This is a genomic window from Streptomyces sp. NPDC031479 (genome assembly GCF_055581065.1).
This window is the reverse complement of the sequence record NZ_JBVIKC010000007.1, coordinates 110,796-168,466: the sequence shown is the minus strand read 5'-3', so window position 1 is coordinate 168,466 and position 57,671 is coordinate 110,796. Positions and strand designations below refer to the sequence as shown.

Sequence of the window (57,671 nt, the reverse complement as noted above, 5' to 3'; positions counted from 1 at the left end):
CCAGGTAGCCGGTCTGTGCGCCGGGGGTGCCGGAGAGGGAGGTGCCCGAGGGCTCGGGGAAGGTCTTGTACGTGGCGCGCTCGGCGGCCGATATCTGCCCGGTCTCGACCATCCGGTCCAGGATCCAGCTCCACCGTTCGACGGCCCGCGCCCGGTTCTCCTTGCCGAGGGCCGGGTCGAACAGGCCGGCGCCCTTGAGGAGCGAGGCGAGGAAGGCGCCCTCGCTGGCGTTGAGCTGCGAGACGTCCTTGCCGTAGTAGGCCTGGGAGGCGCGCTGGATGCCGTAGGTGCCGCGGCCGAACCAGCTGGTGTTGAGGTAGTCCTGGAGGATCCGCTTCTTGGACTTCTGGTTGTCCAGCTTCACCGCGAGCAGGAGCTCGGTGAACTTCCTTGAGAGGGTGCGCTCCTGGCTGAGGTAGGCGTTCTTCACGTACTGCTGCGTGATGGTCGACCCGCCCTGGGTCTCGCCCCCGGTCACGGCGGCGCGCACGGCGCGCAGGACGCCGGAGGGGGAGACTCCGGGGTCCGAGTAGAAGCTGGCGTTCTCGGCGGCGAGGACGGCTCCCTGGACTTTCGGGGGCACCTTGTCGAGCGGCATCTCCTGCCGGCTGACCCAGCCCGTCCTGGCCATCGTGGAGCCGTCGGCCCAGTAGTAGATGTTGTCCTGCTGCTTGGCGAAGGAGTTGAGGTCGTCGGGTATGTCCGTCGTCGCGTACGCGCAGGCGACGAAGCCCACCATGCCTATGAAGACGTACAGGCACGCGCCGAGCCACTGGCGCCACGAGGGAGCCCAGCGGCGCCAGCCGGTGCGGCCGGGTCTCGGGTAGGCGGGGCGCAGGCGCCGCACCCACGGGCGCACCGCGGCGACGGCCCGGGTGGCGGCCGAGGTGGCGGCCCCGAGGAGGGCCGGGGGGAGGGTGATGCGCCGGCGGGCCGTCGCGCGGGGCTTGCGACGGGAACCGGAACTTCCGCGACGGCCCGAGGGGGTGCCACCGCCGTTGTCCGGAACCACCCTTGTGTCCCGTGATCGCCCTCTTCCGGCCCTTTCCTGCCTGCCCACTGCGCATGCCCTTTCTGCTGCTCTTGCCCCACACCCTAGAGGCACTTGCTGTGGGGTCGCCCAGCGACCGAACGTGTCCGCTTCCTTACGGGTGAGTAGGGAAACGTGCCGTCGGTCCGGCCGCACAAACGGAACGGAGCGAAGGTGTCGTGAAGTTGTGCGAAGATTCCGTGCCTCGGTTCGAGTGGACCGGGTGACAAGGGGAAAATAGTGATACCAAAGAGGTTCAAGGTCGCCGCCGGCGCGGCCCTGACCGTGGGCGCGGTGACCGCAGGTCTGCTCGCTTCCTCTGCGAGTGCGGAATCCGGCCCCAAAGCAGCCGACCGCAAGACGGTCGACACCTTCGGGCGCCTTGCGGGCGACGTACTGTCGCAGCGCTCCGATGCCCTGGTCGAGGACCAGGGAGGGCATCGCAATTCGGGCCGTAACGCCACGAAGGGCCGCATGTCGGCCCAGTTGGCGAAGGACGAGGCCTCCGCGCTCTCGTCCCTGAAGTCCCGCAGGACCCGGCTCGCGGACCTCGGTGAGGCCTACACGAAGGCCGACACCAAGGTGACGGTGGAGAAGGCCACGGTCACCGGCGGGAAGGCCACCGTCGAGGTCACCGAGCAGACCACGCTCACGTACAAGAAGCTGCGCGGGGACGAGCCGGCGACGACCGACTTCCGGACCCGGTACGAGCTCAAGCTCACCAGCAAGAAGGGCGGTGCCTGGGAGCTGAACTCGATCAAGTCCCAGGAGAACGGCCCGGTCGCGGTGAACGAGCCGGTGGCGGCCAAGGCGAACGTGGTCAAGGACGACGGCAACCAGTACCCGGACGGCACGCCCGCGTCCACCAAGTACCCGGCGCCGGCGAAGCCCAAGGCCAAGACCGGCGGTGCCTACGACTACGCGGCCATGGCGAAGTACGCCGAGAAGTACTGGAGCAACTACAACCCGGCGTACCGGAAGTTCTCCGGCGCGGGTGGTGACTGCACCAACTTCATCAGCCAGGCGCTGAAGGCGGGTGGCTGGAAGGCCGTTCCGGGCTCCACCTCGGACTACCGCAACTGGTGGTACGACGGAGCCAGGCAGTCCGACTCCTGGGTCGGTGCGAACGAGTGGGCCTGGTTCACGCTGTCCAACCAGCGGGCGGCCAACCTGGCCAACGTGTACCAGACGGACGTCGGTGACATCGTGCAGGTGGACTTCAACAAGGACGGGTCCAAGGACCACTCCATGATGGTGACCTACCGCAGCAGCGCGGGCATGCCGTACGTCACCTACCACTCCACGAACACCTACCGGAAGTCGCTCGCGAGCCTCATCGCGTCCTACCCGGACGCGGTGTACTACGCGTACCGCACCTGACCGGTGCCCCTCGGCTCCTCCCGTCGCGGAACCCCGTCGCGGAACCCCGTGGCGGGAGGAGCCGGTTCACGGCGTCTCCAGTTCCCGGACGAGCCGCCGCACGATGTCGGTGGACGAGATCACGACCCGGTCCTCCAGCTCCCGCGCGGCGGGGACGACCGACGCCGCCGAGGCGAGCAGCACGGGAGCCTTGCGCAGGGTCCCCCACAGGCGCGTCGCCAGCGCGGCCGCGACGGCGCCGGCCCACCCGGCCGGGCCCGGCCCGTCGTCGACGACGGACACCAGGCTGCCGGGGCCCACGAACCCCGTGACCGGCTCCAGGTCGAACGGGAACAGCCGCGAGGGCACGAAGAGCTGGACGGTCACGCCCGTGGCCGCCAGGGCGCGCGCGGCCCGGACCGAGCGGGCGACGGTCCCGCCCGTGCAGAACACCGTCACCTCCGCGGCGACGCCCGACGGGCCCCCCGCCCCGGCGCCCACCACCAGGCGCATCCACCGGGACCCGCCGAACGGCCCGGTCACCTCGACGCCGGGTTCCGCCCGGGGGGTGAGCGGGTAGCGGCCGTAGAGCGACCTCGGTTCGAAGAACACGCTCGGCCGGCCGAGCCCGATCGCCGCGGCGAGCTGCTCGCCGGGATCGTGCACCGGGCTCAGCTCGAAGAGGTGCAGGTCGGGGACGCCGAGGAAATGGCGCTGCGGCGACCGGCCGTGCGCCGCGCCGTCGCCCTGCCCGGACCCCACCGGGCACCGCACGACCAGGTGGATCGGCAGCGTCCTGCCGTACATCGACACCAGCCTGCTCGACATGGTGAGGATCTGGTCGAACGACTGGGCCACGGAGCCGCCGGACGGGATCTCTACGATCGCCTTCTCACCGGTCAGGGCCAGCCCGTTGGCGACGCCGAGGACCGCCGCCCCGCCGACCGGCGTACCGAACACCCGGGACGGGTAGGCCTTCGCCAGGCCGGCGGTGATCTTGAACGTGCCCCCCTGGGGATCGGCCACGTCGCCGCCCAGGACGAAGACGGAGTCGTCCTCGGCCATCACCCGGTGGAGGGCGTCGTTCAGCAGGCGGCCGAGCCGCGCACGGGGGGTCATCCGCAGTACTCCCACCCCGACGGCTCCAGCGCGAGCACCTCGTCGACGACCCGGTCCATCCGTTCGCGCTGGCGCCGCTCCGCCGCCGCGAACGCCGCGTCGCCCGGTACGTCGTACACCGTGTACCAGTCGGCCGCGGTGCGGAACTCCACGATCAGGGGCCGCCCGGAGCGCACCCGCTCCACGGGTTCCGCGAGCCGTGCGCGGACGGCGCCGACGTCGCAGCCCCCGATCAGCAGGTGGTCGACGCCGAAGGCCGCGGCGCGCGCTGCGACGGACCCGGCCGGTGCGGCGGCGGGGGCCGCCCGGCCGGCACCGTCGTGCTCGACGACCAGCAGCAGCGGCAGGCTCCAGAGGGCCGCGATCTCCAGGGTCTCGTACACCACGCCCTCGCCCCACGCGCCGTCGCCGACGAAGCACACGCTCAGCCCGCCGGTGCCGCGCTGCTTGCGGCCGAGCGCGGCCCCCGCGGCGACCGGCACGCCCGAGCCCCGCACTCCGGCGGACATGAATCCGGGCCGGTAGAGGTGGTGGGATCCGCCGACGCCGCGGCAGACGCCCTCGTCCTTGCCGAGGATCTCGGCCAGCAGGCCGTGCGGGTCGTCGTGGCGGGCGAGGTACCGGCCGTGTCCGTGGTGGTCGCTGAACACGTCGGCGTCGGGCACGAGATCGAGCAGGGCGACCGGAACGTACTCCCGGCCGGGGCGCGGGCGCGTCGTCCCGGGCCGCCGGCCGGCGGCGGACAGCTCCGGCAGGCGCTCCTCGAAGACCCGGATGGCCAGCATCCGTTCCACGTCCCGCAGGTCCGGACCGCTTGCGGCGGGTTCCATCTGCTGAGGTCTCCTTGTCCGGTGCGCGGAGGTTCGTGCCAGTCCCTTCCGGGCGAGGGGGGTTCGAGATCCCGCATCGTGGAAGAACGCTTCGCTGATGCGGTCACGGGACCGAAGGGCGGTGTGCCGGAAGGGGGTGCGGGACGGAGCGGCGGGTCAGGGCGCCGGCGTACCCGAGGTCCTGGGCCATCAGGGCCAGCCGGCAGCTGATGTCCGTGCGGTGGACCCGCGGGGCACGGTCGGCGGCGGGCGGAACGCCCCCGGACCGGCCGGCCTCCGCCAGGACGTCCAGCGCCCGCGCGAGGTCCAGCCCGAGGCGCTCCGCCGTCGCGAACGCCTCGCCCAGGGCGATCAGCAAGGAACCGGCGAGCAGTTCGTCGACCTGCCTGAACCGGCCGCCGGCCCCGGTCGGGCCCAGCCGGAAGACCCGGTCGGTGAACACGGCCAGCAGCGGGCGCGCGGATTCGACGGCGGCGGCCGAGCCGCCGGCGAACACGATCGGGGTGCCGTCGGGGGCCCGTGGGGTGGTCCCGGTCACCGGGGCGTCGACCGGCGCCAGCGCGCGTTCACGGCAGGCCTCGGCCCAGTCGGTCGTCCACCCGCCGGAGAGGGGCGAGCACTCGACGGCCGGTGTTCCGGGCCGCGCGCCGGCCAGGGCGCCGTCCGCGCCGAGCCACACCGAGCGGCTCGCCGCGTCGCCGCTCACCGCGGAGAGCACCGCGCGGGCACCCTGCGCGGCCTCGCGCGGGGTGGAGCAGAGCGTGGTGCCCGCCCCGGACTGCCCTTCGAGCAGGTCGGGCGTCCGGTGGTGGAGCCGTACGAGGAACCCCGAGAGGCGCAGACGCGGGACGATCCGGGAGACCATCGGGCCGGCTCCCAGGACGGCGACGGTGTCTCCCGGGGCGAGGGGTCCCGGGAGCGGGGACGGCGGGACGACGGCTGTCTCGATCTCCAACGGGCTTCCTCTTCGATCGGGTTCGTGTCCGCGGCCCGCGGGCCGCTCGGGGTGTCCGGGGCGTCCGGGCCCGGGCCGGTGGCGTGCCCGGCGGACCTCGCCGGACACGGGGCTAGATGTAGCCCTCGCGCAGTGCGTAGGCCACGGCGTGGGCGCGGTTGCGCAGTTGGAACCGGGTCGTCACGGTGTGCAGGATGTTCTTGACCGTCCGCTCCGAGTACGCGAGCTCGACCGCTATCTCCGCGGTGTCCATGCCGTCGGCCACCAGCCGCAGGACGTCGACCTCCCGCGGCACCATGCCCAGGGCGACGGAGGCGGCGCCCTGCCCGCCGGCCTTGCCTTCCTGGAGCCGCCCCATGTGGCCGATCAGCTGGGCCAGCAGGTCGGGCGGCAGTTCGCAGCCGCCCCGTTCGGCAGCGAGGACGGCCTGGCGCAGCCGTGCCCCCGTGGCCTCGCGGCGCCACAGGATCGTGGTCACACCGCACGCGACGACGTCCAGCAGTTCGGCCTCCCGGATCCGGTCCAGGACCAGCACCACCCCGACCTTCTCGGCCCGCACCAGCCGGGACAGCCTCGACAGGACCGTCTCGTCGAAGGCGTCGGCGATCAGCAGGGCGACGTCGGCACCGTCCTGCCGGGTGTCGTCCACGAGCGCGATCTCCGGGTACTGGCGCAGGTGGCTCATCGCTCCGGCCCGGGTGATCGGGTCCGGGGCGTGAATGGCGACCGCCACCCGGCGGGAGGTACGGACGTCGTCGACGAACTGCAGCACGGTGAAGAACTCCTTTTCCCACGACCGGCTCCCACCCTTTCCCATCGGGCGGGGCGCGGCCATCGTGGTCGACCACGAGATCGGGACCACGACCACGAGGAAGGCGGCGGGGCGAGGGCCGTGCGGGGCCGTACGGGAACGCTCCACGGGGGCACCGGACGTCCACACCGGTCCGGCAGCGGTCGCCACGGCGCGCGGACCCGTCCGGATCGCAGGCTATCCGCGGCCCCCGCCTCTCCGCCCCCGTGCCGGGGGCAGAGCCGGTGCGCCCTTCCGGGCAGCGAAGGGCGGGGCGGCTTCCCCCGGGTCTGCCCTTCCCGTCCTGCCCGCCGCGCCCGCCCGCTCCTACGCTCGTCGGTGTCGTGGGGTTTCCCCCTGATCACCACGACGCCGGTTCGGCCGGTCCGGCCGTCAGCCGGTCCGGCCGGTCCAGCCGGCCGCGTCGGCCCCGTCGGCTCAGCCGGTCTTGCCGAGGGCCACGGCCAGGTCCCCGCGGCGGATGCCGAGCTTGCGGTAGCAGTGCGTCAGATGGGTCTCCACCGTCCGTACGGCGAGGTGCAGCAACTCGGCGATCTCGACGTTGCTGTGGCCGGCCGCAGCCAGTTGCGCGATGCGGCGCTCACTGGAGGTGAGCGCCGTGGTGCCGGTGTGCCGCGCCCGCCGGGGCCGGGCCCCGCAGTCGCGCAGGGCCGCCCGCGCGACGAGGTTCATCCGTACCGCTCCCGTCCGTTCGGCCCGCTCGACGGCCTCGCGGAACACCGCGCGGGCCCGCCGGCTCTGGCCCGAGTCGTGCAGGGACCGGCCGAGCGACACCAGGGCGGGCAGCAGCTCGGGCAGCGGCTCCGCCGGGCCGCGCAGCAACTCCACCGCCTCCTCGACCAGTTCCAGCCCGTGCCGGCCACCGAGCGCCACCCCCAGGGCGCGCAGCGCCCGGCCCACCGCGCGGGGCGTTCCCCACGCGCGGGCCAGCCGGAGCTCCTCCCGGGCCAGCGCGGCAGCCTGCTCCGGCGACCCGAGCGCCACGTGGCAGTCGGCGGCGGCGGAGCGCCACGGGGTGACGATCGGGCTCTCCACCTCCCGGGCGGACTGGCGCCTGCCGCACTCCAGGAGGTCCGTGAGGGCGGCGTCGGGTTCGTCCGACGCCATGTGCAGCAGACCCCGCGCGTACAGGAACTCGTTCCACTCCCACGAGCCGTGCGCGCCCCCGGCCGTGACGGCGTAGGCGAGGCGGCGGGCTTCGGCGAGCCGCCCGGTCTCGGTCAGGGCGATGATCGTCTGGGCGCGCAGATGGGCGTTCTCCGCGCCGGGCGCGGCCATGTTGCCCGGCAGGACGTCCCGCAGTGCCGTGTCGGCCAGCAGCGCGGTGTACCGGCCGCGCATCACCTCGGCCTCCGCCGCGACGCTCAGCAGGCTCTGGTGGCCGGGGTGCAGCAGGTTCGGCGTCCGGCAGGCGACGAGCCCCCGGGCCACCAGCCGGTCGGCCTCGGTCAGTTCGTCCGCCCACTGGGCCAGCGTGGCGGCCGACGCGTAGAGGTACGGTTCGAGCAGCGGGTCCAGCGAGGTCCGCGTCAGCGACCGGACCCGCTCCATGGCCTCGGCCGCCGACAGCCGGCCGGCCGTCGCGCCGTGTTCGGTGAGCAGGGCCCTGGCCGTCGGGGCGATCCCGTCGGGAGCCTGCTCCTCGATGCGGCGCAGTTCTGCCACCACCCGCAGCCAACTGTCCCCGTCGTGCGAGGAGATCAGGGCGGTCGCGGCCTGCACCGCGTGCGCGAGGTCGGTCGAGTCGGCGAAGCCCTCCGCGAGTTCGGCCAGTACGTCCAGGGCGGTGTGGACCTCGCCGCGGGCCACCAGGGCCGTACCGAGCGCGGTGGCGGCGCGGACCCGCCCTCCGGCGGAGCGTTGCAGACGCAGGGCCTCCGCCAGGTGGCGCACTCCGGAGGCGCGTTCGTCCCGTACCTCCAGACAGCCCAGCCGGATGAGGGCCTCGCTGCGGCGCACGACGGACAGCGGTTCCCGCAGCGCCCGGCGGAGGCAGGCGATCGCCTCGTCGGCCCGCCCGTCGCGGACGGCCTTCGCGGCGGCGCCGGTCAGTGCGTCGGCGGCCCAGGGAGCGCCCACGGCGGGTATCGGCAACAGGTGGCGCACCACCGACTCCTCCGGATCGCCCCGGTGGTGCAGCAGTTCGGCCGCGCGCCGGCGCACGTCCGCGCGGCGGTGCCGTTCCCACGTGTCGCGTACGGCCTCGTGCAGCAGCGGGTGGGCGAAGACCGGCCTGCCGCTGCGCGGGTCCTTCCGCAGCAGGCCCTGACGGGTGAGTTCGCCGGTCCAGCCGCGCACCCGGGACGGATCGACGTCGCTCACGGAGACCAGCAGCGCCAGTGCGTCGTCCTCGTCCTGGATTTCGGCGAAGGTCCGGACGGCGTCCGCGGTCTCGGCACCGGCGTCGTGCAGCCAGCGGAGCACCGCGCCGGTGAACGCGCCGGGACGCAGGTCGGCGCAACTCCCGGGCAGACGGACCGGGAGGGGGCTTCCGACGGCCGTCTCCCGCAGGTCCGTGAGGAGCGCGTGCAGCAGCATCGGATTGCCCCCGACGGCGCCGACGCACTCCTCGGTCAGGGTGTGCGGTGCGTCGTCGCCGAGGACGGAGCGCACGAGGGCCCGGGCGGCCGTCGCACCGAGCGGGGCCAGCAGGCAGATCTCGTCGGCCGGAACGGAACAGGCGTCGGTGAACGAGGGCCGTGGCAGCACCAGGTCGTACTGCCACCGTTCGGTCACCGCCAGCACGACCGGCAGCCGGTCCAGGCGCCGCGTCACCTGGGCGAGCCAGCGCCGTGACACCGCGTCCGCCAGGTGGACGTCGTCCACGGCGAGCAGCACCGGCCCGGACGCGGCCCGTGACCGGAGCAGGCTCCACAGCCGGGACGGCAGATCGGCGCCGTGCAACGAACCGCCCCAGTCGTCGACGTCCGGCGGGCCGTCGGCCGGACCGAGGCCGTCGAACAACTGCAGGACCACCCCGAAGTCGACCCCGGCCTCCTGGAGGGAGCACCGGGCCCTGAGGACCGTCGTCCCGTGACGCTCCGTGTCCCGGGCGAGGGCCCGCAGCGCGGAGCTGCGTCCGCTGCCGCTGGCCCCCCGGATCACCACCGTGCCCCCGGCCCCCGCCGCGGCCCGTCTCACCAGCGCCCGAGCCCTCGCCGGCGGCTCCGCACGCTCCCGCAGCACGGTGGAGGAGGTGTCGGCACGGTCCCGGACGGCGGGGCTCGGCATGGGAACTCCTGGACTTGTTCGGGCACGCTGCGTAGCGGGAAGGACAATTCTGTCTGCCGCTGCAAGACGTACGAAATCCCGGCGCCGCTCCGGACCCCTCTGTGACCTGCGTCTCATGACCGCCAAGGCCCCCCGCGGTCGCCCGTCGGCCGGCGGCGGGCCGTTGCTCGCGGTGTCGAGCCCGTCCGGGCGCCGGGATTTCGGGTCAGCGCTTGAGCGGTGCGTCGTCCGGCCAGCCGTAGCCGGTGCGCGGCGGTTCGGGCACCGCGCCCATCGCGGCCAGGTCCCGGTCGGCGGCGCGCATCAGCTGACCGGCCAGGTCGCGCATCGCCCGGCTCGCCGCGAGCTCGTCACCGATCGCCGGGATCTCCACGTCCTGCGGGTTGCAGCGCGCCTTGCCGCGGCCCGTCATGATGGTCGTCCCGTTGTCGAGCACCGCGCGCGCCGTGGTGGTGCCGCTCTCCTCGTCCAGGTAGACGCCCACCTGCCACTGTTCGGCGTGTGTCATGACGCGCCTCCTCACGCCCGGGGCCCTTTCCCCTCCAGCATCCCCCCGCGGGGGTCCGGGCGCGCTCCGGGCCGTCAGGCGGCGGGAAGGGGGCCGGGGCCGCCCTCCAGGGACACGTGCAGGCCGTCCGGCCGGACGTCGGCGGACGTGGCCCTGAGCCCGAAGGGGTAGGCGGCGCGCGCGTCCGGACCCGGCGCGAGGCGGTCCAGGCCGAGCCGGCCGGCGGGGACGGAGCGGCCGAACACGGTGAGCCCGTCCACGGCGAGGGTGACCCTGCCGTCCGCGAGGGCGGGACGCAGCGTCAGCCGCCCCGCGCCGCCGGGGCCGACGGCGGCGAGCACGGTGCCGGCCGCCGGGTCGGCCGTCACCGAGGCCACGGTCACCGAGGGTGCGGAGGCCCGGATCGCGTCGGCGATCGCCCCCGGGGAGACGGTCACCTCGGCCCGTGTGCCCCCGACGGTGGCCCGCTCGCCGAGGCGGACGTCGTCGAGCCGGGCCCGTACGCGCACCCCCGACAGGCGGCCCACGCGGGCGTCATCACTGCCGACGTCGAGCCGGGGGATGCTCCCGTGCGCCAGGTCCCACAGGGCCCAGTCGCCGCCGATGCCGACCGTGACGGCGTCACCGAGTCCCGGAGCCGCCCTCGCGACGCGGTGCCGGATCAGAGCGCCGGCCGCGGACTCGGCCGCACCGGTCGCGGCGACGGCCACCACGGCCACGGCGCCCGTGACCGAGAGGAGGAGGTGGCGGCGCAGGGCCGCCCGGGTCCCGGCGAGGGGAACGCGCTTCATCGTCGGTCTCCGGGAAGGGGTACGGGAGTGGCTTCGGGGGCGCTGCCGGGGGCGGTCCCGGGGGCGGTCTCGGGTGCGGGCGCCGGGGCGGGGCCCTCCGGGTCGAGCCGGGGCAGGAGCCGGTCCAGCCGGTCGGGGAGCCACCAGTTGGCACGCCCGAAGAGGTACATGGACGCCGGCACCAGGAGCAGGCGGACCACGGTGGCGTCGAGGACGACGCTCACCCCCAGGCCCAGGGCCAGCATCTTGACGGCGACGTTCGTGGAGAGCAGGAAGGCCAGGAAGACGCTGGTCATGATCAGCGCCGCACAGGTGATGACCCGGGCCGTGGCGGCGAGACCGGTGGCCACGGCCAGGTGGTTGTCGCGCCGGTGCAGCCAGACCTCGCGGATCCGGGAGAGCAGGAAGACCTCGTAGTCCATCGACAGTCCGAAGACGATCGCGAACATCATCATCGGTACGTACGACTCGACGGGCACCGGCTCGCCCACCCCGAACAGCGCCCCGCCCCAGCCCCACTGGAACACCGCGACCACCACCCCGTACGCGGCCGCGATCGAGAACAGGTTGAGCACGGCGGCCTTGAGCGCGATCAGCGGGCTGCGGAAGACGGTGAGCAGCAGGAGGAAGGCGGCCACGGCCACCACGCCGACGATCCGGGGCAGCGCGCCCGCCAGGGTGTCGGTGAAGGTCTGGGTGGCGGCGGCGGCGCCGGTGACGTACCCGGTGGTACCGGTGCCCGTCAGGGCCCGCGGGACGGTCTCGTCCCGCAGGGTGCGGATCAGCCGGGCGGTCGCCGGGTCCCGCGGTCCGGTGGCGGGGGTGACGGTGGACAGGAGCAGGGCCCCGTCGGGGCCGGGGACCGGCGCCGTCACGGACGCCACGCCCGGTACGGCCGTCAGCCGCCGCCGGAGCGACGCCGCCAGCTCCTCGCGGCGGGCCGGGTCGGCGACCCGGGTGCTGTCGAGCTGGACGACGACCGTGAGCGGGCCGTTGGCGCCGGCGCCGAAGCCCTCGGTGACCAGGTCGTACGCCCGGCGGTCGGTCCTGGCCGTGGACTGTGCCCCGGCGTCGACGTGCCCCAGCCGCATGGACGCCGCAGGGAGGGCGAGGACGCCGAGCAGGAGCAGGCCGGCGGCCAGGAAGACCCAGGGGCGCCGGGCGACCCGGAGGGCCCAGCGGTGCCAGACGTCGGACTCCCCGGCGGGCTCGGCGACCGGCGTGCGCACGTGGAGCCGGTCGACGCGGCGCCCGAGCAGACCCAGCAGCGCGGGCGTCAGCGTCACCGACGCGGCGGCGGCCACGACCACGCTGAGCCCCGCGGCGATGCCGAGGGTGCCGATGAAGCCCACGCCGGAGACGCAGAGCCCGCCCAGCGCCATGGCCACCGTGGCCGCGGCGACCAGGACGGCACGGCCGCTGGTGGCGACCGTACGCCCGACCGCCTCGGCCGGTTCCGCCCCGGCGTGCAGCAGGGCCCGGTAGCGGGTGGCCAGGAAGAGGGCGTAGTCGACGCCCACGCCGAGGCCCATCATCGCGGCCAGCGTCGGGGACGCCCGGGCGAAGTCGAACGGGCCGGCGAGCAGGCCGAGGGCGCTGAGACCCACGGCCAGGCCCAGCACGGCCGTCAGCAGCGGCAGCCCGGCCGCGGCCACGCTGCCGAAGCCGATCAGCAGCACCAGCACGGCGACGGCCAGACCGATGCCCTCCGAGACGCGGTCGGCGGATCCGGTCGAGGCAAGCTGCCCGAGCGGCTCCCCGTACTCGACGGTGACGCCGTCCGCGCGCAGCGGCTCCACGGCCGCGTCGACCCGGGCCAGGCAGGAGGGGGCGAAGCCCGCCGGGTTGCCGTCGAAGCGGACCGTCACCCGGGCGGTGTCGCCGCGGGGGGAGACCGCCCCGGGCGTGGTCAGCGGGTCGGCCACCGACAGGACGTCCGGCAGCCGGTCCAGGTTGGCCACGGCCGCCGCGACCGCCTCCCGGTGGGCGGCGACCGTACCGCTCCCGGTGTGGAGCACGAGGGGGGCGGCCGTGCCCCCGCCCCCGGCGGTGTGCGCCTCGATCAGGTCGGCGCCGGTCTGGGCGCCGGTGCCGGGCAGGGAGAAGCTGTCCGCGAAGGTGCCGCCCCAGGCGTGGTCGGCGGCCGCGAGGCCGGCCAGGAGCAGTACCCACAGGGCGACGATCCCCCAGGCGTGCCGGGCGCACCGGCGCCCGCTGCGGTGGAGGAGTCCGGGCCCCCCGGTCGATGCGGTGTTCATGGGCCCCACTGTGCGGGGCTCCCGTAAGGGGATCGTTGGCGGATCGTTCGGGGAACGTACGGACGCGCGTGCCCGCCACAGGAGGGACCGAGGACGCCGCGGCGGGCGTCGACGCCCCGCCCCGGCGGGCCTCAGGCCGGGCCGGGCGTCCGCGGGAGGGCGACCGTGAAGCAGGCGCCGCCCTCCGGACCGTGCCCCTCGACCCGCAGGGTGCCCCCGAGACGGCCGGTCAGCCGGTGGGCGAGGGCCAGCCCCAAGCCGCTGCCGACCGGGCGGGTGTCCCGGTAGCGCGCGTGGAGGGCCCCGCTGTCGAAGGCGACGCGTACGTCGTCCTCGGTCAGCCCGGGGCCGCCGTCGCGGACCTGCACCTCGGCCCCGCCCCCCGGGGCCGCCCGCACGGCGAGGACCACGGGCGCGCCCTCGGGCGTGAGCCGCAGGGCGTTCTGGACGAGCCCGTCGACCAGCTGCCGGACCCGGAAGGCGTCCGTCTCGACGACGAGGGGCGGCTCCCGCCGTTCCACCCGCAGCTCGACCCCGGCGCGCGCCCCGGGCCCGGCCCAGAAGGCGGCGGCCTCGGCGACGACCGCGCCCAGGTCGGCCGGGGCCACGTCCAGGCGGAACCCGTCCGCCTCCAGCCGGGCCAGGTCCAGCAGGTCCGCCAGGAACCGGTCCAGCCGGCGCGTCTCGTCGGCCAGGACGCCTCCGACCTCGGGCAGTCGCTCCGGCTCGATCAGGCCGTCGGCCAGCGCCTCGGCGTATCCCTGGAGCGCGGTCAGCGGGGTCCGCAGGTCGTGGGAGACCGACAGCAGGAACTCCCGCTGCCGGTTCTCGCTGCGCGCCAGCGCCGCGTCCAGGACGTTGAGGGCTCGCCCGATGTCCTCCGTCTCCCGCGGCCCGTCGACCGGGGCCGGTACGCCCCGCTCGCCGTCGGCGAGCCGGTGCGCGACCCGCGCGGCCTTCACGAGCGGACGGGCGATGCGGCGCGCCATGAGCGCTCCGGCCAGGGCCGCGCCGAGCATGCCGACGACCAGCGGCACGATCACGCTGCGCCGGATCTGGTTCGTGTTCCGCGTGACCACCGCGTACGGCTCGGTGAGGACGACCGCGCCGCCGCCCACGCCCGGCCGCCCCACCAGCAGCACGTCCTGTCCCCCCAGGACGGCGGTGGTGGAGACGGGTTCGCCGGCGAGCAGGGCCGCCTTCACGGCCGGGCCGACGGCCGGGGTGGCGCCGCCGCCGACCCTCCCGTCGGCGGAGATCACCGCGAGCTCCACCCCGTTCGGTCCGCCCAGTGCCCGGGCGCCGTCGAACAACGCCTCCGACAGGACGGGCAGCCGCCCGAGCACCGTGGCCTGACGCGTCAGCTGGTCGCGCTCGCGCCGCTCGGCGGCGTGCGCGGCGCTCTGCCAGGCGACCAGCCCCGTCAGCGCCACAGCGAGCGCGGCCACCGCGGTGGTCAGCACCACGATGCTGCGGGCCAGCGAGCCGCGGCGGGGGCGGGACCGGTTCACGTACGGGGATCCGTCGCGCTGTAGCCGACGCCGCGGACCGTGCGGATCGGGCTCGCGTCCCCCAGCTTGGCGCGCAACTGCGACACGAACACGTCGACCATCCGGGTGTCGCGGTAGCCGGGGTACCCCCACACCCGCGCCAGCAGCTGTTCCCGGGTGAAGACCTGCCCCGTGTGCCGCACCAGGTGCGCCAACAGGTTGAACTCGGTGGTGGTGAGTTCGACGGGTTCGCCGTCGCGGCGGACGGTGCGGCTGACCGGATCCAGGCTGAGCCGGCCCACGGTCTCGGCCGGCCGGCCCGGCGGCCCGGCCGCCCTGCGCAGCACCGTCTTGACCCGGGCGACCAGCTCGCGCGGCGAGAACGGCTTGGTCAGGTAGTCGTCGGCGCCCAGTTCGAGGCCGAGGATCCGGTCGGCCTCCTCGCCGCGCGCGGTGACCAGCAGGACCGGCGTCCAGTCGCCGGCGTCCCTCAGGGCCTTGCAGAAGGCGATGCCGTCCAGCCCCGGCAGGCCGATGTCCAGCACGATCGCCACCGGGTGCATCCGCCGCGCGGCGGCGAGCCCGGCGGTCCCGTCGGCCTCGACGTGCACGCCGAAGCCCTCCCGTGCCAGGTAGAGCCGCTGCACGTCGGCGATGTGGCGCTCGTCCTCGACGACCAGCACGAGGCCCTTGGACTCCGTCATCACTTCCCCTCACGCGCGGTGAACCCCGCCGATGCTAACCGCGGGGCCCCGGCCGCCCGGCGGGCGCGCCGCCACCCGTACGTTCCCCGAACATTGAGGCGGCGAGCCCCCCGCGCGGCCGCCGGGCGGACGGGGACGGGCCGGTCACGAACCGGGAGGGGCCCAGATCCGCCGGTACGCCTCGCGGTAGCCGGAGGGGTCCCAGGACGTGGCGCCGCGGCTGTTGGCGGCGGTGGCGATGTGGACGGGGGCGACGTACCCGCTTGCGGGCCGGGCGGCGAAGGCGCGGTTGAACTCGTCGACGATCTGCCAGCCCTGCTGGGACAGCGGTTCGGGGACGGTGGCCGCCTGGAACTGCCCGCTGTTGATCCGCTGGAACGCGGAGGGGTCGCCGTCGCCCGCGCCGATGTTGAAGGGGGGCCCGGAACCCGGTGCGCCGGCGGCGCGCAGGGCCGGGGCGGCGTCTGCGAAATAGAGGTCGTTGATGGCGACGGAATCCGTCCACCGGTCCCCGAAACGGGCCAGGAGGGAGGAGACCTCCTGGGGGGTGCGGCTGCCGGCATCGGGGATGGGGATGTTCTCGTACGCCAGGAGCCGGACGCCGGGACAGGTGGCGAGCTGCTTCTTGATCAGTTCGGCCTTGTTCCGGGCGAAGGGGACCGAGTCGTCGGTGAAGACGACGACCCCGGCGTTGCCCCGGGAGCGGGCGATGATCCAGTCGGCGCTGATCCGGGCCACGTCCTCCACCTTCGTGGTGACGTTGGTGAAGAGGCCGGCGCTCTCGCTCGGGCCGGGGGAGCCCACCGCGTGCCAGCCGACGAGCGGAATGTGCGCGGCCCGCGCCCGCGCCACCTGCTGGGAGGTCAGTTCCGGGTCGAAGCCGCCGATGACGATGCCCGAGGGCTTGAGGGTGACGGCCTGGCTGAGGGCCGCCTGGATGCCCGCGGGAGTGCCTCCGCCGTCGATCACCCGGACCTTCCAGCCGATGGCGTCGGCGGCTTCCTCCACGCCCTTCGCGACGCCAGCCACCCCGGGGTTGGTCATGGTCTGGGCGACGTAGACGAGGGTCTTGCCCGGTACCGCCGCGGGCCCGTCGGTGGGGCCGGTCCAGGTCGGGTCGGTGTTCTCGGCCCGCCGGACGGCGGCCCCGGCCTGGGCGAGGGCGGCGGGGCAGCCCGGGGCGGAGGGCCCGGGGGAGACCGGCCCGCCGCCCGACGACGGGCCGCCCCCGCAGCCGGCGAGGAGGGTGAGGGCCGCGCTCAGCAGGGCCGCGGCGGTGAAGGTGGCCTGGTGGTTGGCTTGCACGGTGCTCCTGACACGGGTGCGCGTACGACGGGTCGCGGTGCGTCGCGACGGGTTCTGGCTCTACGGGTGACGGGTCGCGCCGGCTCCGGTCCGCAGTCGGCGGCGCGCGGAGTAGCCGGCCAGGCCGACCGCGATGAGCAGGGTGGCGCCGTTGAACAGCGGCGTGGCCCAGAACCGGGCGCCGAGCTGGCCGATGCCGGCCAGGCCGATGGCGAGGACGGCGACGGCGACCACGGTCCCGAGGGCGTTGGCGCGGCCGGGCTTGATCGTGGTGGAACCGAGCAGGGCGCCGACGAAGGCGGGCAGCAGGTAGTCCAGTCCGACGCTCGGGTTGCCGGTCTGCTGCTGCGCGGCGAGCAGCACTCCGGCGAAGCCGAAGAGCAGGCCCGATCCGGCGAAGGCGTAGACGGAGTAGCGGTGGGTGGGGATGCCGATGATGCCGGCGGCGCGCGGGTTGGAGCCGATCACGTACAGGTAGCGGCCCAGCGGCAGCCGTTCCAGCACCAGCCAGAGGGTGCCCGCGACGGCCAGGACGTAGTACGCCGGCAGCGGCAGGCCGAGGAAGCGGGAGTCGTAGAGCCCGGTGAAGGCGGTGGGCAGGCCCTCCGGGCCGGGGACGATCCGGGCACCGTCGGTGATCCAGCCGGTGACGGCGTACATCATGCTGCCGGTGCCGAGCGTGGCGATGAAGGAGTCGATCCGCCCGAATTCGACGATGACCCCGTTGAGGGCGCCGACGGCCGCCGCCCCGGCCACCACCACGAGGCAGGCGAGCGGCCAGGGCCAGGCGTCGCTCACGATCAGGTCCAGCACCATGACGTGAGCCAGGCCGAGACCGTAGCCGATCGACAGGTCGAACTTCCCGGCGGCGATGGGGACGGTCGCGCCGAGCGCGAGGACGGCGGGGATCGACTGGTTGGAGAGGATCGAGGAGACGGTGTCCCGGGTGGGGAAGGTGGAGGGCAGGGCGAGGGAGAAGACGAGGAACAGCACGGCCGCGAGGGCCGGGAGGCCGTACGCGCCGACGTGGTGCCCGCGCAGGTGGTCGAGGAAGGGCCGGGACGAGGGGGAGGAGGTCATCGGTTCGTCCCCGGGCCGGTGACGGGGGGCATGGCCGAGGCGGTGCGGGTGAGTTCGGCGACCGTGAGGTCCGGGCCGGTCAGCTCGGCGCCCACGGTCCCGCGGACGAACACCAGAGCGCGGTGGCACACGCCCGCGACCTCCTCGAAATCGGTGGAGACGAGCAGGACCGCCAGACCGGAGGCGAGCGCGTCGTCGAGCAGCCGGTGGACCGTGGCCTTGGCCCCGACGTCCACGCCGGCGGTGGGCTCTTCGAGGACGAGCAGCCGCAGCCCGCCCCGGAGCCACCGGCCGACCATGACCTTCTGCTGGTTCCCGCCCGACAGGGTGGCGATGGGCACCTCGCTGTCGCGGGGGTGGACCGAGAACCGCTCGATCAGGGCGGCGGCCTCGGCGCGCTCGCGGCGGGGGCTCATCCAGCGCCACGCCGGGACCCCGGCGGACCGGGGGTTGGCCAGGAAGTTCTCCCGCACCGTCAGCGCGGCGGCGCAGCCCTCCCCCTGACGGTCGCCCGGGACGAGGGCGACCCCGCGGGCGAGGGCGGCGCGGACCGTGCGGGGCCGGTACGGGCGGCCGTCGAGCAGGATCCGCCCGCCGAGCAGCGGCCGGGCGCCGACGAGGGCCCGGCCCGGGTCGGTGTGGCCGGCGCCGGTCAGACCCACCATGCCGAGGACCTCGCCGGCCCGCAGCTCCAGGCTGACCTCCCTCGCGGCCGCCGTCCTCACGCGGTCCAGGCGCAGCAGGGGCGGGCCCGCCGCCGGGGTGGCGACGGGCCTGTGGCCGGCCTGCTCGTGGCCGACGATGGCGCGCACGAGCCGGGCGGGGCTGTGGCCGGCGAGCGGGCCCCGGTCGACGACGCGGCCGTCGCGCAGGACGGCGAAGGTGTCGGCGACCCGGTACACCTCGTCCAGCCGGTGGCTGACGTAGAGGATGCCGTGACCCTGGTCGCGCAGGGCGTGCAGGACGTCGAAGAGCCGTGCGCAGTCCGCCGCGGGGAGGGTGGCGGTCGGCTCGTCGAGGACGATCAGCTCCGCGCGGGTGGCCAGGGCGCGGGCGATGGCGACGAGCGAACGCTCGGCGGGGGCGAGTGCGGAGACCGGGGTATCGGCGTCCAGGTGGCCGCCGACCAGGCGCAGGGCCCGTGCGCAGCCCTCCCGGGTCCGCCGCCAGGAGATGAGGCCCCCGCGGCGCGGGTAGCCGGTGCCCAGGGCGATGTTCTCGGCCACGGTCATCCACTCGACGAGGCCGAGGTCCTGGTGGATGAAGGACATGTTCCGGGTCGCGGCGTGGGAGCCGAGCGGGTGCCCGGCCACCGTCACCTCGCCCTCGTCGGCGTGGTGGACCCCCGCGAGCACCTTGATGAGGGTGGACTTGCCGGCGCCGTTGGGCCCGAGCAGGGCGAGGACGCCACCCCGGTGGACGTCGAGGTCGACGGAGTCGAGCGCGCGGGTGCCGCCGAACCGCTTGCCGAGCCCGCGGACGCGGACGAGGGGCGGGGGCGCTCCGCCGGAGTGCGGGGGCGGACCGCCCGTCGATCTGCCGGGAGCGTCATGCACGGACTTCTCCGGGGGTCGGCCTCCGAGGTGTTCCCGACTGCATGGGGGATTCTATGCCGATGTGTCACCGTATCTACGGTATTTACCCCCTCTGAATGCCGGTCCCCGGCGGGGCCGGTCCCCGGCCGGTGGCGGACCGGCGGCGCCGTTCACGCGGCGTCCAGGGCGCACTCGGCCCAGATCACCTTCCCGCCGGTGGTGTAGCGGGTCCCCCAGGCCTGCGCGAGCTGGGCGACGAGGAACAGACCGCGGCCGCCCTCGTCGGTGGAGGCCGCGTGGCGCATGCGGGGAGCGGAGTTGCTCGCGTCGTGCACCTCGCAGATCAGGGTCCGGTCGTGGATCAGGCGGACCCGGATGGGCGCGCTCCCGTAGCGGACGGCGTTCGTGACCAGCTCGCTGAGCAGCAGCTCCGTGGCGAAGGAGGATTCCTCCAGCCCCCACCGGTCCAGCTGCTCCATCGCGGCGGCACGGACCCGGCCGACGAGGGCCGGATCGGGGTCCAGGTCCCAGGAGGCGATCCGGTCGGCGGGCAGGACGTTGGTGCGGGCGACCAGCAGTGCGATGTCGTCACCGGGGTGTTCGGGGGCCACGGCGTCCAGGACCGCCCGGCAGGTGTCCTCCGGGGCGCGGTCGGGGTGGGCCAGCGCGCCGCGCAGCTGGTCGAGGGCCGTGTCGATGTCGCGGTGGCGGTCCTCTATGAGCCCGTCGGTGTACAGGACCAGCTGGCTGTGGACGGGGAGGGTGATCTCCGCCGACTCGAAGGGCAGGCCGCCGAGGCCGAGCGGGGGACCGGCGGGCAGGTCGAGGAGCGAGACGCTGCCGTCGGGGAGTACGAGGGCGGGCGGGGGGTGGCCGGCGCGGGCGACGGTGCACTGCTGCGAGGTGGGGTCGTAGATCGCGTACAGGCAGGTGGCGCCGACGATGCCGGTGCTCCCGGCGCCGGGCGGGTCCCCGCCCTCCTCCCGGTCGAGCCGCACCATGAGGTTGTCCAGGTGCGTGAGGAGTTCGTCGGGGGCGAGTTCCAGTTCGGCGAAGTTGCGGGCGGCGGTGCGCAGCCGGCCCATGGTGGCGGCGGCGTGCAGTCCGTGGCCGACGACGTCGCCGACGAGGAGGGCGACGCGGGTGCCGGACAGGGGGATGACGTCGAACCAGTCGCCGCCCACCCCGGACTCGCCGGGCAGGTAGCGGTGGGCGACCTCGACGGCGCCCTGTTCGGGCAGGCCCCGGGGGAGCAGGCTGTGCTGCAGGGACAGTGCCAGGGTGTGCTCGCGCGTGTAGCGCCGGGCGTTGTCGATGCAGAGCGCGGCGCGGGCGGAGAGTTCCCTGGCCAGCGCCAGGTCGTCGTCGCCGTAGGGCGCGGGGTCCTGCGAGCGGTAGAAGCAGGCGATGCCGAGGAGAACGCCCCGGGCGAGCAGGGGCACGGTGATGAGGGAATGGATGTTGTGGGCGAGCAGCAGCTCCGCGTGCGCCGGGTCCTGGGCGATCCAGCCGAGGGCGGCCTTCAGATCGGGCTCCAGCACCGGCTGCCCGGTGGTCATGCAGCGCATGTGGGGCGTGGTGGGATGCAGGTTCACCTGCGCGCCGGCCGGGTAGAACGGGCAGTCCTCGCGGATGCCGTGGACCACCGTGCGCCGCATCTGCGCGGTCGGGTTGGGGGACTCCTCCCCGCGCAGCACGGCCTCGGGCATGTCGATGGTGACGAAGTCGGCCAGGCGCGGGACCGCCGTCTCGGCCAGTTCCCGGGCCGTGCGGTCCACGTCCAGGGTGGTGCCGATGCGGTTGCCCGCCTCGGCCAGCAGCTCCAGCCGGCGCCGCGCCGCGACGGCGTACCGTCCCACCTCCGGCTCGCCGACCAGGACCAGGCCCCGGACCGTGCCGGGGGCGGGGTCCGCGCCGGACGAGGGGGCGGGCGCGGGGGAGCCGGTGGCGGAGTCCGCGCGGGCGGGGGCGTGGCCGGCGGTGTGGCCGGCGGCGTCCGCGTGGGGCGGGGCGGGGGCGTGGCGCTCCGTGTCCTCGGGGATGAGCGCCTCGATGACGATCCCCTCCACCCCGGAGGAGCTGGTGACGGGACGGCTCACCAGGGTCACCGACCGGCCGCGGGACAGGGGTACCTCGGTGGCGGCCCGCCGGGCCGAGGACATCAGCTCCGTGGCCCGCTCCTTCAGGATCGACCGGTCGGACTGGTCCAGCTCGCTCTGGAGCAGCTCGGCCATGGCGAGCGGGTAGCCGTTGTGGGGCTCCATGCCGTTGCGGGCGGCGCGGAACCCCGCCTCCAGGTAGGCGTGGAGCAGTCCGCGCTCCCGTGCCGAGCTCTGTTCCATCAGGCGCCGCTCGACGGCCTCGGCGGCCCTGCGCACCAGCGGGACCAGTGCCGGGTCCGCGTCCGTGTAGGGGTAGCCGAGGCACAGCACGCCCTCGATGTGCCCGCTGAGCTGGTCGCGTACGGGGATGGCGGTGCAGGCGCTCGACTGGGAGCGTTCGGCGAAGTGCTCGGCGCCGTAGACCTGGACGAGGCCCCGCTCGGCGAGGGTGAGGCCGATGCCGTTGGTCCCCGCGACCTGCTCGGCGAACACGAAGCCGGGGACGGTCTGGATCGGGGCGAGGTGCCGGGGCAGGGACTTGTCCCCGAAGCGGCGCTCCAGTACGACACCGTGCCCGTCGGCGAGGCAGATGTTCATCCGGCTCCCCGTGAAGATCGACTGGAGCCGGTCGAGCACGGGAGCGGCGGCGCGCACGAGGGGGCCGTCCGCGTCGAAGTCCTGGGTGAACGGGAGGTCCGACCGGTCCGGGGACAGGCCCAGCAGCCGACAGCGCTCCCAGGAGCTCAGGATCTCGCCCCGCACGTCCCCCTGGACCGAATCGACCGTCTCGCCGTGCAGAAAACGATCACGTGAAAGCACGGGGCCGATGCGGTCTCCCACCACCCCCATCTGCACCACATCCCCTCGCCGGAACGCTCTCGATCGCCCGATTTGAGTATATTCCTCACATTTTAGGGCTGGGGTGGGTGGGGAGCGATCGGCGGGCCCCGGACCGCCTCACAGGACCGCGACCGGGTTGACGGGCGAGCCCGTGCCGCCGGGAACGTTCAGCGGGGTCACGACGAGCAGGAACGCGTACCGGCCCGCCCCGGCGCACGCGGCGGAGAGCGCTTCGAGGTCGAGGTTGTCCAGCAGGGGCACCCCCATGGCGGTGATCGCCAGGGTGTGCACGGGCGAGTGCACGCCCTCGACCGGCGACGGCCGTACGTCGCTGTCCCCGTCGGCGCCGAGCAGGCAGACGCCCCGCTCGGCCAGCAGCGGCAGGGCGTCCACGTGCCAGCCGGCGCTCGTGGCGTCGCAGTCCCAGGGGCCGAGCTCCCGGCGCCGGCGGAAGCGGCCCGAGCGCAGCAGTACCGCGTCCCCGTCGCCGAGCGTGACACCGAGTGCCCGCTCCGCGGCGGCCACGTCCGGAGCGTGCACCGCCCGGCCGGGCTCCAGCCAGTCGACCCCGAGGACGGCGGGCAGGTCGAGGAGCACGCCGCGGGTCACGAGCGGGCCGAGCGCCTGCACCGAGCCGAAGCGGGCGCCCCCGGCGCCGACGGACGCGCGCGCGTCGCGGCCGTCGTACAGCCGCCCCCGGTAGGCGAGGTGGGACAGGGCGTCGAGGTGGGTCACGCTCTTGCCGTGGTAGTCCGCGGCGAGGAAGTCCTTGTACGCGGACGGTTCCGGAGCCTCCACGTCGCCGAGGTCGGACATGTGGTGCAGGGCGGGCTTCGTGTTGTCCGGTCCGGGGCGGGTGTCCCAGGGGCGCCCCATCGGGACGACCGTGCCGGACCGGACCAGGGCCGCGGCCCCGCGCACGTGGTCCGCGGTCACCCGGTTCCACGCGCCGCGGTCGGGCGCGGACCAGCGGCCCCACGTACGGACCGCCTCGAAGAGCGCGTCGAACTCCCGCCGCGAGACGGCGGGCCCGTTGGCGGGGTCGCTGCTCATGCGTGTTCGGTGCTCCAGGGTTCGTACGGGCCGGCGCCCGCGCGCCCGCCTCCCCGGTCAGGATCCCCGCCCGGCGCGGTACCGGGCCGGGGGCGCGCGGGCGGGGGCCGTGACTTTCCCCCTCCGGAAGCGCCGGACGGGCGGGAGGGGCCGTCGCCCTCCCGCCCGTCCGGCGGAGTCCCGCGGGGTGCGGCCGGTCGTGGCGGCCGCGTCCGGTCAGAGGCCGGCCCGTCCGCTCGCCAGGGGCCACTCGCGGTTGAGGGTGCCGAGCGGGATGCGGCGGTCCATGACCGGCGTGCCGAACAGCGACAGCCCGAGGTGGAGCTGGCCGCTCAGGTCGAAGCCGCCGTGCAGCGCCCAGGAGCCCGTCGCCGAGGTCTTGCCGTCCGTGGACGCGCTCGCCTTGGCCTCGGCCTCGCCGCGCAGGTAGGGGGCGAAGTCGGCGCCGACGCCCACGACCCCGTACAGGCCGACGGAGGCCTCCGCGCCGAGCGCGGCCTTGACCTTTCCGGCGGCGGTGACCTCGGCCTTCACCGGGGAACTCTGCACGGCCGACGTGCTGACCGGGGTCCAGCCCTTGCCCGTGGCGTAGCTCCCGCCGACGCGGAAGTCGCCCTTGACGTCCTGCCGGACGTCGAGGGTGACCCGGCCGTCCGCCTCCACCTGGACGTAGCAGGTGAGGTCGAGGTTGACGACGACGGGCACCGGGCCCACCTGGATGACGGGGGAGCTGTGCAGCTTGGCGAACGGGATGCGCTTGGGCGCTCCCGTACTCGCGGCGGCGCGGCCCTTGAGCTCCCACTGGGAGGACCAGTCGCCGCTCATGCCGAGGAAGGCCGAGCGGGGGAGGGCGCCGGCGCCCTTGGCGCCCTCGTAGGAGAACTCCACCTCGGGGGCCAGCTGGACGAAGCCGGACACCGAGGCTCCGGCCGAGACGGGCGCGCCTTCGGCGCTGTCGACGGCGGCGTTGACGTCGAGGCGCAGGTTGCCCAGGGGCAGCTTGGCGCTGTTGGGACCGGAGCGCAGGCCTCCGCCCTTGGCCCAGGAGACGGTGACGCCCTTCATCAGGGGCTCGACCGCGACCGTGGCGGGGTCGACCGGGACCTTGCCGTCGGCCTTGTCGTCCTTCAGGACGGAGGCCAGGGTCGTGGAGGCGGTCTTCACCTCGGTGCCGCGTTCGGTCTTCTTGACGACCTCGGTGACCTTCGCGAGCAGGCCGTCCGGGGCGCCGGGCGCCGGGGCGCTGGCGATGACGTCGCCGACGGCGACGGGCTGGTCGGGTGTGGGGGAGTGGGTCGGGGAACCGCTGGGCCCCTGCGGGGTCTTGGATATGACGGCCCGTCCGCTGGCCTTGTCGTAGGAGGCGACCTTCAGCGAGGACTTCTCGGGCTGTGTCTGGCCGGTCCGGGTGCGGGCGATGGCGGACGGCGCGGCGGAGCCCTGCGGGGCGGCGTCCACGGTCAGCTGCTGGGTGCCGTCGCCCTGTGACGCGGTGGTGGGGGAGCCTCCCGCCTCGGCGACCGCGCCGGTGTGCGGTGTCGAGGAGCAGCCGGTGGCGGCGAGCGCCAGGGTGGTCAGGCCGGGGAGCAGGAGGCGTCGGGTGAGCGTGCGCACGTAGGTGTGACCTTCAGATCGGATAGCAGGTGTTACTCGTAAGTAATCTGAAGGTTGATCATGCCATGCGGACGCCGCGCCGGTCATCTCGGGATCCGGCCAACTCGGCTGCCGCGCAAGACAATTGAAGGTTCATCTACTGGGTGCGTCGTGGCGCGGGAGGGGGGCCTGGTCTCGGTGTAGCCGGCGGGCGCCCCCACCGCCGGCGGACGCGGTCCCGGGTGGCCGGACGGGTGTGCCGGCTCACCGCAACCCGTTTGAGCCGGACTCCGGTTGGGCGCGAGGGAATCGTGACGGCTGCCTTAGCCACGTCCGGGACAGTTCTCCAGGAAAGCTGTGGGGCGCATCGACGCCCCATGCGTCGAGTGCCCCGGCCGCATCGGCAACCCGATGTGCCGCGGAGACCGGTTTCTCCCGGGAGACCCGCACGTCCCAGGAACGGAAGGAAAACCGATGACCGTTGCCGCCCCGGCCGGAACGGTGGAGTGGGTGCGCCACGTCCTCGCCACCCACTGGGGCGACGCGTGGGGCGCCGCCGGACCGGTCCCGCTCACCGTCGCGGGCGCGGCCCCGCTCACCCACACCGCGGGGCTGTGGCGGGTCGCGGGGCCCGGCGGTGACCACGTGCTCAAGGTGCAGCTGAACACCGAGGCCGCCCGGCCCGGGAACTTCCCCGCCCTCAAGGCCCGGGTCCTCGCCCACTGCTCCCGGCGGGGCGTGCCCGTCCTGCCCGTCGTCCCCGCAGCCGACGGCCGGCCCGCCGTCCGGCACGACGGGATCCTGTGCGAGCTGTCGCCCCACAGCCCCGGGGTGCGGGCGAGCGGGGGCCGCGAGCAGGCCGACGCCATCGTCGCCGCCGGGCTGGCCCTGAGGGCCGCGCTGGACACCCTCCCCCTGGAGGTGACCGGCAAGCTGGCCACCGTACACCTGCCCCTCATGGTGGAGGAGGAGCACTGGCCGGCCGCCCTGCAGGACGCCGAGCGGCGCCTGCTGCCCCGGGCCGAGCGCGGAGCGGACCGCTGGCACCGTGCCGCAGCCCGCGTCCTGCGTGAACTCGCCGTCACCGCGCCGATGCTGAGGTCCCTGTCCCGGTCGCACCCGGTCGGTGCCGGCCGTCCCTCCGTCGTCCACGGGGACCTGCACGTCCACCACTTCCTGCTCTCCGGCCGCGGCACGGCCCGCGTGCTGGCCGTCCTCGACTTCGACAACCTCCAGGTGGCCGACCGGCTCCTCGACCTCGCCTGGACCGCCGACACGGCGGTCCTCGCCTGCGGCGCCGACACCGGCGCCGCCCGTGACGTCCTCGCCCGCTTCCTGCGCACCGGCCGCGGCCGCGGGCTGCTGAAGCCCGGGGACGAGGTGCTCCTCATGCCCCTCCTGATGGCGCACTCGCTGCCGGTCATCGTGGACATCGCCAAGGACATCCTCGACCGCGGCATCCTGACCCCCCAGTGGCTCGCCTACTTCGAGCTGCTGTCCCCGGCGCGAAGACTCGCCGTCCACCGGCTGCTCAGCGCCGCCGCGGCCGGCTGACCGCCTCCGCCGGCACCCCGTACCCGCCCCCGCCCCCGCCGGGCCGCCTCGGCCTGCCCGCGCACCCCCGCCCCCTCACCCGAAGGAGCCGTACATGACGACGACCACCACACCATCGGACCCCGCTTCCTCCTGGCCCGCCGACCTGTCGGCCTTCTGCTTCGAGGTGCCGCACTCGTCGGAGTCCCTGCTCTTCGAGTCCGCCAAGGGCATCCGCCTCTCCGACGCGGCCGGCCGCAGTTACCTCGACGCGCTCTCCGGCGTCTTCGTGACCTGCTTCGGCTACGACTGCGAGCCCATCGTCGGCGCCGTGAGCCGGCAGTTGCGGACCCTGCCCTTCAACCCGCCCCTGCACGGCACCAACCGCGCCGCCCTGGAACTGGCGCGGGCCCTCGTCGACCTGGCGCCCCCCGGCATCACGGCCGCCAAGCTCGTCAACGGCGGCTCGGAGGCCGTGGAGGCCGCGATGCGCCTGGCCAGGCTCCACCACCGCGCCCGCGGCAACCCCGGCAAGGTGAAGGTCCTCAGCTACTACCACGGCTACCACGGGGCCACCTTCGGTTCCCTGTCCCTGACCGGACGGCCCGACGTCACCCGTTTCGGCCCCGGGCTCCCGGGCGTCGTGCACGTGTGGCCGCCGGACTGCCTGGAGTCCTTCTGGGACGTCCCGCCGGAGAAGTCGGGCGCCCTCGCCGCGTCCATGATCGAGCGGACCATCGAGGCCGAGGGGCCCGACTCGGTGGCGGCGATCGTCATGGAACCCGTCATCCACCTGCGCGGCATGGCCATCGCGCCGGCCGACTACCTCGCCCGGGTCCGCGAGGTCTGCGACCGCCACGACGTCCTGCTGGTCTTCGACGAGATCGTCACCGGATTCGGCCGCACCGGAGCGCCCTTCGCCGCCCAGACCTTCGGGGTGACCCCCGACATCCTCTGCGTCGGCAAGGGCATCTCCGGCGGGTACGCCCCCCTGGCAGCCGTCCTGATGGCCGGGCACGTCGCCGAGGCGCTCGGCGAGACCGGCGGGCCGGTGTCCTTCGCCCCCTCGCACACCTACGCCGCCAACCCGCTGGCCGCCGCCGCCGGACTCGCCGCCGTCACGCTGTTCCGCGAGGGCGGCTACCAGGAGCGGATCGCCGAGCTGGCCGCGTACACCGAGCCCCGGCTCCGCGCCCTCGCCGAGGCCCACGGAGCCACCCTGCGCGCCGTCGGCCTCCTCTACGGAGTCAAGCTCACCGCCGCCGCCGAGGACGCCGAGCGCCTCGGCGAACGGGTGGCCTCGGCCTGCCTGCGCCGCGGCCTGATCATCCGGGGCCAGGACGACTGGGTGGTCCTCGCCCCCGCGTTCGTCACCACCCCGGCGGAGGTCGACGAGATCCTGGGGATCCTGGGCGAGGCACTCGACGAGGTCCGCGGAGCCGGCCGGTGAACGACCTCCACGCGACGTTCGCCGCCCCCGCCCGCGAAGCACTGCCCCGCCTCACGCCCGCCGAACGCCGGGTCGTCGAGCACGAGTTACGAGAGATGGAGCGTCAGTCCCGCGACGGCGGCAGGCTCCTGGACGGCCTGCGCGAGGTCGCCGCACGGGTGCCCCAACGCCTCTACGCGGACAGCGCCGAGGTCCTCCTGCGAATGCACGAGATCGCGGGCTCCGGCAACCTCCAGAGCAACCTGTCCTCACTGGCCCTGGTCCGCGCCTGCTTCGCCCACGGCTTCGTCGACAGCGGGGACGGCGGCACGGAAGGCACCGGCGCCGGTCCGGCCGAACTCGTCGTCGGCCGCGGCCACATCGCCCCGGCCTTCTACGCCGAACACTACGTACGCGGAACCCTGCCCTTCGCCCCCCTGACCACCCTCCACCAGGGCGGCCTCACCGGCGTCGTCCACCGCGACCTGGGCTTCCGCGCCACCATGCGCTACAGCCTCGGCGTCGGTGTCGCGCAGGCGGTCAGCCTCGCCTGGGAGCTCGCGCGCGGCGGCTCCGACCGCAAGGTCGTCTGCCTCGCCGGGGACGGCGAACTCCACGAGGGGGCCGCCTTCGAGGCACTGCGCTTCGCGCACGACGCGGGACTGACGAACCTGCTCCTCGTCGTCGACGCCAACGGCAAGGGCATCGAACCACTGGCCAGGCCGCTCAACACCGCCTACCTGTCCGCCTACCTGGGGACCCTCGTCGAGGTGGACGGCTGCGACGACGGGGCCGTGGAAGCGGCACTCGGCGAGCTCCTCGCCCGCCCCGGACCGGCCGCACTCGTGTGCCGCACCCGCAAGGGGGACCACAGCTTCAAACCGGCGGACGCGGTCGCGGCGCGGCCCGCCCCCGGCCGGCCCGTGTCCTTCGCCTCGACCGCAGGGCGGATGCTGGGCGCCCACCGCGAACGCACCGGGCGCGAACTGGCCGTCTTCACGCCCGACATGGCCGCCCGGTTCGGACTGGCCGGACACGTGCCGTACACCAACACCGGTCTCGCCGAGACCCTGACCGTCGGGATGACCCTCTCCCTGCCCGACCACCTCACCAAGGTCGTCGCCACCGACGCCATGTACTACATGGACTCGCTGAGCATGCTCACCGAGGCCACCACCAGCGTCCGCAACCTCCTCGTCCTGGCCGGACGCAGCTGGGGCGCGTGGGGCGGCGCGCACAACGCGACCAACCTCCTGGGACTGCTGCTGCACACCCGCGTCTACGAGCCGGTCACCGCCGCCGAGTTCCAGGCCTGCCTGGACCGGCTCGCCCGGGACCCGGCCACCACCCACGTCGTCAGCATGATCGACGCCGCGTTCGAGCCGCCGGCCCGGGACTGCTCGGCCGACATCGACGGCGGCGTCTGGCTCACCCCGCCCGGCGAGGGCCCCGACGCCGTCGACGCCACCGTCGTCACCTTCGGCTACGCGGGCGTCCTGGTGGAGGCCGCCAACCGGGACGTGGGCCTGCCCCACCTGCACTGCGCCGCGCTCGACCCCCGGCTCGACCCCGCCGGCCTCGACGTCCTCGCACGCTCGCGCCGCATCCTGAGCGTCGAGTACAACGGCGCGGGCAGCGGCTTCGGGGAACGCCTGCGCGCCCGGCACCTGCTGCCCGTCGAAGTGCACGCCGTCCGCCGGGACATCGCCACCCGCGTGCACCGGCACCAGCTGCCGCTGCACGGCATGAGCCCCGGACCGCTGCGCGAACGGCTCGCCGGGCTGCTGGAAAACCGGGAGGGGTCCGGCCATGCGCCTGCATACGCATGACTACCGGGCGCCGCGGACCGACGGCATCGTCGACGGCGCGATCCTCATGCACCGCGAGATGTCCCGCCTCCTCGCCCGGCGCGGCTCCGTCACCCTCCACGACCTGACCAGCGGCCCCGACTGCGTCGCCGGACTGGGCGAGGACGACGTGGTGTACGCCGGGTCGGGCCCGTACGCCTTCCTCTACCACCACTGGCGCGCGCTGCGGGGAGGCCGCTTCCGGATCGTCCGCGAGGCCCACACCGCCCTCTGGTCGGGCTACTGGGCCCAGGAGGAGCTGTGCGCCTCGCTGGTGCGGCCCGGTGACCTGGCCCTGTTCCCGACCGAGTACACGCGCCGGCTGTTCCGCGCGAACTTCCCGTCCGTGACCGACGCCGGCTCCGCCGTGGCCTACCCGATGCTGGACCGGCTGCCCCGACGGGAACCGCGCCCCCTCCCGCCCACCGGGGCACCCCTGCGCATCGGCTATCTGGGAGCGCTCTCGCTCGCCAAGAACTTCGACCAGGTCGTGTCGGTGTTCGCCCGGTGCCACCGCGCCTCGGACGGCGCCGTCACCCTGGTCTGCGCGGGCAAGCCGAACGACCCCCGCTGGGAGACCTCCGCCGTGCACGCCGCGCTGGGCCGGGCCGGGGTGCCCCCGGAGGCCGTGCGCATGGAGGGAGTCCGCCCCCAGGAGGAGCTCCCCGCCTTCTTCGAGGGGATCGACGTCCTGCTCTTCCCCAGCACCGCCTCACGGGAGACCCTCGGCAGGGTGGTCCTGGAGGCCCTGGCCCACGGGGTCCCCGTGCTGGCCGCCGACGTCGGCCCCGCCGTCGAACTGCTCCCCGCCCGCAACCTCGTCCCCACCACCCTCGACGTCCACGGCACCTTCGACATGGGCCGCGTCGGACCGCTCGGCCGGGTCGACGAGGACGTCCTGACCCGGAAACTGCTCACTCGCGACATCGCACCGGCTGCCCTGCTCCATGAGGCCCCGTACACCGACGCGGCCTTCCTGCGGGCCCTCGCCGGAGAACCGGCGCCGGCTCCGGACGGCCACGACCGCATCCTGCCCGGGGCCGTGCGCGTCGCACCCCGTACGGGCACCGCCCCGGACGCGGCGGCGGCCACCGCCCTCTTCCGGGACTTCTTCGAACGCCGGGACGGCGCCGTCCGCGCCGCCCTCGACGCCCTCGCCGAGCGCACCGGCCACGACGACCCGGCCCTGCGCCGCATCATCGCCGCACCCGAGCGCAACCTCGCCGACTACCGGGCCTTCCCGCGCCTGCTGGACGCGCTGGTCCTGCCCCCGCTGGCCTACACCCTCGCGCCCGCCCCGGCGGGCGCCGTCCCGACAGGAGTCACCCCATGACAACGGACCGCGCACCGGCCCCCACCGGACAGGTGGCGCTCGTCATCGGCGGCGGCCGCGGCATCGGCGCCGCCGTGGCCGAGGCCTTCGCCCGCCAGGGCGCCCGGGTGGTCGCCGCCGACACCGACCGGCTGCCGTCCTCGTTCAACCACTACCGCTCGACCGCCGTCACCGGTTACACCGAGGCCCGCGCGCTGGCCGACCGGCTCGCCGCGGAGGGCCTGGCCGTGACCGCCGCCGAGGTCGACGCGACCGACGAGGAGGCCGTGGACCGGCTCTACGCGGGGATCGCCGACGGGGAGGGCCGTCTCGACACGGTCGTCAACGCCTTCGGCGTCACCCACGTCAGCCCGGTCGAGACCATGGAACTCGCCGAGTTCCGGCACGTGGTGTCCGGCAACCTCGACGGGGTCTTCCTCTCCTCCCGGGCCGCCCTGCCCCTGCTGCGCGCCTCCGGCGGCGGCTCCATCATCAACTTCTCCTCGGTCTCGGGACGTTCGGGCTTCTCCAAAGTCGCGCACTACTGCGCGGCCAAGTTCGGGGTGATCGGCTTCACCGCCGCCCTCGCCCAGGAGGTCGCCAAGGAGAACATCCGCGTCAACGCCGTCTGCCCGGGCATCGTCCGGTCCAACATGTGGCGCTACCTCCTCTCGGAGTTCGTCCGCCCCGGCGAGAGCGAGGACGAGTGCTGGGAGCGCATGCGGGCGATGGTGCCGCAGCGGGAGTTCCAGACGCCCGAGGACATCGCGGGGCTGGTCCTGTACCTGGCGTCGGCGCCCCGCGTGACCGGCCAGGCCGTCAGCATCGACGGCGGGATGTCGGCCCCGTGACCGCCCCCGCCGCCGCGGTGACCACCCCCGCCCCCGACGGCGTCACCACGGCCCCGACCGCCGCGGTGACCGCTCCCGGCGCGACACCGCCCCGGGGGCGCGCCCTCGCCTTCGACGACACCGGCTGGACGTTCTCGGGCCCCGGCGCCCTGGCGGCCCGTGACCCGGCCACCCTGGAGATCCGCGCCGACCGGGGCGCCGACCTCTTCGCGATGCCGGGCTTCCACGAGGCCTCCGGCGTCCCCCTGCTGGGCCGGACGCTGACCGGCGACCACACCGTCCGCGCCCGGGTCGCCGTCCGGGGCGGGGCCTTCGGCGACGCGGGAGGCATCCTCGTCCACGGCGCCGACGGCTGGTTCAAGGTCTGTGTGGAGCGGACCAGGGCGGGCGGCTGGGCGGTGGTGACCGTCGTCTCCCGCCCGCTGTCGGACGAGGCGATGGGACCGGCCCTGGCCGGCCCGCGCGCCGAGCTGCTGGTGACCCGCGAGGGCGGGCGCCACGCGGTGTTCTGCCGCGAGGACCCGGACGGGCCCTGGCTCTTCGTACGCACCTTCCTCGGCCCCGCGGATCCCGACGTACGGCTCGCCCTGTTCGCGCAGGCGCCGTTCTCCGACTCCTGCACGGCGGTCTTCACCGGAGCCCGGTGGAGCCCCCGCGCCCTGGCGGACCGGCGGTGAACGCCGGCACCGCGGACGGGAGCGACCTGATCATGTTCTGGAACCTCTACGAGGCGGGCATCGAGCGCCTCGCGGGCCGCCACGAACGCTGGCTGGCCCAGTGCGAGCTGGTCGCCGCGCTGCGGCCGCGCGTCCTGCTCACCACGGAGGGCTGGGGCTGGCACCGGAACGACGGGGCGCTCTTCGAGGACGCCAAGGCCGCCTTCGGCATGGACGGCGAGCTGTTCCTCGCGAAGACCGGCTGCCACCAGGCCGTCTTCTGGCAGCGGGACATCGAGCGGCTGGGCACGGAACGGCCCGCACCCGAACTGACCCACTGGCACGGCCACGGCCTGGCGACCCTGGGCCTGCCGGGCTGGACGACACCCCTGCGGTTCCTGGTGGCCCACCTCGACCCGTTCAGCCCGACCGGGCGGCGGATCGAGTCGGACCACCTGCGCCGCCACGCCGACCCCGCCCTGGCGCCGCTGGTGGCGGGGATGGACGCCAACAGCCTGCCGCCCGGCGACCCCGAGCCGGACTGGAGCCGGGTGCCCCGCCACCGCAGGGCCGACCACCTCCTCGACGCGGCCGACCGGGCCGACCGCACGCCCGTGGCCCGGCTGCTGGGGAACCCGTCCGACCCCCTCCTCGTGGACGCGGGCGCCCATCTGGGCCTGCGTGCACCCACCTTCGGCACGGCGGGCCCCGGGCAGGAGGCGCAGCGCCGCATCGACCTGTTCCTGCTGTCCCCCTCCCTCGTCCCCGGCCTGCTCGCCTACGGGGCGCCCGACCCGTGGCCCGACCGGCGCGCCGGCCGCCCGCCCGCCTCCGACCACCGGCCCGTCACGATCCGGCTGCGCCGCCGGTGACCCGACCTCCCCGAAAGGCAGTGGATTCCCCGTGCGACCCACCGGACCGGCCGCAGACGGCCCCGACCCCACCGCGAGACGTCCGGGCGGCGGCCCCGCCCGCGGCCGCCCCGGCGCCCGCGTAACCGCCCCCGGCACCGCCCCGGGCCGGACCCCCCTCGACGCCGTGATCTTCGACCTCGACGGCACCCTGGTGGACTCCGTCCGCCCCGACTTCCTCGCCTGCGGCGCCCTGTTCGCCGAGTACGGGCAGCGGCTGCCCCGGGAGTTCTGGGCCCGGGAGGTCTGCGGCCGCCCCGAGGGCTATCCGGCCCTGTTCGCGCTGCTGCGCGGCGCGAGCGGGGCGGCGGCGCCGGACGACGCCGCGCTGCGGCGGCGGCTCGGGCAGCTGTGGGAGGTCCACATGACGCCCGAGCTGGTCCGTCTGCTCCCCGGCGTGCCGGGGGCGCTGGAGCGGGCCCGCGCCGCCGGGCTGCGCCTGGCCGTCGCCTCCTCCTCCGACGGAGACTGGGTGCGCCGGTGGCTGCGCCACTACGGCCTCGGCCGCCACTTCGACGCCGTCGTCACCGGCGACGACGTCACCCGGCGCAAACCGGATCCCGAGGCGTACCTGACGGCCGCGGCGGCCCTCGGGGCCGAACCGGGCCGCTGTCTGGCCGTGGAGGACTCCCTCACCGGCGTCGCGGCCGCACGGGCGGCCGGCATGACGGTCGTGGCGGTGCCCACCGCCCTGACCCGCGGCCTGGACCACGGGGCGGCCGACCGGATCCTGCCCGACCTGTCGGCCCTGCACTTCACCGGGCCGGCCACCTTTCCGCGCGACAAGACATTCTGAGGTGCCGTGATGATCGAGAACATTCAGGAAACCGTTTCCCTCCTGTCCCGGCGCGAGCGCGAGGTCCTCGTGCATCTGGCCGAAGGCGACACCTATTGCAAAATAGCCCGCCGCATGGGACTCAGCGTCCATACCGTCGACACCTATCTGCGCCGCATCCGTGGAAAGACGGGTGCCACCACGCGCGTTCAGATGGCATTCCTCGCGATGTGCGCGGCGCAGACGACCGCGCCCATCTCCTCGACGGTCCCGGAATCCCGTGACTTGGCCGCGTGAAGCGACCCCGGCAAAGTAATACCTGTCAGCGGGGAACGGATCAGGAAACACCGCGAACCGCACGACAACAGAACGACCCTCATCCGAATGGAAAAAGGAGCACACCATGAAGAAGATCGAGCTCGCCGCGAAGCCCGTCCAGACCCGCACCATCAAGATCCACCGCCAGGGCTGATCCACCCCGCGAAAACACCGATCGGGGGCCGGCGGCACACCACCGGCCCCCGATGGTCCGTACCGAGTCACGAGCGAGGGAGGTGCCGTTCATGACGTCCGCACAACCGGTGGTCGACCTCATGTGGGCGCACTGGAAGACGAAGACCCTGCTGAGCGCACTCGAAACGGGCGTGTTCGGCGAACTCGCCGCAGGCCCCCTCGAAACCGGTGAACTGGCGGCGCGCACCGGGGTCCACGAACGCGTCGCCCCCGACTTCTTCGACGCGCTCGTGGCCCTCGGACTCCTGGAACGCCACGGCGCGCACTACTCCAACTCCCCGGCCGCCGGCACCTACCTGGACCCGGCCAGGAGCGAGGCCTACCTCGGCGGCGGCTTCGTCGACCGGAGCACAGGCCTGGCCGACGACCTCACCCGGGTCCTGCGCTCGGGCGAGGCCCTGAACGGCGCCCACACCGGCCGGGACTACTACGAGGCGGTCTACCGGACCACCGGCTCCGTCCGCTCCTTCCAGCGCGACATGACGGCACTGAGCATCGACTCGGCACAGGCGATCGCCGAGGAGTTCCCCTGGCACGACTACGGCTCGCTCGCCGACATCGGCTGCGCCGAAGGGGCACTGTCCACCCGGGTCCTGCTCCGCCACCCCCACCTCACCGCCACCGGATTCGACCTGCCGCCCACCCGGGACGGCTTCCTCGCCTACACCGGGGCGCACGGACTGACGGAACGCCAGGTCTTCGCGGAGGGGGACTTCTTCCAGGACGACCTGCCCCGGGCCGACGTGATCGTGTTCGGCCACGTCCTGCACAACTGGGACCTGGAGACCAAGAAACTCCTGCTGCGCAAGGCGTACGAGGCCCTGCCCCCCGGCGGCGCCGTCCTCGTCTACGAGACCCTGATCGACGACGAGCGGCGCGACAACGCCATCGGCCTGATCCTCAGCCTCATCATGCACATGGAAGTACCGGAAGGGTTCGACTACACCGGCGCCGACTGCACCGCCTGGATGCGGGAATGCGGATTCCGCGACACCCGGGTCCGCCACCTCGCCGGCCCCGAATCGATGGTGGTCGGCATCAAGCCCGCACCGGGCGAGTGAGGGAGCGTACCGCCGGACCCGAGGGGGTTGCCGTGGAACTGGACGAGATCAAGGGCCGCATGGCGGGGGGAGAGCCCTACCTGGCCAACGACCCCGCCCTGCGCCCCTACCGCAAACGCTGCGAGAACCTCCTGGACCGGTTCAACGCCACCGCGCTCGCGGACCAGGGCGAGCGCGACCGGATCCTTCGGGAGCTGCTCGGAGCCGTGGCACCGGGGGTGCGGGTGGTGCCCCGGCTCCTGTGTGAATTCGGGTTCTTCATCGAGATCGGGGAACGCTCCCGGATCAACTTCGACGCGGTCCTCCTCGACTGCGCGCCGATCACCATCGGCGCCGACGTCCGCATGGGACCGCGCTGCCAGCTGTACACCGCCAACCATCCGCACTCCGCCGAACTGCGCCACGGCATGTGGGAAACCGCGAAACCGATCGCCATCGGCGACGGTGCCTGGCTCGGCGGGGGCGTCATCGTGCTGCCCGGCGTCACCATCGGCGCCAATACGGTCGTGGGCGCCGGCAGTGTCGTCGCCAAGGACCTGCCGGCCGGCGTCGTCGCCGTGGGGAACCCCGCGCGCGTCGTCCGGGAGGCGCTCTGAGGCACCGGGCGGGCCGCCCGGCGGGCGGCGGCCCCGGTGCGGGAAGGAGATGGGCCGTGCCCACACAAGGACGGACGCCGCCGCGCGAGTGGTGGCGCGACGCCGTCGTCTACCAGGTCTACCCGCGCAGTTTCGCCGACGGGAACGGCGACGGGACCGGAGACCTCGCGGGGCTGCGCGCCCGCCTGCCCCACCTGGCGGGGCTGGGCGTCGACGCCCTGTGGATCACCCCCTGGTACCGCTCGCCCCTCGCCGACGGCGGCTACGACGTCGCCGACCACCGTGACATCGACCCCGCCTTCGGGACCCTGGCCGAGGCGGAGCTGCTCATCGCCGAGGCCCGCGCCCTGGACGTCCGCATCGTCGTCGACCTCGTCCCCAACCACGTCTCCCGCGCACACCCGTGGTTCCGGTCCGCGCTCGCCGCCCCCGCCGGTGCCCCCGAGCGCGAACCGTTCCACTTCCGGCCCGGACGCGGGGAGCACGGCGAGCTGCCCCCCAACAACTGGCTCTCCGAGTTCGGGGGACCGGCCTGGACCAGGACCACCGACGCCGCGGGACGACCGGGGGAGTGGTACCTCCACCTGTTCACCCCGCAGCAGCCGGACCTCAACTGGAACCATCCCGCCGTCCGCGCCGAGTTCGAGTCGCTCCTGCGGTTCTGGTTCGACCGCGGGGTGGCCGGCATCCGGGTGGACTCCGCGAACCTGCTGGCCAAGGACCCGGAACTGCCCGATCTGGTCCGTCCGCCGGACGAGCGGCCGCACCCGTACGTCGACCGGGAGGAACTGCACGGCGTCTACCGGTCGTGGCGCCGCATCGCCCGCTCCTATCCGGACGAGCGCGTCCTCATCGGCGAGATCTGGACCGGCGAGGGCGAACGCCTGGCCCGCTACCTGCGCGACGACGAACTCCACTCGGCCTTCAACTTCGCCTTCCTCAAGTGCGCCTGGGAGGCCGCCGCGCTGCGGGAGACCGTCGACGCCTCGCTGGCCACGAGCGCACGGGCCGGGTCCCCCGCGAACTGGGTGCTGTGCAACCACGACGTCACCCGGACGGTCACCCGCTACGGCCGGGCCGACACCTCCTTCGACTTCGGGAAGGTCACCGCCGGCGTCCCCACGGACCTCGCCCTCGGCACCCGGCGCGCCCGCGCCGCGGCGCTCCTGACCCTGGCGCTCCCGGGCTCCGTCTACCTCTACCAGGGCGAGGAACTCGGGCTGCCGGAGGTGGAGGACCTGCCCCCGGCAGCCCGCCGCGATCCGGTCCACTTCCGCTCCGGCGGCGTCAACCCGGGCCGGGACGGCTGCCGCGTGCCCCTGCCGTGGTCCGGCCGGGAGCGGCCGTACGGATTCGGCGCCGGCGCCGGCGCGGACACCTGGCTCCCGCAGCCGGACCACTGGGCCGCCCTCACCGTGGCGGCCCAGGACGCGGACCCCGCCTCCCTGCTCAGCCTCTACCGCCGGGCCCTGCGCCTGCGCCGCTCCCTGGGCGCCTTCCGGGGCGAGGACTTCGCCTGGGTGCCGGCCGGGGAGGACGTGCTGGCCTTCCGCCGGGACGACGTCCTGTGCCTCGTGAACTTCTCCGACCGCCCGGTGGCCCTGCCGCGGGGCCACACCGTACTGCTGGCGAGTGATCCGGCGTCCGGGCACGAGCTCGCGCCGCACGCCGCCGCCTGGCTCGGCCGGCCCCCGGCCGGCGCCCCCGACTCATGAACGACAAGCAAAGGTGGGAATCTGGTGGTAAAAGGCTACGTCGCGCTCGTGGACGCGAGTCCCGCCTGCCGCTCGGGCGGCCTGGTCGCCGCGTTCAAGGAACACGGATACGACGCCGTCCACGTGCAGAGCGTCCCGGTGCGGCCGGAGTTCTACGCGTCGGTGGTGCCCACCGGCTTCGCGGCCGAAGTGGTGCACCACGGAGACCTCGACGCGACCCTCGCGGAACTCGCCCGCTACCGGCCGGTCGCGGTCATCCCCGACAGCGAGTTCGGCGTCGGCTTCGCCGACCTGCTCAGCGAACGGCTGGGCCTGGCGACCAACGGGACGGCGGGCAGCCACGCCCGGCGCGACAAGTACGCGATGGTCGAGAAGATCAAGGCGGCCGGCCTGCGCGGCGCCCGCCAGCTGCTGGTCACGAACGCCGCCGAACTGGAGGCGTGGCACCGGGAACTGGGCGGCCGGATCGTGGTGAAACCCCTCAGCAGCGCGGGCAGCGACGGCATCAACTACTGCGACACCCCCGAACAGGCGGTGCGCGCGTACGAGGGGCTCGTCGGCACGGACGACATCTTCTCGCTGCCCAACGACACGGTGGTCGCGCAGGAGTACCTCGCCGGGCCCGAGTACGCCCTGAACACGGTCAGCCGGGACGGCGAGCACCACGTCTGCGACATCTGGACCTCGACGCACATCACCGCGAACGGGGTCCTCGACCTCTGCGACGGGATGGTGCTGCTGCCGTACGAGGGCGAACGGCTCGACGAGATCGTCCGCTACGCCGAACAGGTCCTGGACGCCCTGGACATCCGCCACGGACCCGCCCACGTCCAGCTCAAGATGACACCGTCCGGCCCGTGCGTGATCGAGGTCGCGGCACGCATGGGCGGCGGCAGCACGGCGCACTACGCCCGGATGGCGACCGGCGAGTCCCAGCTGAACTGGACGGCGGACGCCTACGTCCGCCCGGAGCGCTTCCACGAGCGCCGTCGCGAGCGGTACCGGGTGGAGCAGTTCGTCGCCGGCGCGCCCATGATCTCTCCGGTGGAGGGAACCCTCCGGGGATACACGGGCCTCGACGAGCTGAAGAAGCTGGAGAGCTTCATGGGCGTGAGGGAATTCGTGCGTCCCGGGGAACAGATCGTCCCGACCGTCAACGACCTCACGTACCCGCTGCTCGTCGAACTGCGCCACGAGGTGATGGAAAGCGTGCTGCGCGACCTCGCCACCGTCCGCTATATCGACGGCCGGGATTTCTACGACATCGACTGACGCATTCCACGGCAAGCCGGCCGACAGGTCCCGGAATCCCGTGACTTGGCCGCCCATCGGCACACCGGCAGAATTGATTCCATCAAGGGCGAAGGGAAAAGGATCCCGGAGCCGGAACGAACAGAAGGAGCATTCCATGAAGAAGGTCGAACTCGCCGCCAAGCCCGTCCAGGCCCGCAGCATCAAGATCCACTACCAGCGCTGACCCGCCGATGATCCCGACCGGGGGCCGGAGCGACCGGCCCCCGCTCGGGTCGCCAAGGAGACCCCCATGCTGCTGCGCCGCGCGCACAACCTCGTCTGCTACTGGCGTGACGGGGCGTTCGTCATCCAGAACTACCTCGGCGGATCCGAGGTCTCGCTCGCGCCGATGGCCGCCGACCTCCTCGCCGCGTTCACCGACTGGACCACCGTCGACGAGGCCGTGACGATGTTCCCGGACCACGATCCCGACTCCTGCCGCGCGGCCCTCGCCGAGCTGCACGCCTACGGCTTCCTCGTCTCCGAGGACGAGCGCGAGCGCGACGACCGGCTGGCCGAGCACTGGGACACCTGGTCGCCGGAGGCCGGCGCGCTGCACTTCTCCAGCAAGGACGCCCCCTACACCGATTCCCCCGAGGTCAACGAGGACTTCCGGGCCGGGAAGCGCCCCGCGCTGTTCAAGAACTACCCCGCCGCGGACCGGATCCTGCTGCCCCGCGCCCCCCTCGACGTCGACGCCGGTTTCGTCCGCACCCTCTACGGGCGGCGCACCCACCGGGCCTTCCGGCAGGTGGACCTGCCGCTGCCGGTGCTGTCGGGACTCCTCGCGATGGTGTTCGGCCCCAGCGAGTTCCTCGACGGCCAGGACTTCGGCGCCCTCATGAAGCGCACCAGCGCCGCAGGCGGTTCGCGGCACGAACTGGAGGCGTACGTCGGCGTCTTCGCGGTCGAGGGCGTCACACCCGGGCTCTACCACTACAACGTCCTGGAGCACTCGCTGGAGCTCCTGGACCCCGCCTTCACCCGCGAGCGGGCCGCCCACCTGAGCTTCGACCAGGAGGCCGTCGGGGAAGCCCCGGTCACGGTATTCGTGACCGCGGTCGTCGAACGCATGAGCAGCAAGTACCGGGCGCCCCGCGCCTACCGGGTGATGCTGATGAACGCCGGCCACCTCGGCCAGACCTTCGCCCTCACCGCCACCGCGCTGGGCCTCGGTCCCTTCCAGACCGCGGCCTTCCGCGACAGCGAACTGGAAGACGCCCTCGGCGTGGACGGCATCGCCGAAACGGCCCTGTACGTCCTGGCCGCCGGGATCCCCGCGGGGGACCGGCAGGACGCCGAGCCCACCGCCGGTCTCGACGCCTTCCGGCGCGCGGCGCTGTATCCGGGGGACCGCCCCGCCTGACGGCCGCGGGACGTGGTGGTGACGCGCCCCGGTCCCCGGGAGCCCTCCAGGGCTCCCGGGGACCGGGGCGCACTGCGCTCCTAACGGTTTTGGCACGCCTTCTGGAAGGCGCGGTTGGCGGCCTGGGTCCAGCTGTTCCAGTAGGCGTCGCTGTGCTGCTGGCCGCTCTTGTCCGCCACGGGCGGGGTGGCGCAGCTCGTGGCGGCCGCTGCGATGCCCGCCTTGGCGCCGGCCGCGCTGCCCGCGGCCCGGTCACGCCGGGAGCCGGGCTGGGTCGGGCTCGTGGCCTTCGGTGACGTGGCCGCGGGGACCCGCTTGCAGTTCACGAAGACGAAGGGCTGGTCCTCGTTGACGGCGAGCACCGTGTAGTCGACGTTCTTCTGGAAGCGCTTCAGGAGGAAGTGCCCGGTCGCGTCCACGTTCAGGTCTTCGGTGCTCTCGCCGTCGTTGAGCTTGCGCGGTGGCGTGAACCCCTCACCGGAGATGGTGACGGCGGTCCCGTCCGCGTTGGGCGTGACCGTGCAGCTGGCGGCCGGCACCGCCGCGCCGGAGGCCGGCGCGAGGACGACGGCACTGCCGCACACGACCGAGGAGACGAGCAGGGAGGTGATCACGGCGCGTCGGGTGCGTCGGTACATGAGGGTGCTCCCATCGGGCATCGGATCGTCGGGCCCCGGAGGACGGCGCGGGAGTCGAGGGGGAGCGGGTGCGGCCGCATGCAAACGGGCAGGCGGCAGCCCCGGGGACGGCGGTGCGCCCTCTCCGTGCCTCGGGCTTCCCACCGACCGCCGCGCCCGGTGCGCGGCGACCGGGCCTATCCGGACGTGCCCGTCCCCTCCATGCTGCCCCGATCACCCCGGGGTGTCGACCGGAAGCCGACGCGGCCTACCGCCAGGCCGCCGAACCCGGCGGCAGCATCGCCCGGAACCGGGCCGACGGCTCCACCCCCAGCTCCGCCCGGACCAGCCGCCGGAACGCCCCGTACTGGCGGACCGCCTCCACCGCGTTGTGTTCGGCCAGGTGCACCGCCACCACCGCCCGGTGCGCGCTCTCCCGCAACGGCTCGATGCCCACGCAGGTGAGGGCCGCGTCCAGGGCCAGGGCGTGCCGGCCGGAGCGGATCAGCCGGGCGCTGAGCGCCTCCAGCGCGTGCAGCCGCAGCTGCCTCAGCCGCTCCCGTTCGAGGAGGGCCCATTCCTCGTCCCAGCCCGGCAGCAGGTCCCCCGCGAACAGCAGACCCAGCCCCGGGTCCTCTCCCGGATCCCCGTCGGCGTCCACGACGCGCAGCGCCGTCCGCCGGAAGGCGTGCACGTCGACGGTGACTTCCTCGTGGAGCGAGAGCATCTCGCCCCGGACGTCGACGACGTGCCGGCCCCCGCGGCGCAGCCGCCACAGCGTGGTCCGCAGACTGCCCTGCGCGTGCCCCTCACCGGAGTCCGGCCACAACGTCCCCGCGAGGACGCCCCGGCTGACGCTCCGGTGGAGCGCGAGGAAGGCCAACAGCCGTTGTCCCGGGGCCTCCACGGCGACCGCGCCGCCCGGGGCCTCGTAGCGGAAGGTGCCCAGCAGCCGCAGTACCGGCGCCGGGAGCGACGTGTCGTACGGCATCGATCCCCTCTCCCCCTGTGCCCTGCTCCCTTCCCTCCGGCCGGTCCGCCGAACGCACTCGTGCGGGTGGTTTGCGCAGGTCTCAGCGGCCGCGCACCGTGTCCAGGATCCACTGCTGGATCGTCGCCGTGAGTTCGGCGTCCCGGTTCCTCCAGCGCGCGATCTCGGCGGGATCGGTGTAGTAGTTCGAGGCGTGCTCCCAGGCGGACCAACCGCGTGCGCCCTTCGAGGAGTTCGCGGAGGCGTCCATGAGGACGAGGTTGTCCTTGCGGACCGCCAGCCGCTCGCGCTCCAGGGCCTTGAGCTTGGTGAACCCGTCCATCTGCGCCATGCGGTCCAGCGAGACGACGTGGTCCACGGCCAGTTTCCCCGACGGTGACCGCAGCGTCCCGACCCGGTCGGCCGTCCCCGACGCCGCGACCTCGGCCCGTTCGGGGGATCCTTCGAAGGCCGCCCGCATGCGTTTGACCGGGCTGACCCGTGCCTTCTCGGCGAGCGCCTCGGCCGCCAGTACGTCCTGCCGCGCCCGGGAGATGAGCCCCCGCTTCACCCAGGTCCTGCCGCTGCCGTCGCGTTCGACGATGTCGTCGAACCCCTTGAAGCTGTCGTCCAGCTCCTTGATCCGCTCGGTGTCGCGCGCCCCGGACGGCGTCTTGGGGCCGGCCCTCCGCTCGGCCAGCAACTCCTCCCGGGTCTGGTGCCGCGACCGGAGGTCTTCCCAGGCCTTGACCAGGGCCTTCTCCGCCTGGTCCTGCTCCTGCGTCGGCGGATGCCAGGCCCGCATGTCCGCGATGATCGACTCGAACTCGCTCGCACCACCCGCCTTCCGCGCGGCGGCCGACCGGTCGACGAACTCCAGCAGGGTGGCCTCGTCCATGCGGCGCGCCCTGCCGGCCGCGACGATCTCCTTCACCTCCGTGAACGCGGCCTCCAGCTCGACCCTGGCGGCGCCGGACAGCTTGGTCACGTCGCCCAGGAGGTCGATGAGCTGCTTCTCCCTGCGGAGCTTCGTGAACGTGTTCGCGCCCAGCCGGACGAGGTGGAAGAGGCCCCTCCTGAGCAGCCGGGGCTCGGGGACGCCGAGGAAGGCCATCGGGCTCGCATGGAGCTCGCCGACCACCTGGTCCAGGCCCCGCGCGGCCGCCGCCCGGGTCTTCAGGGCCTCCTTCACCGCCCGGTCGAGCCCCTCGGCCTCCTCGATCCTCGCGACGAGCGTCCGGTAACGGGCCGCCGCCGACTCCGCGTCCGACGCCGCCGCGAGCTCGCGCAGCGGGCCCTCCAAGGCGGAGAGCGCCTTCGCCGACGCCTTGAAGAGCACGACGGCCGAGACCCCCAGGTCGACCGCGGCCGCGGCCACGGCGACCCCGACCCACAGCAGCGAGGGCTCGTCCTCGATGAACGACAGCCGGTAGTCCGCCGACTGGACCCGGTACTCCTCCAGCGCCTGCCCGGCCTGGTAGGCGCTCAGGGTCGTGGTGCCGAGCAGCGCGACCGCCGCCACCCAGCCTCCGACCGGGACGAGGGCCGCGAGGACGAGGGCGAGGACCCCGAGGACCGCGGCCGTGAACACGTGGGACCGGCGGACCTCCTCGACGTGGTCGTCCACGATCCACCCGTACACGGTGGCGCCGTCCGCACCCAGACCCTCCTTCGTCGCCCGCACCAGGTCGGGCAGGCTGTAGACGCGCTCGGGATCCGCCGTGAACTCGCGCCGGGCCCCGGCCGTGTCCGCGAGCCGGGCGTCGACGACCCCGAGGAGGTGGTCCCGCGCGCCCGCCTCGTCGAGGCCGGACAGTTTCTCCAGGTCGGTGGCCCGGCCGAGTTTCGCCGGGTCGAGCAGGGGGTCGCCACCGCCCGCGGACAGCACCGCCCGCTCCGCCGAGTCCCGCAGCGAAAGGGCCTCCCGCTGGTACCCGCCCGCCCGCGCGGCGGCCCGGTTCCGTTCGAAGGAGGACTCCGGGTCGGCCCCGGCCCGGATGCTTCGTGCCGTCGACTCCGCCCGCGCGGCCCGCTCGTAGAGTCCGCGGGCGCCCGACGCCGCGATGCCGGAGACCAGGGAGGCCACGTATCCGGGCGCCCGCAGCCGGCCCCGCTCCACGTACAGCAGGTGGTCGTAGTGATCGAGGACGTCGAGGGCGGCCTCCACCGCACGGGTGCGGAACCGCAGCCGGTAGACGGCCATCGCGTCGAGGAAGGCCTGCTCGCCCTCGAACCCGTGCCGGGCCAGGGACTCGCCGAACCGGGCGGCGGCCTCCGTCGCCCTGCGCTCCAGACCCGGCTGGTAGGCGACGTAGGGCCCGCCCCGGACGGCATCCCGCCGCGTGCTGTCCCGCTCCCGCCACAGCCGGTAGAGGTCCTCGCAGCCGAACAGGGCGAAGGCCGCCTCCTCGGTGCGCCCCGCGTCCGCCTCGCGCAGCCGCTCCCGGTCCTCGAACCGGCCGATGCCCGCGTCGAGTTCGTCCCAGTCGTCCGTCGAACCGTTCACCCGGTCCAGATAGGCGGCGCGCTGCGCCGGGGTGAGGGCGGTCAGCCTGCGGGCGAGGCGCAGGGCCTTCTCGTAGTCCTCGGGGACCAGGGTCCGGTCGCCCGCGAAGAGGATCCGCCGGACGTCCTCGGGCAGCGCCTGGAGCTCACGCAGCAGGGCGTGTTCGTAGGTCACGTCCGCGCGGGCCCCGAGCCAGTGGGCGCGCAGCACGGCGTCCTCGGGGCCGCTGCCGAGCTTCGTTCCCGTGGGCAGGCCGCTGCGCTGCCAGAACCGGGCGTCCGCCTCCGCGTTGATCCGGTCCTGCTCCTCCTGGGGCAGCCGGTCCAGGGCGGCCTGGGTGGAGTCGTTGACGGTCAGCCAGATCTTGCCGTTCAGGACGTCGTCGGCACCCGCCGCCAGGCCGCCCGGCTTCTCCCAGTGCCACCAGGGCAGCCGCCGGTCGACCTCCCCCTCGTCCGTCGTCTGGTAGTACTGGCGGATGAACTGGCGCAGCAGCTCCGCCGGGTTCATCTCCCGCGTCACGATCAACTCGTACGGCCGCCCGCCGCCCCGCGCCCTCCTGGCCGGGGGCGCCGTCGCCGGGGGCAGCGGCTTGCGGTGGATCCTGCCCGCGCCCTCGCCCCGCGCCTGCTGGGCCACGTGGGCCAGCTCGTGGGCCAGCAGTCGCCGCCCCGCGTCCGAACCGGGCCGTGCCCCGTCCCCGAGGACGATGTGGCCGCCGACCGTGTAGGCCCGCGCACCCAGGGCGGCGGCCGACGCGGCGGCTCCCGGCCCGGTGTGCACCCGGACCCGGGACAGGTCCCAGCCCAGCCGGGGCTCCATCGCCGCCCGCGTCGCCGCGTCCAGGGGCGCCCCGGCGTCCCCCGTCGGGGAGGCCGCCGGGAGGGGGCGCGGCAGCGGGCGCACGGCCCCCGGCGCCAGGGACGCGTACCGCTCGGCGAACCGGTCGGCCTCCGCCTCCAGCCGTTCGTCGGGCTCCGGCGCCCGGGGATCCACCGCCCGCCGCACCGACCGCCGCTCGGGCCGGGCGGGCCCGGAGGGGACGGCGGGCACCTCGCGCGCGGCCACCGCTCACCCCGCCGGGGGGAACAGCGGGGAGAACACGGGCACCAGGGGTACGGGGTCGCCCTCCCCGGCGGGCAGGTACGCCAGCGGGGCGTACCGGTAGACCACGCCGTGCGGCTCGACGGCCGCCGGCCCGTCCTCGGCCTGCGGCCACAGCACGTCACAGGGGACCGTGCGGGCCGGAACCAGCCAGTGGTCGCCCCGCCGGAAGCGCCCCGCCGTCCGCTGCCCGTCCGGCCCCCGATCCGCGTCCGGGCCCGCCTCCGTCGGCCGCCGCGGGGCGTCGAAACGTACCTCCACGCCGTCCTCCAGGGCGATCCACGTGTCCAGGACCACGGGCAGGGCGTCCTCGCCCCGCGGCGGCCGGTGGTCCCAGCGCCGCAGGTACGGGTGCAGTTCCGGATCCCCGCCGACCTGCGGGGGCGGCTGCCCCCCGGGCGGGCCCGCGTTGGGGTCGGCGTCGAGGGTGAGGGTGCGGCCGGGCACGTCGACCGCGACGATCCGGTGGACGCGCTGCGGCGGGCCGCCCGGCACCTCGTCCGCGGCGTGCACCGCCGCGGCGTCGTCGACGAGCTCGACCAGGTCGCCGACGTCCACCCCCAGCCGGTGGTCGCGCCCCCAGCCCTCCACCGTCACCACCGGCCCCGCCACCGAGGTCACCGGCAGGGCCACCGAGGCGTTCTCACGGGACCAGACGAACGTGGCCACCGGCTCCGCGGCGCGGCCGGCGCCCCGCCCCCGGCGGGTCCGCACCACCGGCCGCGCCGGGTCCGCGCCGGGGAGCAGGCCCGCCCCCGAGGTGTGGACCTGCACCCGGTACAGCTGGTTCTCCGGCCCCCGGAACCGGGCCCGGGGCACGACGGCGCACGGGTCGGACGGCCCCGCCGGCTCGTACCGGGCCCGCGCCGCCAGCCGGCCGGCCGGCCGGTACAGCCCGTCCAGCCAGGACCGGAACCATGCGGGAGCCTCGGCGGCCCCCGGATCCGGATCCTCCGCCCCGAAGCCGTGCAGCACCACCTGCCAGACGACCCTGGCCCGCGCCGCGGTGTCCGGACCGGCGCCGCCCAGCGCGATCTCGCGGATCGCCGGGTCCTGGATCACGGTGACCTCCCGCTCCCAGGCCCGGAGGTAGACCAGCGCCGGACCCGCCGGGACGGGGGCCGTCTCGGGGTCGACGTGGCCGTCGGGCTGGGTCAGGTACGTGGTCGGGACGTCGTTCTCGACGAGCAGGCCGTCCACGTACAGCCGCCCGGCGCCGATCGCGAGGTCGCGGTCCGGGTCCTGCGGGATCCGGGCCACCGAGAACCCGGGCGCGCCCCGGGGCACGGCCGCCGGCCCGAGCACGTCGGCGACGACGGTGCGCAGGTAGTGCAGCAGCACGGCGGTCTGCTCGTTCGCGTCGGCGTCCAGGGTGACCCGCCCCTGTTGGTGGACGATCCGCGAGTAGTGCTTCGACGGGTCGAACGAGACGCGCGAGATGTCGACGGACAAGATGTGCCTCCTCGGGGACGGAACTCAGGTGACGAACAGGACGCCGCTCGACGTCCCGGCCGGCGTGTACTCCGCCAGCCGCCTGCGCAGCCCGTCCTCGCGTTGGGGCTGGAACAGGCCGTGGAACGCGCCGAGTTCGGAGCCGTCCTCGGCGCCGCGGCGGATCTCGGGCGGGCAGGCCGCGGAGAGCTGCGCGTAGCCGGGCGTCCCGTAGGCCGTGCTCGTGAACCGGGGGACGACGCGGGCCGGGTCCCCGGAGGCGGCCGGCTCGCAGTGGAAGGGCGCGGGCGTGCGGGAGCCCGGCGCGAGGTAGCTGAACCGGACGCAGCCCCGGTCGCGGACCGCGACGTGCGCCACGCCGTCCAGCAGGGAGTCCTCCACGACCCCGACCGCGTGGGTGCGCACCGTCCCGATGACCGTGGTCGCCCGCGCCGACAGTTCGGCGTACGCGCACCCGCCGTCCGGTCCGCCGAACGCGGGCAGCGCCGTCGACGTGGCGTCGAGGACCGAGTCGCGCAAGAAGACCCGGTTCGGCGCGGCGCACTCCCCGTCCGCCTCCACCAGGACGGCCCCCGTGACGCTGTCGCGGACCTCCACGCACGCCGGGGTGCGCACGAGCTCCAGGCTGGGCTCACCGGGATGCTCGCAGCCGCAGCCCCGGTCGAGCGACCAGCCCGGCACGAGCGTGCAGTGGCTGATCTCCACCCGGCCCACGGGCCCCTGGACGCGGACGCCGCGGCCGGTCACCAGCAGCCCGGCGAGCCGCAGCGAGGGCAGCGGTCCCTCCCCCCGGCCCGTCCCGGTGAACCGCAGCGCGTCCGGGCGGTCGGCGTGCCAGTCCAGCAGCCGCAGCACCGGCCGGCTGCCGGGCGCCGCCCGCACCGTGAGCCGGTCGCCCAGGTCCAGCCGGATCTCGGTCCGCTGCCGGAACGCCACCGACCCCACGAGCTCGATGACCGCCTCGCGGCGCGCCGGGTCGGCCCGCTTGTCCTCGTACCACCGGGCGACGGCCTCCGCGGGCCGCTCGAACTCCTCACCGGGCCCGACCCGGTAGCGGGCCGCCCCGGGCCCGCAGGGCGCCACGGGCAGCGGGTACTCGCCACCGCCCATGGGCGCCGAGAAGGCGTGGTGGTAGCTCACCCGCAGCCCCGCCTCGGGCGCCGAGCGCGGCGCGAAGGCGATCCGCCCGAGCACCGGGTCCACGGCGACCTCCCCCCGGCGCGGCGCCCGGCCCCCGGGCGACGGCTCCCAGTGCGACAGGTCCGCCGCGACGATCGCCGACAGCGGCACCGGCGTGCCGTCCCCGCTCCACACGCACAGGCTCTTGCCCGGCCCGTAGTACCGGGCCGTGTGCTCCTCGAACGCCCGCCGCCGGATGAAGGCGGGGACGTTCGTCTCGTCCGCGATGTGCGTCGGCGCCGGCTCGGTCACGGGAAGCGTCACCAGCGGGGTGTCGTTGCCGAGGACGCTGAAGGTGTAGTGGCCGCGGTCGCGGTCGACGCAGTACGCCGGTGACCGGGTCAGGGAGTGGGCGCCCAGGCGCCACACGAACAGCCCGACGCCCGCGACGCCCTCGTGCCCCGGACCGTGCGCCGACTCGACCCCGCGGACGTCCGCCGTGTGCGCGAGCCGGTCGAACGGCCCGTCCACCAGGTCGAGTTCACCGCCGCACCGCAGGTCCGCCAGGCGTCCGGAGCGCAGCCGCTCCCCGATGTCCGGCCCGTAGGACGCGTACCGGCGCACGGGCTGGTCGAAGGCGAGCAGCGTACGGAACTCCACCGCGCGCGCCGGCCAGTCGGCCACGTCGCGCGCCAGGTCCTCCAGCACGGCGAGGGTGCCCTTGCGCCGCCGGTTCGCCAGGGTGCGGGCGACGTCGCGACGGGGCGCCACCGCGGCCGCGAGCAGGGCCGCGGCCCCGTCCCCGCGGGCGAGCGCCGCCTCGTGTCCGGGCAGGGCCTCGTAGCCGACCAGCGCCCCGATGTAGGGCAGCACCCAGTCCTGGCAGGTCTCCACGAACCAGTCGGCGTACTGCCGGCGCACCGACTCCCGCACGAGGACGCGCTGTTCCTCCAGCACCTCCAGCAGCGCCCGCAGCGGCATCCCCTCCTCGGCGTCCCGGCGCCGGTAGAGGGCCGGCAGCAGCTCGTACAGGGTCCGCTCCGCACCGGTCGTCACGGCAGCCTCCGCAGGATCAGGGTCTGGGGCAGGTCGGGGGTCATCACGGCCAGCTGGGCCGGGCGCACGGACACGGAGACGACCAGGCGCCGCCCCGGCTCCAGGGCCGGCGAACGCAGGCCCGGGTTGAGGGCCACCAGCTCCTCCACCCGCAGGCCGTGGCGCACGGCGACCGACGTCAGGGTGTCGGCGGCCCCGGTCGGGTCGTCGCCGACCACGTGCACCCGGGGTTCGGCCCGGGCCGGCAGCGCGTCCACCGTCGCCGCCGCGCCCCGCAGACCGGAGACGAGGTCGACGAGGGCCAGCGGATCGGCCGCCGAGCCGATCCCGGCGAACACGTCCACGTCGAGGTGGCCGACCCCCGGCACGGCCTGCGCCGCGGCCAGGACGCGGCTGAGCCGGGCCGGTTCGGCCAGATCGCGCGCGGCGAAGCCGAGCACGCCGAGGACGGCGGCCCGCACCGCCGGTTCGACGGTCTCGAAGGAGTGGTCCGGCAGCACCTTCACACCCGCCGACAGGACCAGCAGCACCAGCTCCCGGACGTCGACCCGCACCGGGACGTGCGGATCCCCGAAGTCTTCGAGCGCGGCCGACAGTCCGGCCGTCAGCGGGTCCGAGGCGGTGACGGGCACGTCGCCGGCGGCGGCGACCGTGACGTGGACGATGTCGCGCCGGCCGTCGAACAGCCGGGCGGCCACCGCCCTGCCGATCCCGGCGCGGGCCCGCGCGAAGTCGGCGTAGTCCCGTACCGACAGCAGCCGGTCCAGGGCCCGGGTGCGCAGCGGGATCACGGCGCGCAGGTCGCGCGGCCCGTCGGCGTCCGCGCCGCCCGTGGAGGCGAGCGGATTGGTCACGGTGCCCACCCCGAGCGGACGGCTCACGGCCTGGGTGATCCGGCCGGGGGGCAGGTTGCCGTCCGGTCCCGCGCCGACCCGGTAGACGGCGGTGACGTTCTCCACCCCGCTGCGCAGCCGGGCGCCGTGGACGCCGTCACCGAACGCCACCGTGGCGGTGCCGGCGCCCGGGTCCCGGTCGAGCGCGTAGGCCGGGTCGGTCGGCCCGAGGAGCGAGAGGTCCTCGGTCAGGGGGCGGCGGACGCCGTCCACCCGTACCGTCAGGGCCGGTTCGGCGCCGTCGGGCGTGGCGGCCGGCAGGTACGTCAGCGGCGCGGCGGCCGTCACCCCGCGCAGCGCGAACGACTGCCCGCCCCGGGAGGCGTCCCCGCTGCCGAGGACCTCCGACCGGGTCTCGCCCTGCGTGGCGGGCACCACGTTGCCGTACACGGTCACGGTGGACCGCCGGTAGGTGTAGGTGAGCGGCGCCGCCAGGAGGAGCTCGGTGCGCACGGTGTCCCCGCCGGCGGCGGGGTCGACGCTCTGACGGACGGAGGCCAGCATGACCGGCTCGCTGCCGGGGACACCGGTGGTCCCCGGGACGTCGGTCCGCTCGCCGGAGACGACCAGCCGGCGGCCGGGCAGCAGCCCGGGGCAGACCCCGGCGAGCTCGATCCGGGCACCCGCGACGTCCTCGGTGACCGGGTCGTCGGCCAGGACGAGGTCCTCGCCCGCCGCCCAGACGGTGATGTCCCCGTACGGAACGCCGCCCCCCGCGTCCGGCGCCCCGTGCCACGGGCCGTCCACGGTGAGCCGGGTGACGGGCACGAAGACCGGCGGCGCGGCCGCCGCGACGGGGAAGGGCAGCCGCAGCTGGGTGACGTCCAGGACCCGGACCACGTGGCTCTCGGGCGCCGGGCGGGCCTGCTCGGCGAGCACCAGGGAGCCCGGCAGCACCCCGTCGAAGTGGCCCTCCAGGTAGAGGTACTCGCTCCCGGCGGGCGCCTCAGCGCCCTGCGGGTCCAGGCGCGGATCCACCGGCCGGGCCTTGACGCGCGGCACCTGCACGCCCGCGTTCTCCCGGGGCGGGGCGATCCGCTGCGTGGCCCAGGCCCGGTGGACCGCGCCGGCCAGCCGGGGATCGGCCGCCGCGAGCAGCCCGGGTACCGAGTCGGAGCGCGGGTCCCACGCCTCGCACGGGTCGGTGTCCAGGTCCCGGCCCGCCGTCGGGGGCAGGGGCGGGGTGCGGCGCAGGGCCGGGAGCACCGCGGCGGTGGCGACGAGCGCCGTCGCCCGGTCGCAGTCCGGGGAACCGCAGCCGTCCCCGTACCGGGCTCCGTCGCCGTCCCGGTCGTCGCCGTCGTCCTCGCCGTCCCGGTCCCCGTTCCCGTTCCCGTTCCCGTTCCCGTCCGTGTCCGTGCGCCGTTCACCGGGCGTGCAGGGGCAGGCCAGCGCGTGCGCGAGCGCCCTCAGGTACTCGACCTCCGGCAGGCTGCGCCGGTGTTCGGCGGCCACGGCCGACAGCGCGGCCCGCAGGGCCCGTACCGCCTCGGCCACCTCCCCGGCGAGCCACCCGGCCAACGCCGCGTTCCCCCGGGCCCCGGTGAAGGCCACGCCCTCCGCGAGCAGCCGGGCGGCGTCCGCGACCCTCCCGTACGCGTGGCTCGCGGCGCCCCCGTCCGGGGCCAGCCGCTCCAGCGCCGCCGCGACCGATGCCCGCAGGACCGTCGCGGCCGGCACCCGGGGTCCGCTGCCGGCCACGGCCAGCAGTGCCTCCCGGGCCGCCTCCGCCGGGTCGGCGGGGGAGTCGGGGACGAGGTCGACGGCGGTGAGCGCGGCCGGGTGGTCGGCGGTCGCGCCCGCCACCACCCGGACGACCGGATCGTGGGCCGAACCGAACAGCAGCAGCAGCCGGTCACCGGGCCGCAGCCCCAGCGCGGACCCGGTGAAGGTGAGCCGCTCCAGCCCGCGCGCCGTACCGGCCCGGAGCCGGGGCGGAGCCGTCGTCCGCACAGGGAGGGTGTTCCAGGCGGCATCGGCCGTGAGCTCCTCGGCCGTCTCGAAGGTCTGCGGCAACCCCCCTGGCGCGGGCACGCTCTTGGCCTGCGACCCGGCCGGTACGACGGTCCGCGCGCCGGGGTCGAGGGTGTAGGCGAGGTATCCGCCGGCGCCGAGGGCGGGCCGCGGCCGGTGGCCGACCAGCCGCCCGAGCCGGACCAGGGACTCCGCCTCGACGGCCGTGGGCAGGTAGCCCTCCTGCGCGTGGCGCTCCCCGTAGAAGGTCAGCACGTCGGCGACGACGGCCCAGCAGTCGAGCAGGGCGACCGCCGGATCGTCGGTGGTGCGGGCGGTCAGCCGGTCGAGCTCCGGCCGGCTCGCCAGGCGTTGGAGCATCGCGGCCATGAACCGCCCGTGCGTGCCGACGCGGTAGTCGATCGAGGAGCGTCCCGGCGGGTTGTACGTGGACGCCGGCGTCGGCGGACCCCCGCGGCAGCAGCCCCCGCCCCCGCCGTTCCCGCTCCTGGTGACGCCCCCGCTTCCCCCGCACCCGCATCCGCCGTGCCCGCTCATCGACCGCCCCCGATCCGCAGTTCCAGTACGCCGTTCCCGGGCCGGGCCGGATCGCCGTCGAGGCGCGCGATCTCGTCCGGTCCCATGGGCAGGACACCCTCGCGCAGCGCGTCGGGCGAGGGCTCGAAGAGCCGCTCCAGGGCGGTGACCGAGACCGACAGGACGCCGGGCACGGCCGCCGCCACCGCGACGATCCGGCTCACCCGCACGGGGGTTCCGAACGTGAGCGCGTCGGGGTGGAAGAAGGCGGGCGCGCCGTCGGCCGTGCGGCCGTGGCCCAGCACCCGGGCCAGGGCCGCGCGCACGTGTCCCGCCACCGCCGACGGCTCGGCCTCCACGCACAGCGCCAGCCGCAGCGGCACCTGCCGGGCCGGCCCCACCCGCACCTCGTGCCCGATCCTGCGCACCCGGTGCAGCCGCTCCCGCACCCCGTCGAGCAGCTCCTCCGGGGCGACGTCCGTCCCCAGCGCGTCCACCGCCACCTGGGCCTCGTACCAGGAGCCGGTCCAGCGCAGCCGGGCACCGGCCCCCTGCACGCCGGGCACCTCGCCCGCCAGTGCCGCGTAGTCGGCCTCGGTGACGGCCCGCAGCAGCCGGCGCAGCGCCTCACCGGGAGCCCGTCGGCGTACCTCGGCGAGCGGTTCGGGGTCGGCGCCGCCCGTGGCGGGCAGCGGGTTGCGCACCCGGACCGTCACCCCGGTGACCCCGCACAGCTCGACGGTGTCGATGGCCTCCGCCCCCACGTTGCCGGCCGTCCCGTTGCCGAGCCGGTAGCGCAGCGCGAGCACGGAGCCCGGGGCGGGGACCGCGCCGTGGCGGCCGTCGCCGAAGCGCAGCCCGAGGACGCCGTCGTCGTCGAGTTCGCCCACGAAGCAGCGGTCGGCGGGCCCGCAGTCGAGCAGGTCGCGCCGGGGCAGCCACGGTGGCCCCGCGGCGCTCGCGCCGCAGTCGTGGTCGTGGCCGTCGCTGTCGCCGTGGCCGTCGCCGTGGTCCGCGCGGACCTCCACCACGGGCAGGGCCGCGCGCGGATCGGGTGCCAGCGCCCGCGCGGCCGGCCCGTGGAAGACCGCAAGCTCCGGGTCGAGCGCCCCGCCCTCGGCCGCGCCCCAGCCCTGCCCGATCTCCCAGCCCTCGTCGGCGGCCCGCAGCACGTACCCGGCCCGTGCCCGGCGGGCGAGTTCCCGCAGCCGGGCGAGTTTGCGCTCCAGCAGCTCGTCGAAGCGGGCCACGAGGGTGCGCAGCGCCGCCACCGGTTCGGCGGCCAGGGGCAGCCGGCGCAGCGCGGCGGCGCCGAACACGGTCGTCAGCCAGGCGAGGGCCGCACCGTCGGGGCGGTGTCCCCCCTCGGCGGAGTGCAGCAGGTCCAGCAGCCGGTCCCGGGCGCGGCCCGGGATCCCGTCCAGCCGCCGGGCCTGGGCCCGCGCGACGTCCGCGGGCAGCGGGAAGGGCACGCTCCAGGTGACCGGAGCCGCGGCGCCGTCGCCCGGTACCCGCGGCTCGAACCGGTCTTCCGCCGGCGGGTAGGCGGGCAGCGCCACCGGGCCGTCCGTCCCGGCGCACCCGGACTCCGGCGGGCACGGACAGCCCTCGGCCCCCGGGGGCCGTGCGGGCCGGGTGACCCGCTCCGGCTCCGCACCGCACCAGGTGCGGCTCGCCCCGTGCTCGACGAGCACGGTGTTGCCCCGGGCCACGGCGACGTCCAGCGGGACGCACTCCGGACCGCCGACGGCACGCACCCGCAGCGGGAAGGACAGGGCGTCCGCCGCGTCCCACTCCACCTCCAGCAGGCGCTGCCCGTAGAGCCGGTCGACACCGCGCCGCACCGCGACGAGCCGCACCGCCTGCCGGTGCCCGCGGTCGGCGTCGGCGGGCAGTCCCGTGGCCGCGCCGAGGACCTCCTCGAAGACCACGACGTCCCCCGCGCGCAGCGACAGCCGGTGCTCGCCCTCGCCGTCCCGCAGCGCGGCCGAGGTCGTGCCGGCCGGCAGGGAGTACTCGTGTTCCCCCCAGCTCCACAGGCCGATCCGGCCGTGCGCCGGCCGGACGGTGACCGGCTCGGCGCGGACGGGCTCGAAGACCTGCCCGCCGGCCCGGAACCGGAAGGTCCCGGCCGGCAGGGTGGCCCGCGCGTCCGAGGACAGGCAGACGAACGCCCGCGCGGCGCAGCCGTCGTGCATCGGGTAGTCGACGAGCCGCACGTGACGGCGGACCGAGGTGCGCAGCCGGGCGGTGTCCAGGTAGGCCTCCGCGGCGACCGCGTCCTGCTCGTAGCTCAACTGGTCGCCCGCGTACGCGAGGAGCTCGACGAGGGCGACCGTCATGTCGGCGGCGTGCCGCTCGCCCCATTCGGGCAGCGTCAGGGCGAGCCGCTCCAGCAGCGCCCGGCGCAGTCCCGCGTAGTCCTTGGCGAGGTAGTCGATGACCGGCTCCGGGAACGCCCCGGGCGGGCACGGGTCGGGCCCGCAGTCCACCGTCGCCGGACAGTCCTGGCCGAAGGTGAACCCGGCGGACGCGAAGAACGGGTCGAAGCCCTCAGGGGGTTCGGTGCCCGGCCGCCCGGAGGCATCGGTCCGCACCACGCACAGGCGGTACGCGGACACGTCGCCCGGCCGGTCAACCCGCAACAGCACCCGGCCGGGCGGCTCCCCCTCCGCGTCGTCGCCGCGACCGGGGTCCGTCTCGACGGACACCACCCGCAGGTCCCGGGCGACGACCCCGCCGTCGATCCGGAAGTTGGCCGGCACCAGCTCCGCGGGCACCGGACCGAAGAGGGTGACGGCGAGCCGCGTACGGCCCCCGTCCACCGTCACGGACTCGATCCCGGCCAGACCGGCGGCCCGCGCGTCGCGCTCCCGGACGCCGAGGGCGTGCTCCCCGCTCACCTGATCACCCCGCTGTCGAAGGCCTCGGTCCGGACGGCGCCGGTCGCCAGGAGTACGTAGCCGATCTCGATCCGCAGGGCCGCGTCCTCGGCGGTCACGGAGAGGGACCGGACGGCGATGACGTCGCCGAGCCAGCGCTGCAGAGCCGTCTGCACGGTCACCTGGAGGGCCGCCGCCAGGTCGGGGCCGTTCGGCTCGAAGACGAGGTCGAGCAGGCCGCAGCCGAAGTCGGGCCGGACCACCCGCTCCCCGGGACGGGTGAAGAGCACCTGCTCGATCATGTCGCGCACGTGGTCCTCGGTGCCCGTGAGCCGGGTGCGGCCGGTGGCGGCGGTCCCGAAGGGGAAGTCGACGTCCACGGCGCTCACCCCGCCGTCACGCGGAGCTGGCCGGCGACGACCAGCGGGGTCGTCGGGGGCGGCCCGGCGCACACGCCCGAGCCGGGTACCGGACCGGCCGGCGGGAGGGCCTGTACGAGGACGGGCCGGCCGCCGGCCAGCAGCCGTGAAGCCAGTCCCGTCCAGCGGACCGTCGTACAGGGCGGCGAACCGGACACCCCGGGACAGCCGGTGACCACCAGCTGGTCGGCGGCGGTGGCCAGCGGCGCGCCGCCGGCCAGCACCCGGGTCTGCGCGGGGGTGTTCCGTACGGGGGCGAGGTGCCCGCAGGTGACCGCCGTCGCGGTCGTCACCACGGTTCCGGGCATCGCGCTCACCCCGGCAGCACGGTGAGCGCGCCGTTGCCGAGGTCGATCCCGGCCTGCGTCACCTTGATCGTCGGGCCGGCGGCGGAGGCACCGATCTCGATCCCGCCCTCGTGGAGCCGGATGTACGGTCCCGCCGGGCCCTTGAGCTGGAGCAGGATGCCGCCCGTGGGCCCCGCCAGGTCGGAGATCAGCAGGCAGCTCTGCGCGGGCGTCCCGATGACCACCTGCGGCACGCCGTCCGGCGCCGCCCGCGCGGCGGGCGGCATCTCCTGGGCTCCGCCGCGCCAGAATCCCGTCCACACGGCCCGGTCGGGGTCGCCGTCCACGAACTGGACCCAGACACCGGAGCCGACCAGCGGGACGACGTACATCCCGCTCGCGGGCCCGGCCAGCGGGGTCGCCGGGTCCGCCCAGATGCAGGGGTCGTCGCCGAGCACGTCGGTGACCCGGACCAGGAGCCGCCCGGAGCGCAGCTGGTCGATGTTGGAGGCCACCACCCCCTGGTAGAGGCCGTGGTACTTCTTCGCGTCCTTCGTCACGGGATCACCGCCGGGGTCAGGGAGCCGAGGCCGTCGCGGGTGAGGGTGAAGCCCTGCTTGTACTCGCCGCGCCGGATGTCGTGGGTCACGCTGGAGACGTAGTACAGCCCGTCGTAGGCCGGTCCGGCGCCGCGCACGCCCACCAGCCGGCGGGCGCGCAGCACGTGCCCGTAGCGCAGCACGTCGAGCTTGCCCGTCCCGCGTACCGCGTCGGCCGCCGTCGAGGTACGGCTCAGCCCCAGCAGCAGCGCCTCGGCCGGCGACCGGTCGCCGACGTCGGGCAGCGGCTCCTGTTTGAGCGTCACCGCGGGCCGCGCCGCGAGCGGCGGGTGCAGCAGGCCGATGTCGGGAACCGGCAGGCCGACGCCCAGTTTGGTGACCGGTTCCGTCACGGTCACCGTGTACTGGGTGCGGGAGAGCCCGTCGTACGTGAACGACAGCGACTCGGCGGTGGCCGCGGCCCCCGCCCCGATGGTGAGGGCCGGCTGGACCGGCCCGGTGCGGACCTCGGGACCCCAGTAGGCCACGCTGGTGCCCGGGACCGGACCGGGCTCCAGGAAGAAGACGTACCCGACCTCCGAGGCCATGGCCTTCAGGTACTCCAGATCGGTGGACGCCTGGACGGGGATGTGCACCACCGGGTTCGGCACGTCGGTGAGCACGGGCGGGACCGCCACCGGGGCGATCCCGTAGACGGCGTACTTGGCGCAGATCGCCGCGACGCGGGCCTGGTGCGGCAGCCCGGGGAAGCACGCCCGCTCGTGCCGGAGGTCCATCAGGACCGTCAGGTCCTCGCCGGTGACGGTCAGCACCGAGGCGCCCGGTTCGGCGCTCGGCGACAGTTCCTGCTGGGTGACGACCCCG

General features: G+C 75.0%; 43 protein-coding genes (2 of these 43 cut by a window edge). 15 read left to right on the top strand and 28 right to left on the bottom strand.

Annotated elements, in window-relative coordinates; translation table 11 throughout:
• A protein-coding gene (locus tag ACZ5D2_RS11105) for a transglycosylase domain-containing protein (protein ID WP_468928766.1) crosses the window boundary here: on the bottom strand, positions 1-739 show its start. It extends 1,106 nt beyond the left edge of the window; 739 of the gene's 1,845 nt are visible here — the first part of the coding sequence; the start codon lies at positions 737-739; the stop codon falls past the left edge of the window.
• 531 nt (positions 740-1,270) lie between these two features.
• Between ACZ5D2_RS11105 and ACZ5D2_RS11100 the strand changes: the two genes are divergently transcribed.
• Positions 1,271-2,410, top strand: coding sequence for an amidase domain-containing protein (locus tag ACZ5D2_RS11100; RefSeq protein WP_371680418.1), 1,140 nt, complete (start codon positions 1,271-1,273; stop codon positions 2,408-2,410).
• 66 nt (positions 2,411-2,476) lie between these two features.
• Here ACZ5D2_RS11100 and ACZ5D2_RS11095 read toward each other — a convergent pair whose 3' ends face one another.
• The 16 genes from ACZ5D2_RS11095 to ACZ5D2_RS11020 form a co-directional block, all read right to left on the bottom strand.
• Positions 2,477-3,508 (bottom strand): transketolase C-terminal domain-containing protein, encoded by a 1,032-nt coding sequence (locus tag ACZ5D2_RS11095; RefSeq protein WP_468928714.1) that lies wholly within the window; start codon positions 3,506-3,508, stop codon positions 2,477-2,479.
• Positions 3,505-4,338: a thiamine pyrophosphate-dependent enzyme gene (locus tag ACZ5D2_RS11090; protein WP_468928712.1), complete on the bottom strand. Its 834-nt coding sequence runs from the start codon at positions 4,336-4,338 to the stop codon at positions 3,505-3,507. The genes ACZ5D2_RS11095 and ACZ5D2_RS11090 overlap by 4 nt, the downstream gene beginning before the upstream one ends.
• Before the next feature lie 103 nt (positions 4,339-4,441).
• A complete protein-coding gene (locus ACZ5D2_RS11085) occupies positions 4,442-5,293 on the bottom strand; it encodes an NAD(P)-dependent oxidoreductase (protein ID WP_468928710.1) in 852 nt (283 codons plus the stop codon).
• A gap of 112 nt (positions 5,294-5,405) precedes the next feature.
• On the bottom strand, positions 5,406-6,065 hold the full coding sequence (locus ACZ5D2_RS11080; RefSeq protein WP_371680423.1) for a helix-turn-helix transcriptional regulator: 660 nt from the start codon (positions 6,063-6,065) through the stop codon (positions 5,406-5,408).
• 456 nt (positions 6,066-6,521) lie between these two features.
• The gene (locus ACZ5D2_RS11075) at positions 6,522-9,335 is read right to left on the bottom strand and encodes an AAA family ATPase (RefSeq protein WP_468928707.1); all 2,814 of its coding nucleotides are present in this window, start codon (positions 9,333-9,335) and stop codon (positions 6,522-6,524) included.
• 205 nt (positions 9,336-9,540) lie between these two features.
• A complete protein-coding gene (locus ACZ5D2_RS11070) occupies positions 9,541-9,843 on the bottom strand; it encodes a DUF1876 domain-containing protein (protein WP_371680425.1) in 303 nt (100 codons plus the stop codon).
• A 74-nt stretch (positions 9,844-9,917) separates the two neighbouring features.
• Entirely contained in the window at positions 9,918-10,634 is a 717-nt protein-coding gene (locus ACZ5D2_RS11065; protein WP_371680426.1) for an LmeA family phospholipid-binding protein, read from the bottom strand.
• Positions 10,631-12,892: an MMPL family transporter gene (locus ACZ5D2_RS11060; protein ID WP_468928705.1), complete on the bottom strand. Its 2,262-nt coding sequence runs from the start codon at positions 12,890-12,892 to the stop codon at positions 10,631-10,633. The genes ACZ5D2_RS11065 and ACZ5D2_RS11060 overlap by 4 nt, the downstream gene beginning before the upstream one ends.
• Before the next feature lie 131 nt (positions 12,893-13,023).
• A complete protein-coding gene (locus tag ACZ5D2_RS11055) occupies positions 13,024-14,403 on the bottom strand; it encodes a sensor histidine kinase (protein WP_468928703.1) in 1,380 nt (459 codons plus the stop codon).
• Positions 14,400-15,086, bottom strand: coding sequence for a response regulator transcription factor (locus ACZ5D2_RS11050; RefSeq protein ID WP_371680429.1), 687 nt, complete (start codon positions 15,084-15,086; stop codon positions 14,400-14,402). Before ACZ5D2_RS11050 ends, ACZ5D2_RS11055 begins: the two co-directional genes overlap by 4 nt.
• Before the next feature lie 144 nt (positions 15,087-15,230).
• Positions 15,231-16,391 (bottom strand): substrate-binding domain-containing protein, encoded by a 1,161-nt coding sequence (locus ACZ5D2_RS11045; protein ID WP_371680430.1) that lies wholly within the window; start codon positions 16,389-16,391, stop codon positions 15,231-15,233.
• Positions 16,392-16,451: 60 nt separating this feature from the next.
• Complete coding sequence (locus tag ACZ5D2_RS11040; RefSeq protein WP_371680431.1) at positions 16,452-17,471, bottom strand: ABC transporter permease; 1,020 nt, start codon at positions 17,469-17,471, stop codon at positions 16,452-16,454.
• Positions 17,468-19,027 (bottom strand): sugar ABC transporter ATP-binding protein, encoded by a 1,560-nt coding sequence (locus tag ACZ5D2_RS11035; RefSeq protein WP_468928700.1) that lies wholly within the window; start codon positions 19,025-19,027, stop codon positions 17,468-17,470. Before ACZ5D2_RS11035 ends, ACZ5D2_RS11040 begins: the two co-directional genes overlap by 4 nt.
• A 149-nt stretch (positions 19,028-19,176) precedes the next feature.
• Positions 19,177-21,957, bottom strand: coding sequence for a SpoIIE family protein phosphatase (locus ACZ5D2_RS11030; RefSeq protein ID WP_371680433.1), 2,781 nt, complete (start codon positions 21,955-21,957; stop codon positions 19,177-19,179).
• 108 nt (positions 21,958-22,065) lie between these two features.
• Positions 22,066-23,001 carry a cyclase family protein gene (locus ACZ5D2_RS11025; RefSeq protein ID WP_371680434.1) on the bottom strand — a complete coding sequence of 312 codons (936 nt, stop codon included), beginning with the start codon at positions 22,999-23,001 and terminating at the stop codon, positions 22,066-22,068.
• Positions 23,002-23,217: 216 nt separating this feature from the next.
• Positions 23,218-24,615: a hypothetical protein gene (locus ACZ5D2_RS11020; RefSeq protein WP_468928698.1), complete on the bottom strand. Its 1,398-nt coding sequence runs from the start codon at positions 24,613-24,615 to the stop codon at positions 23,218-23,220.
• 453 nt (positions 24,616-25,068) lie between these two features.
• On the opposite strand from ACZ5D2_RS11020, the gene ACZ5D2_RS11015 reads away from it, so the two are divergent.
• The 14 genes from ACZ5D2_RS11015 to ACZ5D2_RS10950 all read left to right on the top strand — a co-directional run bounded on the left by ACZ5D2_RS11015 (position 25,069) and on the right by ACZ5D2_RS10950 (position 40,452).
• Positions 25,069-26,148 carry a phosphotransferase gene (locus ACZ5D2_RS11015; protein ID WP_371680436.1) on the top strand — a complete coding sequence of 360 codons (1,080 nt, stop codon included), beginning with the start codon at positions 25,069-25,071 and terminating at the stop codon, positions 26,146-26,148.
• Between the two features lie 94 nt (positions 26,149-26,242).
• Entirely contained in the window at positions 26,243-27,577 is a 1,335-nt protein-coding gene (locus ACZ5D2_RS11010; RefSeq protein WP_468928696.1) for an aminotransferase family protein, read from the top strand.
• Positions 27,574-29,385, top strand: a complete 1,812-nt coding sequence (locus ACZ5D2_RS11005; RefSeq protein WP_468928694.1) for a 1-deoxy-D-xylulose-5-phosphate synthase N-terminal domain-containing protein — start codon at positions 27,574-27,576, stop codon at positions 29,383-29,385. Before ACZ5D2_RS11010 ends, ACZ5D2_RS11005 begins: the two co-directional genes overlap by 4 nt.
• Positions 29,366-30,736 carry a glycosyltransferase gene (locus ACZ5D2_RS11000; protein WP_468928692.1) on the top strand — a complete coding sequence of 457 codons (1,371 nt, stop codon included), beginning with the start codon at positions 29,366-29,368 and terminating at the stop codon, positions 30,734-30,736. Before ACZ5D2_RS11005 ends, ACZ5D2_RS11000 begins: the two co-directional genes overlap by 20 nt.
• On the top strand, positions 30,733-31,566 hold the full coding sequence (locus ACZ5D2_RS10995; protein WP_468928690.1) for an SDR family NAD(P)-dependent oxidoreductase: 834 nt from the start codon (positions 30,733-30,735) through the stop codon (positions 31,564-31,566). Before ACZ5D2_RS11000 ends, ACZ5D2_RS10995 begins: the two co-directional genes overlap by 4 nt.
• Positions 31,563-32,243: a DUF1349 domain-containing protein gene (locus ACZ5D2_RS10990; RefSeq protein WP_371680442.1), complete on the top strand. Its 681-nt coding sequence runs from the start codon at positions 31,563-31,565 to the stop codon at positions 32,241-32,243. Before ACZ5D2_RS10995 ends, ACZ5D2_RS10990 begins: the two co-directional genes overlap by 4 nt.
• Entirely contained in the window at positions 32,240-33,094 is an 855-nt protein-coding gene (locus ACZ5D2_RS10985; protein ID WP_468928687.1) for an endonuclease/exonuclease/phosphatase family protein, read from the top strand. The genes ACZ5D2_RS10990 and ACZ5D2_RS10985 overlap by 4 nt, the downstream gene beginning before the upstream one ends.
• 31 nt (positions 33,095-33,125) lie before the next feature.
• Positions 33,126-33,929 carry an HAD family hydrolase gene (locus ACZ5D2_RS10980; protein ID WP_468928685.1) on the top strand — a complete coding sequence of 268 codons (804 nt, stop codon included), beginning with the start codon at positions 33,126-33,128 and terminating at the stop codon, positions 33,927-33,929.
• A gap of 9 nt (positions 33,930-33,938) precedes the next feature.
• The gene (locus tag ACZ5D2_RS10975) at positions 33,939-34,205 is read left to right on the top strand and encodes a response regulator transcription factor (protein WP_371680445.1); all 267 of its coding nucleotides are present in this window, start codon (positions 33,939-33,941) and stop codon (positions 34,203-34,205) included.
• Positions 34,206-34,471: 266 nt separating this feature from the next.
• Entirely contained in the window at positions 34,472-35,482 is a 1,011-nt protein-coding gene (locus tag ACZ5D2_RS10970; RefSeq protein ID WP_371680446.1) for a methyltransferase, read from the top strand.
• 38 nt (positions 35,483-35,520) lie between these two features.
• On the top strand, positions 35,521-36,078 hold the full coding sequence (locus ACZ5D2_RS10965) for a sugar O-acetyltransferase (RefSeq protein ID WP_371681384.1): 558 nt from the start codon (positions 35,521-35,523) through the stop codon (positions 36,076-36,078).
• Positions 36,079-36,134: 56 nt separating this feature from the next.
• Complete coding sequence (locus ACZ5D2_RS10960; protein ID WP_468928682.1) at positions 36,135-37,793, top strand: glycoside hydrolase family 13 protein; 1,659 nt, start codon at positions 36,135-36,137, stop codon at positions 37,791-37,793.
• A gap of 24 nt (positions 37,794-37,817) precedes the next feature.
• Positions 37,818-39,065, top strand: a complete 1,248-nt coding sequence (locus ACZ5D2_RS10955) for an ATP-grasp domain-containing protein (RefSeq protein WP_371680448.1) — start codon at positions 37,818-37,820, stop codon at positions 39,063-39,065.
• 271 nt (positions 39,066-39,336) lie between these two features.
• On the top strand, positions 39,337-40,452 hold the full coding sequence (locus ACZ5D2_RS10950; protein WP_371680449.1) for a SagB family peptide dehydrogenase: 1,116 nt from the start codon (positions 39,337-39,339) through the stop codon (positions 40,450-40,452).
• 80 nt (positions 40,453-40,532) lie between these two features.
• Here ACZ5D2_RS10950 and ACZ5D2_RS10945 read toward each other — a convergent pair whose 3' ends face one another.
• The 11 genes from ACZ5D2_RS10945 to ACZ5D2_RS10895 all read right to left on the bottom strand — a co-directional run.
• On the bottom strand, positions 40,533-41,090 hold the full coding sequence (locus ACZ5D2_RS10945; protein ID WP_371680450.1) for a hypothetical protein: 558 nt from the start codon (positions 41,088-41,090) through the stop codon (positions 40,533-40,535).
• A 247-nt stretch (positions 41,091-41,337) separates the two neighbouring features.
• A complete protein-coding gene (locus ACZ5D2_RS10940; RefSeq protein ID WP_371680451.1) occupies positions 41,338-42,060 on the bottom strand; it encodes an AfsR/SARP family transcriptional regulator in 723 nt (240 codons plus the stop codon).
• A gap of 82 nt (positions 42,061-42,142) precedes the next feature.
• Positions 42,143-45,613 (bottom strand): eCIS core domain-containing protein, encoded by a 3,471-nt coding sequence (locus ACZ5D2_RS10935; protein ID WP_468928679.1) that lies wholly within the window; start codon positions 45,611-45,613, stop codon positions 42,143-42,145.
• A 3-nt stretch (positions 45,614-45,616) separates the two neighbouring features.
• Positions 45,617-47,101: a DUF6519 domain-containing protein gene (locus tag ACZ5D2_RS10930; RefSeq protein ID WP_371680454.1), complete on the bottom strand. Its 1,485-nt coding sequence runs from the start codon at positions 47,099-47,101 to the stop codon at positions 45,617-45,619.
• A gap of 24 nt (positions 47,102-47,125) precedes the next feature.
• On the bottom strand, positions 47,126-49,276 hold the full coding sequence (locus ACZ5D2_RS10925) for a hypothetical protein (RefSeq protein ID WP_468928676.1): 2,151 nt from the start codon (positions 49,274-49,276) through the stop codon (positions 47,126-47,128).
• Entirely contained in the window at positions 49,273-52,503 is a 3,231-nt protein-coding gene (locus ACZ5D2_RS10920) for a putative baseplate assembly protein (protein WP_468928674.1), read from the bottom strand. The genes ACZ5D2_RS10925 and ACZ5D2_RS10920 overlap by 4 nt, the downstream gene beginning before the upstream one ends.
• Before the next feature lie 173 nt (positions 52,504-52,676).
• Positions 52,677-55,562 carry a putative baseplate assembly protein gene (locus ACZ5D2_RS10915; RefSeq protein WP_468928673.1) on the bottom strand — a complete coding sequence of 962 codons (2,886 nt, stop codon included), beginning with the start codon at positions 55,560-55,562 and terminating at the stop codon, positions 52,677-52,679.
• The gene (locus ACZ5D2_RS10910) at positions 55,559-55,921 is read right to left on the bottom strand and encodes a GPW/gp25 family protein (protein WP_371680458.1); all 363 of its coding nucleotides are present in this window, start codon (positions 55,919-55,921) and stop codon (positions 55,559-55,561) included. The genes ACZ5D2_RS10915 and ACZ5D2_RS10910 overlap by 4 nt, the downstream gene beginning before the upstream one ends.
• Before the next feature lie 5 nt (positions 55,922-55,926).
• Positions 55,927-56,268, bottom strand: a complete 342-nt coding sequence (locus ACZ5D2_RS10905; RefSeq protein ID WP_371680459.1) for a hypothetical protein — start codon at positions 56,266-56,268, stop codon at positions 55,927-55,929.
• Positions 56,269-56,273: 5 nt separating this feature from the next.
• Entirely contained in the window at positions 56,274-56,807 is a 534-nt protein-coding gene (locus ACZ5D2_RS10900; RefSeq protein WP_468928670.1) for a phage baseplate assembly protein V, read from the bottom strand.
• Positions 56,804-57,671 carry the 3' portion of a hypothetical protein gene (locus tag ACZ5D2_RS10895; RefSeq protein WP_468928668.1) on the bottom strand. Its footprint extends 254 nt past the window's final position, so the window shows 868 of its 1,122 coding nt (coding positions 255-1,122); its start codon lies off the right edge, out of view; its stop codon occupies positions 56,804-56,806. Before ACZ5D2_RS10895 ends, ACZ5D2_RS10900 begins: the two co-directional genes overlap by 4 nt.

What these genes read in the sequence shown, in the direction of transcription:
- ACZ5D2_RS11095 (WP_468928714.1), bottom strand. Translation starts at nt 3,508, where the DNA reads ATGACCCCCCGTGCGCGGCTCGGCCGCCTGCTGAACGACGCCCTCCAC.
- ACZ5D2_RS11090 (WP_468928712.1), bottom strand. Translation starts at nt 4,338, where the DNA reads ATGGAACCCGCCGCAAGCGGTCCGGACCTGCGGGACGTGGAACGGATG.
- ACZ5D2_RS11075 (WP_468928707.1), bottom strand. Translation starts at nt 9,335, where the DNA reads ATGCCGAGCCCCGCCGTCCGGGACCGTGCCGACACCTCCTCCACCGTG.
- ACZ5D2_RS11070 (WP_371680425.1), bottom strand. Translation starts at nt 9,843, where the DNA reads ATGACACACGCCGAACAGTGGCAGGTGGGCGTCTACCTGGACGAGGAG.
- ACZ5D2_RS11065 (WP_371680426.1), bottom strand. Translation starts at nt 10,634, where the DNA reads ATGAAGCGCGTTCCCCTCGCCGGGACCCGGGCGGCCCTGCGCCGCCAC.
- ACZ5D2_RS11060 (WP_468928705.1), bottom strand. Translation starts at nt 12,892, where the DNA reads ATGAACACCGCATCGACCGGGGGGCCCGGACTCCTCCACCGCAGCGGG.
- ACZ5D2_RS11050 (WP_371680429.1), bottom strand. Translation starts at nt 15,086, where the DNA reads ATGACGGAGTCCAAGGGCCTCGTGCTGGTCGTCGAGGACGAGCGCCAC.
- ACZ5D2_RS11040 (WP_371680431.1), bottom strand. Translation starts at nt 17,471, where the DNA reads ATGACCTCCTCCCCCTCGTCCCGGCCCTTCCTCGACCACCTGCGCGGG.
- ACZ5D2_RS11030 (WP_371680433.1), bottom strand. Translation starts at nt 21,957, where the DNA reads ATGGGGGTGGTGGGAGACCGCATCGGCCCCGTGCTTTCACGTGATCGT.
- ACZ5D2_RS11025 (WP_371680434.1), bottom strand. Translation starts at nt 23,001, where the DNA reads ATGAGCAGCGACCCCGCCAACGGGCCCGCCGTCTCGCGGCGGGAGTTC.
- ACZ5D2_RS11015 (WP_371680436.1), top strand. Translation starts at nt 25,069, where the DNA reads ATGACCGTTGCCGCCCCGGCCGGAACGGTGGAGTGGGTGCGCCACGTC.
- ACZ5D2_RS11010 (WP_468928696.1), top strand. Translation starts at nt 26,243, where the DNA reads ATGACGACGACCACCACACCATCGGACCCCGCTTCCTCCTGGCCCGCC.
- ACZ5D2_RS11000 (WP_468928692.1), top strand. Translation starts at nt 29,366, where the DNA reads ATGCGCCTGCATACGCATGACTACCGGGCGCCGCGGACCGACGGCATC.
- ACZ5D2_RS10995 (WP_468928690.1), top strand. Translation starts at nt 30,733, where the DNA reads ATGACAACGGACCGCGCACCGGCCCCCACCGGACAGGTGGCGCTCGTC.
- ACZ5D2_RS10975 (WP_371680445.1), top strand. Translation starts at nt 33,939, where the DNA reads ATGATCGAGAACATTCAGGAAACCGTTTCCCTCCTGTCCCGGCGCGAG.
- ACZ5D2_RS10970 (WP_371680446.1), top strand. Translation starts at nt 34,472, where the DNA reads ATGACGTCCGCACAACCGGTGGTCGACCTCATGTGGGCGCACTGGAAG.
- ACZ5D2_RS10950 (WP_371680449.1), top strand. Translation starts at nt 39,337, where the DNA reads ATGCTGCTGCGCCGCGCGCACAACCTCGTCTGCTACTGGCGTGACGGG.
- ACZ5D2_RS10945 (WP_371680450.1), bottom strand. Translation starts at nt 41,090, where the DNA reads ATGTACCGACGCACCCGACGCGCCGTGATCACCTCCCTGCTCGTCTCC.
- ACZ5D2_RS10940 (WP_371680451.1), bottom strand. Translation starts at nt 42,060, where the DNA reads ATGCCGTACGACACGTCGCTCCCGGCGCCGGTACTGCGGCTGCTGGGC.
- ACZ5D2_RS10920 (WP_468928674.1), bottom strand. Translation starts at nt 52,503, where the DNA reads ATGCTCCAACGCCTGGCGAGCCGGCCGGAGCTCGACCGGCTGACCGCC.
- ACZ5D2_RS10905 (WP_371680459.1), bottom strand. Translation starts at nt 56,268, where the DNA reads ATGCCCGGAACCGTGGTGACGACCGCGACGGCGGTCACCTGCGGGCAC.